Origin of the sequence: Paracoccus kondratievae (assembly GCF_009301415.1) — a bacterium.
Taxonomy (GTDB): domain Bacteria; phylum Pseudomonadota; class Alphaproteobacteria; order Rhodobacterales; family Rhodobacteraceae; genus Paracoccus; species Paracoccus kondratievae.
In genome coordinates this window covers 1,973,110-2,028,705 of the sequence record NZ_CP045072.1, presented here as the reverse complement: position 1 = coordinate 2,028,705, position 55,596 = coordinate 1,973,110, and the positions used below count along the sequence as shown (strand labels likewise).

52 protein-coding genes, 1 tRNA gene and 4 pseudogenes (2 of these 57 cut by a window edge) are annotated in these 55,596 nt (G+C 61.9%); 28 read left to right on the top strand and 29 right to left on the bottom strand.

What is annotated here, in order from left to right; genetic code table 11:
- Together F8A10_RS10150 and F8A10_RS21095 are read left to right on the top strand one after the other, a co-directional pair.
- A pseudogene (locus F8A10_RS10150) lies at positions 1 to 640 on the top strand (IS5 family transposase) (it extends 208 nt beyond the left edge of the window).
- Positions 641 to 729: 89 nt separating this feature from the next.
- Positions 730 to 876, top strand: a complete 147-nt coding sequence (locus tag F8A10_RS21095; RefSeq protein ID WP_010397147.1) for a hypothetical protein — start codon at positions 730 to 732, stop codon at positions 874 to 876.
- A 141-nt stretch (positions 877 to 1,017) separates the two neighbouring features.
- On the opposite strand, the gene F8A10_RS21405 is transcribed toward F8A10_RS21095, so the two are convergent.
- The gene (locus F8A10_RS21405) at positions 1,018 to 2,241 is read right to left on the bottom strand and encodes a Hint domain-containing protein (RefSeq protein ID WP_227493379.1); all 1,224 of its coding nucleotides are present in this window, start codon (positions 2,239 to 2,241) and stop codon (positions 1,018 to 1,020) included.
- A 343-nt stretch (positions 2,242 to 2,584) separates the two neighbouring features.
- Between F8A10_RS21405 and F8A10_RS10140 the strand changes: the two are divergent.
- Positions 2,585 to 3,213, top strand: a pseudogene (locus F8A10_RS10140) (IS5/IS1182 family transposase).
- A gap of 38 nt (positions 3,214 to 3,251) precedes the next feature.
- Here the strand turns inward: F8A10_RS10140 and F8A10_RS10135 are convergent.
- Positions 3,252 to 4,094 carry a DKNYY domain-containing protein gene (locus tag F8A10_RS10135; protein ID WP_010397140.1) on the bottom strand — a complete coding sequence of 281 codons (843 nt, stop codon included), beginning with the start codon at positions 4,092 to 4,094 and terminating at the stop codon, positions 3,252 to 3,254.
- A gap of 521 nt (positions 4,095 to 4,615) precedes the next feature.
- Here F8A10_RS10135 and trhA point away from each other — a divergent pair.
- Positions 4,616 to 5,287 carry a PAQR family membrane homeostasis protein TrhA gene (gene trhA / locus F8A10_RS10130; protein ID WP_085502727.1) on the top strand — a complete coding sequence of 224 codons (672 nt, stop codon included), beginning with the start codon at positions 4,616 to 4,618 and terminating at the stop codon, positions 5,285 to 5,287.
- A gap of 89 nt (positions 5,288 to 5,376) precedes the next feature.
- Positions 5,377 to 5,742 (top strand): DUF983 domain-containing protein, encoded by a 366-nt coding sequence (locus F8A10_RS10125; protein WP_010397136.1) that lies wholly within the window; start codon positions 5,377 to 5,379, stop codon positions 5,740 to 5,742.
- 46 nt (positions 5,743 to 5,788) lie between these two features.
- Here the strand turns inward: F8A10_RS10125 and F8A10_RS10120 are convergent, their stop codons facing one another.
- From F8A10_RS10120 to F8A10_RS10095, 6 genes are all read right to left on the bottom strand, one after another.
- Positions 5,789 to 5,992 (bottom strand): hypothetical protein, encoded by a 204-nt coding sequence (locus F8A10_RS10120; RefSeq protein WP_010397134.1) that lies wholly within the window; start codon positions 5,990 to 5,992, stop codon positions 5,789 to 5,791.
- A gap of 66 nt (positions 5,993 to 6,058) precedes the next feature.
- Positions 6,059 to 6,430 carry a hypothetical protein gene (locus F8A10_RS10115; protein ID WP_010397131.1) on the bottom strand — a complete coding sequence of 124 codons (372 nt, stop codon included), beginning with the start codon at positions 6,428 to 6,430 and terminating at the stop codon, positions 6,059 to 6,061.
- Positions 6,431 to 6,502: 72 nt separating this feature from the next.
- Positions 6,503 to 7,561: an ABC transporter ATP-binding protein gene (locus F8A10_RS10110; RefSeq protein WP_010397129.1), complete on the bottom strand. Its 1,059-nt coding sequence runs from the start codon at positions 7,559 to 7,561 to the stop codon at positions 6,503 to 6,505.
- A gap of 76 nt (positions 7,562 to 7,637) precedes the next feature.
- Positions 7,638 to 8,456, bottom strand: a complete 819-nt coding sequence (locus F8A10_RS10105) for a carbohydrate ABC transporter permease (protein WP_010397127.1) — start codon at positions 8,454 to 8,456, stop codon at positions 7,638 to 7,640.
- Positions 8,453 to 9,316 (bottom strand): carbohydrate ABC transporter permease, encoded by an 864-nt coding sequence (locus F8A10_RS10100; protein WP_010397125.1) that lies wholly within the window; start codon positions 9,314 to 9,316, stop codon positions 8,453 to 8,455. Before F8A10_RS10100 ends, F8A10_RS10105 begins: the two co-directional genes overlap by 4 nt.
- 70 nt (positions 9,317 to 9,386) lie before the next feature.
- A complete protein-coding gene (locus tag F8A10_RS10095) occupies positions 9,387 to 10,634 on the bottom strand; it encodes an ABC transporter substrate-binding protein (RefSeq protein ID WP_010397123.1) in 1,248 nt (415 codons plus the stop codon).
- 140 nt (positions 10,635 to 10,774) lie between these two features.
- On the opposite strand from F8A10_RS10095, the gene F8A10_RS10090 reads away from it, so the two are divergent.
- Complete coding sequence (locus F8A10_RS10090; protein ID WP_010397121.1) at positions 10,775 to 11,764, top strand: AraC family transcriptional regulator; 990 nt, start codon at positions 10,775 to 10,777, stop codon at positions 11,762 to 11,764.
- 47 nt (positions 11,765 to 11,811) lie between these two features.
- Here the strand turns inward: F8A10_RS10090 and lhpI are convergent, their stop codons facing one another.
- From lhpI to F8A10_RS10045, 9 genes are all read right to left on the bottom strand, one after another.
- Complete coding sequence (lhpI, locus tag F8A10_RS10085) at positions 11,812 to 13,503, bottom strand: cis-3-hydroxy-L-proline dehydratase (RefSeq protein WP_227493378.1); 1,692 nt, start codon at positions 13,501 to 13,503, stop codon at positions 11,812 to 11,814.
- Between the two features lie 6 nt (positions 13,504 to 13,509).
- Positions 13,510 to 14,550: a proline racemase family protein gene (locus tag F8A10_RS10080; protein WP_152367225.1), complete on the bottom strand. Its 1,041-nt coding sequence runs from the start codon at positions 14,548 to 14,550 to the stop codon at positions 13,510 to 13,512.
- Positions 14,551 to 14,760: 210 nt separating this feature from the next.
- Positions 14,761 to 15,765 (bottom strand): 4-hydroxyproline epimerase, encoded by a 1,005-nt coding sequence (locus tag F8A10_RS10075; RefSeq protein ID WP_085502732.1) that lies wholly within the window; start codon positions 15,763 to 15,765, stop codon positions 14,761 to 14,763.
- Between the two features lie 7 nt (positions 15,766 to 15,772).
- Positions 15,773 to 16,993: an NAD(P)/FAD-dependent oxidoreductase gene (locus F8A10_RS10070; protein WP_010397114.1), complete on the bottom strand. Its 1,221-nt coding sequence runs from the start codon at positions 16,991 to 16,993 to the stop codon at positions 15,773 to 15,775.
- Positions 16,990 to 17,715, bottom strand: a complete 726-nt coding sequence (locus F8A10_RS10065) for an amino acid ABC transporter ATP-binding protein (RefSeq protein ID WP_152367224.1) — start codon at positions 17,713 to 17,715, stop codon at positions 16,990 to 16,992. Before F8A10_RS10065 ends, F8A10_RS10070 begins: the two co-directional genes overlap by 4 nt.
- On the bottom strand, positions 17,708 to 18,361 hold the full coding sequence (locus F8A10_RS10060) for an amino acid ABC transporter permease (RefSeq protein WP_010397110.1): 654 nt from the start codon (positions 18,359 to 18,361) through the stop codon (positions 17,708 to 17,710). The genes F8A10_RS10065 and F8A10_RS10060 overlap by 8 nt, the downstream gene beginning before the upstream one ends.
- A gap of 10 nt (positions 18,362 to 18,371) precedes the next feature.
- Positions 18,372 to 19,037: an amino acid ABC transporter permease gene (locus F8A10_RS10055; RefSeq protein WP_010397109.1), complete on the bottom strand. Its 666-nt coding sequence runs from the start codon at positions 19,035 to 19,037 to the stop codon at positions 18,372 to 18,374.
- Positions 19,038 to 19,101: 64 nt separating this feature from the next.
- Positions 19,102 to 19,905, bottom strand: a complete 804-nt coding sequence (locus F8A10_RS10050; RefSeq protein ID WP_010397106.1) for an ABC transporter substrate-binding protein — start codon at positions 19,903 to 19,905, stop codon at positions 19,102 to 19,104.
- A 152-nt stretch (positions 19,906 to 20,057) separates the two neighbouring features.
- Positions 20,058 to 21,572, bottom strand: a complete 1,515-nt coding sequence (locus tag F8A10_RS10045; RefSeq protein WP_010397105.1) for an aldehyde dehydrogenase (NADP(+)) — start codon at positions 21,570 to 21,572, stop codon at positions 20,058 to 20,060.
- A gap of 127 nt (positions 21,573 to 21,699) precedes the next feature.
- On the opposite strand from F8A10_RS10045, the gene F8A10_RS10040 reads away from it, so the two are divergent.
- Positions 21,700 to 22,731, top strand: a complete 1,032-nt coding sequence (locus F8A10_RS10040; protein ID WP_152367223.1) for an Ldh family oxidoreductase — start codon at positions 21,700 to 21,702, stop codon at positions 22,729 to 22,731.
- Positions 22,732 to 22,780: 49 nt separating this feature from the next.
- Here the strand turns inward: F8A10_RS10040 and F8A10_RS10035 are convergent, their stop codons facing one another.
- The 5 genes from F8A10_RS10035 to F8A10_RS10015 form a co-directional block, all read right to left on the bottom strand.
- Positions 22,781 to 23,743 (bottom strand): dihydrodipicolinate synthase family protein, encoded by a 963-nt coding sequence (locus tag F8A10_RS10035; protein ID WP_010400793.1) that lies wholly within the window; start codon positions 23,741 to 23,743, stop codon positions 22,781 to 22,783.
- A 97-nt stretch (positions 23,744 to 23,840) separates the two neighbouring features.
- The gene (locus F8A10_RS10030; protein ID WP_085502735.1) at positions 23,841 to 24,539 is read right to left on the bottom strand and encodes a GntR family transcriptional regulator; all 699 of its coding nucleotides are present in this window, start codon (positions 24,537 to 24,539) and stop codon (positions 23,841 to 23,843) included.
- Positions 24,540 to 25,281: 742 nt separating this feature from the next.
- Complete coding sequence (locus F8A10_RS10025; RefSeq protein WP_085502736.1) at positions 25,282 to 26,568, bottom strand: glycosyltransferase; 1,287 nt, start codon at positions 26,566 to 26,568, stop codon at positions 25,282 to 25,284.
- Entirely contained in the window at positions 26,565 to 27,572 is a 1,008-nt protein-coding gene (locus F8A10_RS10020; protein ID WP_010400614.1) for a glycosyltransferase family 2 protein, read from the bottom strand. The genes F8A10_RS10025 and F8A10_RS10020 overlap by 4 nt, the downstream gene beginning before the upstream one ends.
- A gap of 38 nt (positions 27,573 to 27,610) precedes the next feature.
- Positions 27,611 to 28,144: a hypothetical protein gene (locus F8A10_RS10015; protein ID WP_010400612.1), complete on the bottom strand. Its 534-nt coding sequence runs from the start codon at positions 28,142 to 28,144 to the stop codon at positions 27,611 to 27,613.
- 382 nt (positions 28,145 to 28,526) lie between these two features.
- On the opposite strand from F8A10_RS10015, the gene F8A10_RS10010 reads away from it, so the two are divergent.
- The 3 genes and pseudogenes from F8A10_RS10010 to F8A10_RS10000 all read left to right on the top strand — a co-directional run bounded on the left by F8A10_RS10010 (position 28,527) and on the right by F8A10_RS10000 (position 31,067).
- Positions 28,527 to 29,804 carry a tetratricopeptide repeat protein gene (locus F8A10_RS10010; protein WP_010400610.1) on the top strand — a complete coding sequence of 426 codons (1,278 nt, stop codon included), beginning with the start codon at positions 28,527 to 28,529 and terminating at the stop codon, positions 29,802 to 29,804.
- Between the two features lie 78 nt (positions 29,805 to 29,882).
- Positions 29,883 to 30,482 (top strand): annotated as a pseudogene (locus F8A10_RS10005) (IS5 family transposase).
- A 192-nt stretch (positions 30,483 to 30,674) separates the two neighbouring features.
- On the top strand, positions 30,675 to 31,067 hold the full coding sequence (locus F8A10_RS10000; protein ID WP_152367222.1) for a hypothetical protein: 393 nt from the start codon (positions 30,675 to 30,677) through the stop codon (positions 31,065 to 31,067).
- Positions 31,068 to 31,320: 253 nt separating this feature from the next.
- Here the strand turns inward: F8A10_RS10000 and F8A10_RS09995 are convergent.
- Both F8A10_RS09995 and F8A10_RS09990 read right to left on the bottom strand, forming a co-directional pair.
- Positions 31,321 to 31,581, bottom strand: a pseudogene (locus F8A10_RS09995) (IS5/IS1182 family transposase); the annotation flags it as partial.
- 667 nt (positions 31,582 to 32,248) lie between these two features.
- A tRNA-Ser gene (locus tag F8A10_RS09990) sits at positions 32,249 to 32,338 on the bottom strand.
- A 246-nt stretch (positions 32,339 to 32,584) separates the two neighbouring features.
- On the opposite strand from F8A10_RS09990, the gene F8A10_RS09985 reads away from it, so the two are divergent.
- The 7 genes from F8A10_RS09985 to kynU all read left to right on the top strand — a co-directional run bounded on the left by F8A10_RS09985 (position 32,585) and on the right by kynU (position 41,264).
- A complete protein-coding gene (locus F8A10_RS09985) occupies positions 32,585 to 34,159 on the top strand; it encodes a DUF294 nucleotidyltransferase-like domain-containing protein (RefSeq protein WP_227493438.1) in 1,575 nt (524 codons plus the stop codon).
- Entirely contained in the window at positions 34,156 to 34,401 is a 246-nt protein-coding gene (locus F8A10_RS09980) for a hypothetical protein (protein WP_010393469.1), read from the top strand. The genes F8A10_RS09985 and F8A10_RS09980 overlap by 4 nt, the downstream gene beginning before the upstream one ends.
- On the top strand, positions 34,398 to 37,097 hold the full coding sequence (locus F8A10_RS09975) for an ATP-binding protein (protein ID WP_152367220.1): 2,700 nt from the start codon (positions 34,398 to 34,400) through the stop codon (positions 37,095 to 37,097). Before F8A10_RS09980 ends, F8A10_RS09975 begins: the two co-directional genes overlap by 4 nt.
- Positions 37,094 to 37,459 (top strand): response regulator transcription factor, encoded by a 366-nt coding sequence (locus F8A10_RS09970; protein WP_010393471.1) that lies wholly within the window; start codon positions 37,094 to 37,096, stop codon positions 37,457 to 37,459. Before F8A10_RS09975 ends, F8A10_RS09970 begins: the two co-directional genes overlap by 4 nt.
- On the top strand, positions 37,456 to 39,576 hold the full coding sequence (locus tag F8A10_RS09965) for a 3'-5' exonuclease (RefSeq protein ID WP_152367219.1): 2,121 nt from the start codon (positions 37,456 to 37,458) through the stop codon (positions 39,574 to 39,576). The genes F8A10_RS09970 and F8A10_RS09965 overlap by 4 nt, the downstream gene beginning before the upstream one ends.
- A 97-nt stretch (positions 39,577 to 39,673) precedes the next feature.
- Entirely contained in the window at positions 39,674 to 40,003 is a 330-nt protein-coding gene (locus tag F8A10_RS09960; RefSeq protein ID WP_152367218.1) for a LacI family DNA-binding transcriptional regulator, read from the top strand.
- Between the two features lie 16 nt (positions 40,004 to 40,019).
- Positions 40,020 to 41,264, top strand: a complete 1,245-nt coding sequence (gene kynU, locus F8A10_RS09955; RefSeq protein WP_152367217.1) for a kynureninase — start codon at positions 40,020 to 40,022, stop codon at positions 41,262 to 41,264.
- A gap of 4 nt (positions 41,265 to 41,268) precedes the next feature.
- Here kynU and F8A10_RS09950 read toward each other — a convergent pair whose 3' ends face one another.
- Complete coding sequence (locus F8A10_RS09950) at positions 41,269 to 42,042, bottom strand: DeoR/GlpR family DNA-binding transcription regulator (protein ID WP_010393477.1); 774 nt, start codon at positions 42,040 to 42,042, stop codon at positions 41,269 to 41,271.
- Positions 42,043 to 42,298: 256 nt separating this feature from the next.
- Between F8A10_RS09950 and F8A10_RS09945 the strand changes: the two genes are divergently transcribed.
- The 3 genes from F8A10_RS09945 to purU all read left to right on the top strand — a co-directional run bounded on the left by F8A10_RS09945 (position 42,299) and on the right by purU (position 45,579).
- Positions 42,299 to 43,432, top strand: a complete 1,134-nt coding sequence (locus F8A10_RS09945) for an iron-containing alcohol dehydrogenase (RefSeq protein WP_152367216.1) — start codon at positions 42,299 to 42,301, stop codon at positions 43,430 to 43,432.
- Between the two features lie 277 nt (positions 43,433 to 43,709).
- A complete protein-coding gene (folD, locus tag F8A10_RS09940; protein WP_152367215.1) occupies positions 43,710 to 44,600 on the top strand; it encodes a bifunctional methylenetetrahydrofolate dehydrogenase/methenyltetrahydrofolate cyclohydrolase FolD in 891 nt (296 codons plus the stop codon).
- Positions 44,601 to 44,694: 94 nt separating this feature from the next.
- Positions 44,695 to 45,579, top strand: coding sequence for a formyltetrahydrofolate deformylase (gene purU, locus F8A10_RS09935; protein WP_010393484.1), 885 nt, complete (start codon positions 44,695 to 44,697; stop codon positions 45,577 to 45,579).
- A 108-nt stretch (positions 45,580 to 45,687) separates the two neighbouring features.
- Here purU and F8A10_RS09930 read toward each other — a convergent pair whose 3' ends face one another.
- From F8A10_RS09930 to F8A10_RS09920, 3 genes are all read right to left on the bottom strand, one after another.
- Complete coding sequence (locus F8A10_RS09930; RefSeq protein ID WP_085501796.1) at positions 45,688 to 47,355, bottom strand: SulP family inorganic anion transporter; 1,668 nt, start codon at positions 47,353 to 47,355, stop codon at positions 45,688 to 45,690.
- A gap of 67 nt (positions 47,356 to 47,422) precedes the next feature.
- Positions 47,423 to 47,680, bottom strand: coding sequence for a helix-turn-helix domain-containing protein (locus F8A10_RS09925; RefSeq protein ID WP_010393487.1), 258 nt, complete (start codon positions 47,678 to 47,680; stop codon positions 47,423 to 47,425).
- 144 nt (positions 47,681 to 47,824) lie between these two features.
- Positions 47,825 to 49,840 carry a TonB-dependent receptor domain-containing protein gene (locus F8A10_RS09920; protein WP_152367214.1) on the bottom strand — a complete coding sequence of 672 codons (2,016 nt, stop codon included), beginning with the start codon at positions 49,838 to 49,840 and terminating at the stop codon, positions 47,825 to 47,827.
- A 248-nt stretch (positions 49,841 to 50,088) separates the two neighbouring features.
- Here F8A10_RS09920 and F8A10_RS09915 point away from each other — a divergent pair, with 248 nt between their 5' ends.
- The 8 genes from F8A10_RS09915 to F8A10_RS09880 all read left to right on the top strand — a co-directional run bounded on the left by F8A10_RS09915 (position 50,089) and on the right by F8A10_RS09880 (position 55,072).
- On the top strand, positions 50,089 to 50,703 hold the full coding sequence (locus tag F8A10_RS09915; protein WP_152367213.1) for a ribonuclease D: 615 nt from the start codon (positions 50,089 to 50,091) through the stop codon (positions 50,701 to 50,703).
- 10 nt (positions 50,704 to 50,713) lie between these two features.
- Positions 50,714 to 51,661, top strand: coding sequence for a KpsF/GutQ family sugar-phosphate isomerase (locus F8A10_RS09910; protein WP_010393501.1), 948 nt, complete (start codon positions 50,714 to 50,716; stop codon positions 51,659 to 51,661).
- Positions 51,662 to 52,243, top strand: coding sequence for a hypothetical protein (locus tag F8A10_RS09905; protein ID WP_227493377.1), 582 nt, complete (start codon positions 51,662 to 51,664; stop codon positions 52,241 to 52,243).
- A gap of 52 nt (positions 52,244 to 52,295) precedes the next feature.
- The gene (gene lptA / locus F8A10_RS09900) at positions 52,296 to 52,781 is read left to right on the top strand and encodes a lipopolysaccharide transport periplasmic protein LptA (RefSeq protein ID WP_152367212.1); all 486 of its coding nucleotides are present in this window, start codon (positions 52,296 to 52,298) and stop codon (positions 52,779 to 52,781) included.
- Between the two features lie 4 nt (positions 52,782 to 52,785).
- Complete coding sequence (lptB, locus tag F8A10_RS09895; protein ID WP_010393506.1) at positions 52,786 to 53,520, top strand: LPS export ABC transporter ATP-binding protein; 735 nt, start codon at positions 52,786 to 52,788, stop codon at positions 53,518 to 53,520.
- Positions 53,521 to 53,682: 162 nt separating this feature from the next.
- On the top strand, positions 53,683 to 54,258 hold the full coding sequence (gene hpf, locus F8A10_RS09890; protein WP_010393507.1) for a ribosome hibernation-promoting factor, HPF/YfiA family: 576 nt from the start codon (positions 53,683 to 53,685) through the stop codon (positions 54,256 to 54,258).
- A gap of 82 nt (positions 54,259 to 54,340) precedes the next feature.
- Positions 54,341 to 54,805, top strand: coding sequence for a PTS sugar transporter subunit IIA (locus F8A10_RS09885; protein ID WP_010393508.1), 465 nt, complete (start codon positions 54,341 to 54,343; stop codon positions 54,803 to 54,805).
- A gap of 75 nt (positions 54,806 to 54,880) precedes the next feature.
- Positions 54,881 to 55,072: a hypothetical protein gene (locus tag F8A10_RS09880; protein ID WP_010393509.1), complete on the top strand. Its 192-nt coding sequence runs from the start codon at positions 54,881 to 54,883 to the stop codon at positions 55,070 to 55,072.
- 70 nt (positions 55,073 to 55,142) lie between these two features.
- Here the strand turns inward: F8A10_RS09880 and F8A10_RS09875 are convergent, their stop codons facing one another.
- A protein-coding gene (locus F8A10_RS09875; RefSeq protein WP_010393514.1) for a branched-chain amino acid aminotransferase crosses the window boundary here: on the bottom strand, positions 55,143 to 55,596 show its 3' portion. It continues 416 nt past the right edge of the window; 454 of the gene's 870 nt are visible here — the last part of the coding sequence; its start codon lies off the right edge, out of view — the gene reads right to left on this strand; its stop codon occupies positions 55,143 to 55,145.

The window sequence follows — 55,596 nt, the reverse complement described above, 5'->3', positions numbered from 1 at the left end:
GACGCCAGGCACGGCTTGTCGTGCAGATCCCTTACCGCCGCCCCGGCGGTCCCGTGACCCTGCCCGTCGATAGCACCGGCATCAAGTTCCGCGGCGATGGTGAATGGCAGGCGCGCAAGCATGGTGCGTCCCGCCGCAGGCAATGGCGCAAGGTCCATATCGGCATGGATGCGCAGACCGGTGATGTTCGAGCTGTCGAACTCACGTCGAGCCGGCAGGGCGATAGCCGGTGCTGCCAGACCTGCTGGCGCAGCTCCCCGAAGATGAAGAGATCGGCTCGGTCACGGCCGACGGTGCCTGTGACACCAGACGATGCCATGGCGCGATCGTCGAACGGGGGGCCGAAGCGCGTATACCCATTCGGCGGAACGGTCGCGCCTGGAAAGAGGATTGCCCGGCCGCCCGCGTCCGCAACGACATCCTGCATGAGACGCTGCGCCTGGGACGGGCCAACTGGAAGCGTTCGGTCGGCTATCATGTCCGAAGTCGCGTCGAGGCGCGGATGAATTGCCTCAAGGCGTTCGGCGAGCGCATCGCCTCATGCGACCCGGATCGACAGACTGCAGAAATCCAGATCCGCATCGCCATCATGAACAGATACAACGCCCTCGGCACCGTCGAGATCATAGCCGTTGGCTGAACGAAAAGAGGAAAAGGGTCATATCGGCCTGCAGCCGATTAGCTCAACAACGCCCAGGGGGCAGGTCAAAGCTCAGAGGGAGGAGCGGCATGGGCCAGAAGTTCGTACCCGAACTGCACGACCCGGATTGCCGCCGGGCTGTACGGACGAAAACCGCGGACCTCTCTGAGATCGTATCTGACGCGATCATCGCCCGGATGGACGCCGAAGAAAGAGAGCCAAAGTGGCGGGATTGATACATGCACCTGCTCAGGGATCTCCTCTACTATGCGCCTGCGGGATTAGCGTTTGTGCCCTATCAGAAAGCCGACGCCGCCGTTGATAGAAAAAGGGCCACAGTTTTCACTGTGGCCCTAAAGACAATGTTGATGCGCTGATCAGCACACCATCGGGCGATGGTGCTGCCGGTGGCGGACGGTCAGCTTGCGCGCCTTGCGGCCCGAAGGCAGCATGCGGGCGGGTTCGGGCACGAAGTCAGCGTCGCTAAGCTGGGGGAACAGGGCAAAGATCTCTTCCCGCGCTGCCTTGCCGACGGATCTGAGTGCCTGCGGGCCGGTGTAAAGTGACTCGGTCAGCGCGCCGTTCGAGTTCACCACCTCATGCCGTTCAAAGAGGATGTGGAAATACTCGACCTCGGCCAGATCAGTGGCGATGTCGACACCGTCAAGCTGCAACAGCTGCTTGGCGGCCACGAGAACCTCCATGGTGCCGAACATCTTTTGCGCTATTTTTGAGCGTACCAGAACCCGGTGCTGCGGCGAAACCAGCAGGTCCGACGAAGGCACCCCGTCACCCAGTGCCCCGGCGCGGATGCGAATCGGCATCAGCTTGGGGCTGGCCTTCAGCGCGGCGGCCTTGAGCTTGATTGAGCCGATCCAGCGGATCGGTTGCAACCCGTTGTCGCGCGTCATCACCTTGTCGCCGACCTGCAGCGTCTCGACCGGGACAAAGCCGTTCTCGGTCTCGATCAGAGTGCCGGCGACAAAGCAGAACACCTCGTCGTCAGACAGCTCCAGCGTGCCGTTCGGATCGTGATCCATGGTCACGATGGCGGTGTTAGCGGTTTGCTGGATCAGGTCAGCCCCTGCCCGGATCGTCGCAGCAGGAAGAATGCCGACCCCGAGTGGCAAGTCCTCTACTGCCGCTGCCAGCGTTTCCGTGATCTGGGAGATGGGAGCAGTCACGGAAACCGTTTGGCCAGCAACGACGATGGATGCCGTCACCGCAAGGTGGTCATCATCCAGCGGTTCGTCGCTGATGAAGTAATAGCGACCGTCGGCCTCCATGATATGGCCGCTGATCGGGTTCACCTGCAGCCCAATGGCTGCCAACGGCGGAAGGCCAACGCTAACGGCCGCGTTCGAAACCGTTGTCGAGCCAAGATAGGTGCCCGGGCCGGTTAACGGATCTCCGTTGGTATCGACGGGGGTAACGTTGTCGCCATTTTCAAGGGTCGTGGCACCGTTGGCGTCGACGTCATACTGCGCGAACTCTTGCGAATCCTCAAATGCGTTGAGCAGCGATGTGTTGGGCACGAAGGCAATGATGCCATCAAGGCCAACGGTGATAAAGCTTGAGGGGATCTCGGTAATATAAGGCATGTGCGCCACCTTTTGTCAGACCGTCGCAGCGATGCGCGGTCGATTGGTTGAACTGCGAGACCAGAAACTGGGGAACACACCAACTGCTTGAATTGGATCAAGCCATTCCACTTATGGGCGATTCGCCCTTTCCGATCAACATGATTCACAAATGCGTGTGGTATTTTTCTGACAAAAGGCAGATACATTAATGTACATTTTGATCGTGTCGATTGTCGTATGGCAGAATTGTACAATCACAGGGGGTGATTGATTTTATTGAGTAATAATAATTTGTTAGCCTGCGTTAACGAATTCGGGCCTGGTTCGCAGGCTGTGATGCAAGCAAGCCCCTGCGTGAGAGATGAGCGTGGTGCGTGCCCAGATCCCTGACGATGAGCGGGCCTTCTTTCAGCGATTCATCCGCACCAGAACGTGCGCAAGCCGGCCAGCCAGAACATTGTTTCAGATAGGGTTTTCCGGATTGTGAGAACCGGACATCCTGGTGCGACCTGTCCGAAAAGTTCGGCAAATGGTCGCCCGTCTGCCGTCGGTTTCACTGCTGGGTGCTGACCGGATTGTGAGAGGATGCGCTGTACGCGGTGAACCCAGTGGGCGCACGCGCGCCAAGCTTCGGATCGCTGGCAGTGCCGTGATCTTCGTTCGGAGCCATACGGCGGGCGCAAAAAGGCACCTGGCCGTTCGGGAGGTGGTTTCACGACCAAGATCCATCTTTGCGCAATGGTGTCAGCTCAATGATGAGGGCCGCGGCTATGACCTGGACAAAGCTCGGGAAGACATCGCAATCAGCGGCGCACGGCCGACGATCCCGATGCGTGAGAACTGGCAGGTCTGCAAGGTCGTCGGCATGACCATCTTCACGATGCGCAACATGTCGGGCACTGTTTCAACAAGTTGAAGAGCAGCCGTCGGCGGGTCACCCGCTATGACAAAACCGCAGACGGATTCATCAATGTCGTCTGCATCAGCTGATGGGGCCGCCATTTGTCAATATGACAGAGGTCTCTGGCTCATTTCCTGCCAACTATCGGGTTTTCCAGTTCCCAGCCGAGCTTTCGCGCAATCGGTGGCATATCGTCAGGATCCGAGACGACAGCATATCTGATCCAGAATTTTGCGCCAAATTCGTCATTATCAATTATCTCATCGCACCAGTAATAATGATTTCTGTCTCGGGCCAGTGGTGCGGGTCCGATTTTATGAGAGCTGAAAACTGGCACAACCTCGAAGCTTTCCAGATCTGCCCCCTCGACCCGGCTGTTCAGATAGAAGATCGCTTTTTCGTCCCGGCTGTAGCTGTAGGACAGATAGCGCCAGCCCTTTCTTTTTGCTTTCGGGATTGATGATCCCTGGGCGAAGGTGAAATAATCGTCATATCCGACAAGACAAGTGTCGCCGCATGAACGAAAGGTTCGGGTATCCGCCTTGACCACCCGGCGCGCGCGCAGGTCACCTGGCGAAAAGAAGACGCTGTTTGCGTCTTTGCCGTAACCTGTGCCCCAGTGGTTTCCTTCGCCGGAATCGCAGGCAGCGAACGTTGTGGGATCGGCGTCCTTGACCTTTCCGATGTGGTTCCAGACATGATTGCCGTCGGTTACAAAGGCGCGGCTGAGAACCCGGAACGTTGCGGGATTTGCACCCATGATGCGCCGCCCCCAGCTGTAAACCGCCTTTTCATCTTTGGAAAAACCGTTTTCATATTGCACGAAACCCTTGCGCAGCTTGAGCGAGTCATAACCCATCCTGCTGCCATCGCGCATGGCAATATTTCCGTCCGGCCCAAGACAATAAGGCAGCCCCTCAACATCGGCGTCGATTGGATATGGCTGAAGTTCCGGTATTGACTCGGTCATCACTGTCACATTTCTTTCGGCACGGATATCATATTCGGGTAGCTTTATGCTGTTGACGGTATTTCGTCCATCGCATTTACGCCCATGCGTCATTATCCGGCGTCAAATAGGCCCGACCTGAATCTTGTCACAATCATCGTCTCTGCCGGCCACCAGGATTGCTGGTTGCGGCAGGTTGCGTGCCAGCTCATCTCTCGCGCAGAGAGCGGCATGAATCACCATACGCGGACTTGAAGCCCCCTTTTTGCCAGCACGATCTGGGATATTCCCGGTCGGGGCATTCACGTCGGGGTGCGTCGCGATCATGTACCGTCCCAATGGGCGGTATGTACGATGAACCCTTTCCCTCTGAACGCTTCCTTGTGTGTCGAGACGAGCGAGGGGGATGAAGCACGGGCTTACAGAGAAGGTCGGAAAGCGTTGTCAGGCTGCGGCGGCTGACTGTTACGCCTGCTGTAATGCCGACATTTCGACGAGAGTTTGATTTGCCAAGGCGCGGTTCGCGGGCCTAGGCTGCTCGTATGACGACAACCGGGCATATTCCGCGACTCTACAGCCGGGCCGAGCGGTTCAGCGATGGAGTCGTCCATATCCTCGGCCTGACGCTGGCAGCGTTGGCCGTGCCTGCCCTGATTGTTCTTAGCCTGTTCTCTGAGGCGGGGTCGACGGCGGTGGTCGGGGCTTCGGTCTATGGCGGCACACTGATCCTGATGCTGACCTTTTCGGCGCTTTGCAACATGGTGAACAGCCCCAGGTGGCAGGGGCTGCTGCGCCGGCTGGATCATTCGGCAATCTACATGAAGATCGCGGGAACCTACACGCCCTTTACCCTGCTGTCGGGTGGTCAGGCGCTTGGGTTGCTGGTCGGCCTGTGGATGGCGGCGGCGCTGGGCCTGTCGTTAAAGATGCTGGTCCCGCCATGGCGCCTGCGTTGGCTTGCACTTGCGCTTTATCTGGGCATGGGCTGGGCCGCGGCCTATGCCGGAGGGCCGATGCTTGCCGGGCTATCGGGTCCGGTGCTGATCCTGATGATGATCGGGGGCGCGATCTACACCATCGGGGTGGTGTTTTTCCTGATGCAGCGCCTGCCGTTTCACAACACGATCTGGCACGTTTTTGTCCTGACGGGCAGCGCGATCTTTTTCGCTGCGGTTGCTCATTGCATCACCCATCCGCCGATAGCCGGCCTTTGACCCCGGGGCTGTCCGCATCATCAGCCATTGCATTCCCCGCCGTACCATCATGTTATTCTTGCGCGAAAATAATCGGAGCATGAACGGTCATGACAGAGGAACGAAGTGGGCGAACCGCCGCGATCAGAGGGCTGACCGGTCGCTGTCCGCATTGCGGCAAAGGTCGGCTCTTCAAGGGCTATCTGACCATCGTGCAGAGCTGCGAATCCTGCGGTGAACCGTTGGGGCTATACCGCGCTGCCGATGGCCCGGCCTTCTTTACCATGACGATCATGCTTTTGCTGCTGATCCCGATGATCGGCTTTGGCTGGGTGCTGTTCCGGCCGGATCCCATAACGCTGCTTGTTACGGTGGGGCTGGCGATAACGGTGCTGACACTGCTGATCCTCCGCCTCGTGAAGGGGGCGTTTGTCGGCTATCTTTGGGCGCAGCGCGAACAGGATCGCGGCGCCTGAACCCTGCGAGCCCCCCGCGGACCCTGTGATCCGCGGGGGTGGCCGATCAGCCGGCCAGCCAGAGGCCACCAATGATAATCACGCCGATACCGGCCAGCATGATGCACCAGTTCAGCAGCACAATCTTGCCGGATTCGACCGTTCCGGCAGAGGGAGGCGCAGGCGTGGTTTCTGTTGCGTTGTCCTGCACCGGCTCACGCTCGGCAGGCGGCACCCGGTGCACCACCGGTTCGTCATGGATGATGTTCATTTTTCGTCCTTCGTGAACGCAAGGGTCATGGTCTGCCGGCCCGGAAAAGCCGGGGGCAGAGCGATCTCAGGCGGTCATGCGAAAGACGGGAGGGGCGCGTGCGCAGGGCGCCAGCGCGCATAGCGGTGCGCCGATCAGGTGGTGATAGGTATAACCTACAGCCGCTGCGGTTCGCGGCGGTGCAGCCGGGGTCTCTGACGGCGGCAATGCTGCCGCGGTCAGCGGCTGGACCTGCGCCGTTTCCTTGCGTGCAAGCTGGTCCCGGCCGTGGATCGCCGTCAGGCTAAGGGACGGCGCGACCAGTTGCTGCGGATGCTGGACCTCGACACTGACCCGAGGTCCGGGCAGGGTGGCGACCAGCAGTACCAGCAGCAAGGCCATGAACAGCCTTGCCGCCCGCAAAGGAAACCGAAGCTTTGGGTCCTGCAGGTCCGTCATGGTCCCAGTGATCCATGGTTTGCGGCCGGGACGCAAGGCCGGGGACCTCAGCGGCCGGACCATAGGGTGGGCTCAGTCCCCCAGGCGCTGGCCACTTTCCGCGTCAAAGACATGCAGCGACGCGGGATCGAGATGGGCCAGCACCCGCTCTCCCTCGGACAGCCGTGTTGCGGCGGGGACCGAGACCATGAAGCTTTCCGCACCGGCGTTCAGCGAGATCAGCCGCATGTCGCCGTGGAACTCATCCCGCTCGACCGTGGCGGCGATGGCGTCGGGCGTACCTTCGGGAACCAGCCTGATGGCTCCTGGCCGAATGCCCAGGGTGACTTTGCCTGCACGCAGCGGAAAGGGGGCGGCAAGGTCGATATCGGCGTTTCTCAATCGTCCCTCGCCCGCGTCGAGGGAAAAGAAGTTCATGCTCGGCGTGCCGATAAAGCCTGCGGTAAAGACCGTGGCCGGGCGGGAATAGATCTCCTCGGGCGTGCCCATCTGTTCGATCCTGCCCTGATTCATCAATACGATGCGATCTGCCAGCGTCATCGCCTCAAGCTGGTCATGAGTGACATAGACCGAGGTGGTGTTCAGTGCCCTGTGCAGTCGCGCGATTTCGACCCGCAAATGACCGCGCAGCTTGGCGTCCAGGTTCGAGAGCGGCTCGTCGAACAAAAACACCTCGGGTGTCTTGATCATCGCGCGGGCGATAGCGACGCGTTGTTGCTGACCGCCCGACAATTCGGTCGGCTTGCGGCCAAGGTAGATGTCCAGCCCCAGCGTTTCGACCACGGGATCAAGGCGACGGCGGATCTCATCCCTGCTTGTTCCGGCGCGCTCCAGTGCAAAGGTGATGTTTTCGCGCACGCTCATATGCGGATAAAGCGCGTAGTTCTGAAAGACCATGGCGATGCCCCGGTCGCCCGGGTCGCGGTCATTGACCCTTGCGCCGCCGATGAAAAGGTCGCCGCCGGTGATCTCTTCCAGCCCTGCGACCATGCGCAGGATCGTGGATTTCCCGCAGCCGGACGGGCCCAGGAAGACGATGAATTCATGGTCAGAGATCGAAAGGTTGAAATTCCGGATGACTTCATGCGAGCCGTAGCTCTTGCACAGGTTGCGGCATTCAACGGTCGCCATCACGATTCCTCACTCTGCATATCTGCGTTTGGGTAGCCACGGCGTGCGCGGCCGGGCCAGGGGGCTTTCATCTGCGTCAATCCTGCGTGGACTTGCGGGAAAAGACCGAGTTCATCCCGGCGCCCGCGACAGCCAGCAGGATCAGCGGCGGCAGCGACAGCAGGACCACCGCGGCATTCAACACTCCCCAGGGAACGTTCATCCCCAGCTGGGACATTTCCGAGGCGACGACAGGCAGGGTGCGCGCCTTTGATGTACTCAGCATCATCGCAAGCAGGAATTCGTTCCAGACGAGGATGAAGGAAAAGGCGATGGCGGCAAGGATCTGCGGCCGCGCAATCGGCAACGCCACGCGAAAGAAGGTGGCATAGGGGCCAAGGCGGTCGACGCGGGCGGCCTCTTCCACCGCGATCGGCACGCGCTCGAATGCAGGGATCGACAGCCAGACCGTGATCGAGATGGTGATCGTCATATAGGTGACGATCAGGGCAAAGCGGGTGTCGTAAAACCCGAGCCCCAGCCAGATCACCATCATCGGAATGGCCACGGCGACCGGCGGCAGAAAGCGCAAGGACAGGGCAAAGAACTGCGCCTCGCGCGTCAGGCGGTTCTTGACCCGCGCGATCACGTAGGCGGCCGGTACGCCAAGCAGCGCCCCCATGGCGACAGCCGAGGAACAGATCACCAGCGAGTTCGTCAGCGCCCGTGCAACCGAACGGCGGCCCAGCACATATTGCATGTTGTCCCAGACCGGCGTGAAGATCAGCTTGGGCGTGTTGACCAGCAGATCGGCGTTGGTCTTGAAGGCGTTAAGCAGCGTCCACAGCAGCGGCAGCAGCACCATCAAAGCGGCGCAAGCCAGCACGATACGCAAAAGAAGGGTCGAAAGCTTCATTTGTTCAGCCTCTTCCAGATCGAGGTGAAGAGGATCACGGTCAGCACCATCATGATCACGGCCATGGACGAGGCGTAAGAAATATTGCCCGCCTCGATAAAACCCTGCGAATAGGCATACATGTCCAGCGTCTCGGTCGAGACACCGGGACCGCCACGGGTCATCACATAGACCAGATCGAATGAGCGCAGCGACTCGATCGCCTTGACCAGCAACAGCGAGATAAGCGGCAGTTTAAGCATCGGCAGGGTGACAAAACGGTGGATCTCCCACCCCTTGGCCTTGTCGATCCGGGCGGCCTCGATGGGCTGGGGGGGCAGGGCCTCCATCAGCTTCAGGATGATGACCGCAAAGAACAGTCCCCATTGCCAGACATCGACAAAGGCGACCGTCAGCATCGCCCCCCAGGGGTGGGCCAGAACATCGGGGGTCTGGCCGGTCAGGGCGCGGACGGGCCAGGTTACCGCGCCGTAAAGCGGGTGGAACGAGAATTTCCACACAAAAGCCGCGCAGACACGGGGCAGCAGCACCGGAATGATGAAAAGGACGCTAAGGATCATGCGCCAGCGGCGGGTAGCCGCCTCGAACATGGCGATGGCAAGGCCGATCCCGACCGCCATTGTGGCGCTGACGGTCAGCACCTCCCATTTCAGCGAAACCCACAGCGCGTTAAGAAAGCGGTCGTCCGAAAAGAGTTTCAGGTAATTGGCAAGCCAGACATATTCGGCTTGCGGTGCACTAAGGGTCCGGTTTTGCAGCGAAAGGTTCACCGCATACAGTGTCGGGACCGCCGCAAGAATGACCAGCACCAAAAGCGCAGGCCCCAGAAAGACATAGGGAAGAGAACGCCCAACTCTCATCGGTGCCTCATTGTACTGGAAAGGGAATGGGGCGGGGACGCAATGCGCCTCCGCGCCCCGGGTCAAAGCTTCAGAGCGATTTGGCGAAGGTTTCCAGCTCGTTCAGAGTGGCCTTCACATCGGTGCGCGAACCGGTGATCAGTTCTTCCAGCATGATGCCCCAGGTGTTGCCAAGCTCCTGCCAGCGCGGGTCCTGCCAGAACAGGACCTCGGTCCTTGCGCCGGTTTCGGCCATGGCGACCGACAGGTTTTCGCCGAATGTCTTGACGTATTCGGGGCTTTCATAGGTGCTCTTGCGGGTCAGCTCACCCGGCTGGCCCTTGGCAAGGCGGCGGGCCTCCTGCTCTTTCGAGGTGGCCCAGGCCACGAACAGACCGGCGCAAGCCTTGTCCTGCTCTTCGGGGTTTGCCTTGGCAGCAATGGCAAAGCCATGGGCATAGCCCGAACCCGGCAGCGGTGTCGGCGGCGGGGCAAAGCCCACCACATCGACCACGCGGCTTTGCGAGGGGTCCTTGGACATCGCGCCAAGCGGGGCGGATTCAACGATCATCGCCACCTTGCCCGAACGGAAGGCGCCGGTGGATTCGTCAAAAGAGCCAGTCTGCGTGCCGGGGGCCGAGTATTTGAACAGCTCAAGATATTCCTCGGTCGCCTTGACCGCCGCGTCAGAGTTGAACGCAAAGGCGCCCGTTTCATCGGTCCATTTGCCGCCATTCGCCGCAAACAGCGGCAGCCAGCGCCAGACGTTCGCGCCCGAGCCACGCTGCCCGCGCAGTGCGACGCCATAAACCCCGTTGTCCGGGTCATGCAGTTTCCTGATGGCGGCGACGTATTCTTCCCAGGTTTTCGGCGGCTCCAGCCCCGCGGCGGTCAGCAGGTCGGTGCGATAGACCATCAGGTCGCCGCCGCCCTGGATCGGTGCAAACCATTGCTTGCCGTCATAGCTTGCAACGCTGCGCATGCCGGCGTCGAAATCTTCATAATCGTATTCGGCGGGATAATAGCCGTCCAAGGGCACGATCCAGCCGGATGAGGCGAACAGAGGCAGGTTTGCCTCGTCCACATAATACACGTTGTAGCTGCCAACGGTCGAGGCATCCGCCTGCGATTTGGCGCGGCGGTCATTCTCGTTCAGATAATCGATCTCGAAACCGGCACCAGAGAGTTCCTCGAACTCATCGACATAATCCTCAAGCAGCGTCAGCCCGTCGCGAGGCTGGGCCAGAACACGTAAATCACTGGAACAAATGGATTCTGCTTGCGCAGTAGTCGCCATCAGCACCGCCAGAAGACTGGCGGTCGAGAACAGGTGTTTCAAGGTGATATCCTCCCGGATGCAAGGGGATCTTTTCCCCAAACTGCGCCTGAAGCTGGCATAGATGGGGACGGTTCACTAGTTGCGCTCTTGCGCAAAACCGATACTTTAATGTCAAAACCGGGGGATTGCGGGCCGTGCGGATGCAGAAACAGTCAGATTGTGATCCTGTGACGATGCAGGACGCATGGCCGGACGACGATGTTTCCCGGGCATCTGCCAGCCTGCCCCGGCCCATGCGGGTGACAGCGGCGATGCGTGAAAGCATCACAATCCCCGAGGATCGGTCCTATCTGATCCGCCGCGACGATTATCCCCATCCGCTGTGCACCTGGAACTACCACCCCGAATGGGAGATCCATTTCATCCCCGAGGCGCGCGGCTATGCCTATGTCGGCGACTATATCGGCAGTTTCGAGCCCGGCCATCTGTCCCTATGCGGCAGCAACCTGCCGCATAACTGGGTCTCGCCCGGCCTGCATGCGCCGGGCCGCGACTATGTCCTGCAATTCGACGCGGCGGCTCTTATGGCAGGCGGGGTCCCGCTGGCCGAGCTGCGCAGCCTTCAGACCCTGTTGCCGCTGTCCGGGCGCGGTATCGAGATCATGGGCTCTGAGGCGGCTGAGATCGGCGCGCTGATCGTGTCGCTGTCTCAGGCCCAACGGGCGCGGGGGCTTGGTATTTTCGTCGAGATCCTTGAGCGTTTCGCAGCGGCGCAGGATTATCGCCTGCTTGCCAGCCCGGGGTTCGTCTCATCCTACGCGGCATTGGCCAGCGGACGGCATTCCAACGTCAACAATGCCATTCAGGTTCTGCAACTGGCCCCCTCGGTAACCATGTATGAGGCGGCCGAGATGGTCGGAGCAAAGCCCTCGACCCTGTCGCGCAGCTTTAAGGCACTGACGGGGATGACCTTTTCTTCATATCAACGCGCCATCCGTATTTCCCGTGCGCGCAGCCTGCTGGCCGAAACGACGATGCGCATCATCGACGTCTGTTTCGAGGCGGGGTTTTCGAACCTGTCGAACTTCAACCGGATCTTTCTGAAAGAGACCGGCATGACCCCCCGTGATTATCGCAATATCTCGCGCATCCGCACGATCTCGCGTCTGGCAGAGGATGAGGACAGTTAGCCTGTCCCGAAACCCCGGCAGGACCTGCCCACCGGGGATGGTTCGGATCAGCCGCTCTCTGCCTTGGCCAGCCAATCCGGCAGCGCCTTGGGTGCCGTCCCGGTCAGCGCGGCATCTATGCATTGTGCCAGATTGCCAAAGCGCACCGCCCGCCCCGAAAGCCCCGGCCCGTAATGGGCGTATTTCCCTGAGTTCGTCATCACCGCATGAGTCCGGGGCGGAAACACCGGTTCCGAGATCGAGCACCAGCACAGATCGGGCAGAACCGTCACGCCGCTTTCTTCGAGCCTTTGCAAAACTCCCTCGGCCCGGGCCTGTGCGATAATGGCCCGGCCGGTGGTCAGGATGGTCGGCACAGCAACCCGGCGCGAGGCAAGCCCGTCCGCCAAAGCCCGGCATTCACCTGACGACGCATGGGGGCTGCCAAGGGCGACAAGGTCGATCTTGTCCGGACCCTCGTTCAACTGTCGCCAGCCCGAGGCCATCATCGCGGCGGTGATCCGGTCGTGGTCGGCGTCATCTGCGATCTGCTCTGCTTCGGGCGTCACGCCCTCGACATGCAGCATGGGTGCAGCGGATGTGGTGCCAAAGGCGGCGCAGAGCGCCTTCAGCTCATCCGTTCCCGGCTTTGCCGGTGACAGGCCGCGCAGTAACGGGATGCGGTCCGGCGACGCCTTGCCCGCCAGATAGCCGATCAGCGGCCAAAAGGCATCGTCCGCGCCGGGGGGCAGTTCAACCTCGATGATGCGGCGGGCCTTGCGGTTCTGATCCAGATAAGGGCCGGACAGGGGGGCCCGACCCGTCATGGCAATGCACAGGTCCAGAAAGTCCGGATGTTTGGCTGTGCGCGCGCCAAGCACCGTATTGGCATAGACGACTGCATTGGATTCCGCCCACGCGATGGCCTCTCCCTGTGTCGGCGCGCTATCCAGCAGGTAGGGGGAGCAAGTAAAGCTGGGCTGGCAGCCCATTTTCACATAGGCATCCGCCAGCCGCTGTGCCGGTCCGCCAAGGCTGGGCGGCACGCCTTGCTGACGCCAGTTCTCACGATCGACCGAAATCGCATTCATCGTCGTCGGGATGATTACCCGCGCATCCATGTCGACCATACGCTCGGCAAAGGTCAGGTTCGCCGGGCTGGCATAGATGCAGCCGTCGATATGGCCTTGCGTGACATCGACCAGCCCCGCCGCCCCCTGCTGGGCGGCCATGGCGCAGATGATCCGCATGGCCTGCGCCGTCGCCGTTCCATGCTGTCCCTGCAGGAAGGCACGGTCCTGACCGGTCAGTTCCAGCGATGCCGTGGCGGGTGGCTGGACCGGTACCGACAGTGTGCCTGCGGTGATCGCGTCATGGCCGATCCGGGCCAGGGTTTCCTGCCCAAGCGCATCGAACAATGCGCGCGGCAGGCGCAGGACCGGCAGCTCTTTGCCAAACATCTCGGCGGCGATCAGTGCGCCAAGCGTCACGACGTCCTCGGGCTCGGCAAAGATCAGCGCTGCCGGACCCCGGCCTGAAAGGACCAGATCAAGCAGCACCCCCGAGCCGGTGCATGAACCACGGGTCGAGGGCATCATCAGCACCTGACCGGTCACGCTTTGCCCATGCAGGGGGTGATGGACGTCGATGATCTTACCGGTTGCCGGGTCAACCCCGCCCCAGAAGCTGAGCGGCTCGTCCGAGAACAGGATAGGCCCGGCCGCGACGCCTGGCAGAATGCTGAGCGCGGTCATGATCATGGCCCCCTATTGCTTCAGCGTCGGAGTGACGCCCCAGGTGTCCGAAAGCATATAGCCCGATTGCCACGGGTCCTCGGGGTCGACGTAATAGGTATGCTGGCCGGTGATCCATGCACGGCCGGTGATCTGCGGGATGATCGTCCTCACGCCGCCGCGATCCCCGACCTCAAGGATCTTGCCGATAAAGCGTGACCCGATGATCGATTCATGGATCAGCACATCGCCCACACCCATCAGGCCACGCGCCTGCAAAACCGCCATCCGCGCCGAAGTGCCGGTGCCCGTGGGTGAGCGGTCCGAACGTCCCGGCGCGACGATACAGGTGTTGCGGGTTACTGCTCCGCTGCCCTGAAATGGCATGGCAAACTGGACGATCGAGACGCCGCGCACATTCGGAAACTCGGGGTGGGACACGTCGAACTGTTCCCGCGCGGCTTTGCGGATCTTTTCGCCCAGAATGGCCAGATCGCGGGCCTCGTCAGGGCGGATATGAAAGCCAAGCGCCTGCGCATCGACGATGCCAAAGAACATGCCGCCATAGGCGATATCAAGCGGGATCGTGCCATGCCCTTCGATCTCAAGCGCGCCATCCAGCACGGCGGCAAAGGCGGGGGCGTTGCGGAAGGTGATCGAGCGGCATTTGCCGTCGCGGCATTCGGCGGTGACCTCGATCACGCCTCCGGGCATGTCCAGCTTAAACCGGGTGATCGGTTCTTGCATCGGCACCATGCCGGTTTCCAACAGGACGGTTGCGACGCAGATCGTGTTCGAGCCTGACATCGGGACATACTCGGTCGGCTCCATGATGATCGCCCCGGCGGCGCAGCCCGGCGTGATGGGCGGCACGATCAGGTTCACATGCCGCGCGACCGAGCCGCGTGGCTCGCAGATCAAAAGCTGGCGGATGTGGTCGTGGTCGCGCTCCATGGCGATCATCCGCTCCATCATCGTGTTGCCGGCCGGGGGCAGAACCCCGCCGACGATGACATCGCCGATCTCGCCTTCGGCATGGCAGCCGACCACATTGATCGAAAGACGTGAACGCATGGGTTTTCCTTTCAGCTCGATGGGTTCGGTTCGCTTGAGGCTGCGGCATGGGACCGGCCCGCAATAAATCGGCCCTCGGGGCGGTTTCCTGTTTCAGGACCCACCCCGGGCGGCCGGTACCATGTCCTGTCATTCGTCCCGGCGGGGTGCCGGGACGTGGCTGGTCGTTTTTGGGCCTCAGCGCGTGATTTGCGCCGTTTTGGCGTCTGGTTACTTCACGACAAACCCGTGGGCGAAAGGATCGCGCTCGGCGTCGATATAGATTGTGTTCAGCCCGGTCTGCCGTGCCCAGCCGGCGATCGAGGGGATGATCGCGTCGCGATCGGCGACAGTTGCCGCGCCCTCGACCCGGCCCTTGAAGATCGAACCGATGATTGATTCATGCCAGAATTCATCGCCGACCTTCAGCTTGCCCTTGGCGGCAAGCTGCGCCATCCGTGCCGAGGTGCCGGTGCCGCAGGGGCTGCGGTCGATGGCCTTGTCGCCGTAAAAGACGGCATTGCGGGCATGGGCGCCTGAAACCGTCGGGGCACCGGTCCATTGGATATGGCTTAGCCCGCGGATTTCTGACAGTTCGGGATGGACGAATTCGTATTTTGCGTTCAAGGCCGCGCGCAGCTTGGGGGACCAGCCGATAAGCTCGCCCGCGGTATAATCGGCCATGTCGCGGAAATTCTTTTGCGGCTCGACGATGGCGTAGAAATTGCCGCCATAGGCCACGTCCACGACGATTTCGCCCAGACCCTCGACCTCGGCGGTCAGGCCTTCGGCGTAAAGAAAGCTTGGGACATTGGTCAGCCGGACCTCTTCGACATAGCGGCCTTCCTCACGGTATTCGATATCGACCTTGCCTGCCGGGGCCTCGATCGACAGGCGGCCGGGCGTGCGCGGGACGATCAGCCCGTTTTCGATCCCCATGGTGATCGTGCCGATGGTGCCGTGGCCGCACATGGGCAGGCAGCCCGAGGTTTCGATATACAGCACGGCGACATCGCAGTCCGGACGCGTCGGCGGATAAAGGATCGCGCCCGACATCATGTCATGGCCGCGCGGCTCGAACATCAGGCCGGTGCGGATCCAGTCGAATTCGCGCAGGAAATGCGCCCGCTTTTCCAGCATGTTCGCCCCTTCCAGCCGAGGGGCTCCGCCTGCGACAAGTCGGACTGGGTTGCCACAGGTATGGCCGTCAATGCAGGGAAATACGTATTGCGTCATGCTTGCCTCAGAAGCGCGCCGGAGAAAACGGCGCCAGATTGATAGCGGGGTCTGTGCCGGTCAGCAGATCGGCAACGATCTGCGCGGTCCCGGCCGATTGGGTCAGGCCCAGATGGCCGTGCCCGAAGGCGCAGATGATGTTTGGATGACCGGGCAGGGGGCCGATAGCGGGCAGGCTGTCGGGCAAAGAGGGGCGGAACCCCATCCATTGCTGCCCGCCCACGGTCCTGAGACCGGGCAGGAAAGTCCTGGCTTTTTTCAGCATTGCCTCGGCGCGTTTGAAATTCGGCGGCAGTTTCAGCCCGCCCAGTTCGACCGCGCCGCCGACCCTGATCCCCGAGGTCAGTCTTGAGACGACAAATCCGTGCCCGCCGAAAGTTACCTGACAGCGCAGGTCAAAGGCATCGGCTGGCAGGGTGGTGTTATAGCCGCGCTCGGTTTCCAGCGGGATGCGGTGACCCAGCGTGCGCGTCAGCAGATGAGAGAACGCTCCGGCTGCCACGACGACCCGGCCAGCAAGCTTGCCGTTCGAGGTGATGACACCATCATCGGCCAGCCCTGTCGCCTCGGCGATGGTGATGTCGCCACCGTTGGCGCGGAACCGCTCGGCCAAAGCCAGCGTGTAGTCGCGCGGATCGGCGATCGAATACCAGCCCGGCGTAAAGGTCGCATGGGTAAAGCGCGGCGCAAGTCCCGGCTGGATCTCGGCGATCTCGTCGCCCTTGAGGTGGCGAAAGGCGATCCCGTGTTCCGCCCGCGCCTCCCATCCGGGCAGAGAGGCGTCAAACTCTGCCTGCCCCTCATAGACCTGCAATTGCCCGTCCTGATGCAGCATATGCGTCAGCCCGTCACGGGTCAGCGCCGGTATCAGCGCGGCCTTGGACAGATCCATCAGCGCCGTCTGGGCGATGGTCGAGGCACGGACCCGTGACGGCGCACAGGCCCGCCAGAACCGGAACATCCATGGCGCGATGCGCAGCGCATAGGCTGGCGGCACGGTCAGCGGCCCCAAGGGATCAAGCAGCCATTTCGGCGCCTGCCGCATGATCCGGGGCGAGGCAAGCGGAAAGATGTCAGTAAAGGCAAACGCCCCGGCGTTCCCGGTCGATGCACCTGCTGCCGGGCCCTCGCGGTCGATCACCTGCACCGCCAACCCGCGCTCTTGCGCAGCCAAAGCGACCGAGAGGCCGACAACCCCGGCGCCGATGACGATGACCCGATCCGTCATTGCCGCGTGCTCGACAGGAATTTGCGGGTTTCGGGGTTCTGGGGATCGCCAAAGATCTGTTCAGGCGAGCCTATCTCGGCCATGACGCCCTGATGAAAGAAGGCCACGCGGTTTGAGACATCGCGCGCAAAGCTCATCTCGTGGGTGACGCAGATCATGGTCATGCCCTCTTGTGCCAGCATCTTGAGCGTATCCAGAACCTCGCCCACCAGTTGCGGGTCGAGCGCCGAGGTCACCTCGTCAAACAGCATGTATTCGGGCGACATGGCCAGTGCGCGGGCAATCGCCATACGCTGTTGCTGGCCGCCCGACAGCCGGCCCGGAAAGGTCTTCAGCTTGTCGCCCAGACCCACATGGGTCAGCTGGCGTTCGGCGATTTCTTCGGCTTCGGCGCGGGACATGCCCAGCACTTTGCGCGGCGCCAGCGTGACATTGTCGAGCACGGTCAGATGGGGAAAGGCGTTCCATTGCTGAAAGACGATTCCCACCTTGCGCCGCAGCTTGTTAAGGTCGGTGGATTTCGCGTGAACCTCGGTCCCGTCGATAAGGATGCGGCCGGAATCAATCGGCTCAAGCCCGTTGATGCAGGTCAGAAGCGTCGATTTGCCGGACCCCGAGCCACCGATGATCGTGACCACCTCGCCCTTTTCCACAGTCAGGTCGATGCCCTTCAGGACCTCGAGCTGGCCAAAGGACTTGCGGACATGTTCGATCTCAATCATTGGACCACCGTTTTTCCAGATAGCCGCCGAACCGCGCCAGCGGGAACGAAATGACAAAGTAGAAGGCGCCGCAGATCAGCAGCAAAAGCATCGGTTCTTGCAGCCGTGTGATCAGGATCTGGGTGGACTTCAAAAGCTCGGTCACCTGCACGACATAGACCAGGGCCGAGTCCTTCATGACCCCAAGCGCCAGCCCGATCCAGGACGGCAAAGCGATGCGCGTAGCCAGGGGCAACACGATCTCGCGCATGTCCTGGCCCCAGGTCATGCCAAGCGAGCGCGCCGCGCGGCGGGTTGTTGCGGGCACGGCCTCGATGCCTCCGCGCACGATCTCGGCGCAATAGGCGGCGGTGTACATCGACAGCACGATGCAGGCGACGGTAAAGCCAGAAAGGTTCAGCCTCAGGATCGTGCCCAAAAAGGCATTGGTCAGTACCAGCTGGATCAGCAGCGGGATTGAGCGGCAGATATCCAGAACAAAGATCAGCGGCGCGGCCCAGATCGGTCCCAGCTGATAACGCAGGACGCCAAAGATCACCCCCAGCACGGTTCCGATAAGGACCGAGATCGCGGTAACCACGATGGTCATCCCGGCGCCCTTGGCCAGAAAGATGAAATCGGCGGTTGTCAGAGCGGTATCGAACATCGAAGGGCCCTCAATACCGGAACAGCCGTGCGGCGATCAGCCGTGCGCCGATGGTGATAATCTTGGTGATCAGGTAAAAGATCACGGCGGCCAGCGCGAACAGCTCGAATGTGCGGAAGGTCAGCGCGTTCAGATCCTGCACGACGCCGTAAAGGTCAGCGTTCATCCCGACCGTCACCCCCAGCGAGGTCATCAGGATCGCCCAGACCATCTGGTTCGTCATCGGCAGGAATGCGATGCGCAGCATCTGAGGCAGCACGACATAGCCAAAGGCGCCTGCCGCCCCGAACCCAAGCGACCGGGCGGCGCGGGTCTGGGTTTCGGGGATCGCTTTTAATGCGCCGCGGAAGTTTTCGGCCAGATAGCCGGCGTTGTTGAAGGTGATGCCCAGCAGGATCGACAGGAACGGGCTTAGGTGCAGGCCAAAGCTGCCCAGCCCGAAATGCATCATATAGATCTGGAACAGGGCGGGCGTGTTACGCGCAACCTCGACCCAGGTTCTGGCGATGGCGGACAGGATGCGACTGCCTGACAGGCGGAACATTGTCAGGGTGATCGCAAGCAGGATGCCCAGCACCATCGACAGGATCGCGATCTGCATGGTGACGGCGGCGCCATCCAGCATCTGAGGAAGCCTGGCGAATGCTTGCTTCCATTGGAAGGTATAGTTGAACATGACCGTTCCGGCTCTGGCATGATGCATCGGGGCGGCGCGAGGACCGCGCCGCCCCGGGCCGATATCAACGATAGACGCCGCTCACCGTCAGGTCGGGCAGATCGCCGCCGACCCATTTTTCATAAAGCTCGGCATAGCGCCCGGTGCGAACCTGCTGGTTCACAAAAAGGTTCAGGTAGTTCAGCAGACCATATTCGTGACGATCCGTGAACAGGGCCACATAGTCGATGTCGAACGGCGCCTTGCCCACCACCGAGATGCCGGGGAAGTTGCCGGTCTTGACGTTCGACTGAGCCACGGTCGAGGTCGAGACAGTCGCGTCAAGCTGGCCCTGGCTCAGCGCCAGGAACACGTCGGCCTGGGTCTGATAGGGACGGAAAGTGCCTTCGCCCCATTCCTGGACCTGTTTTTCCAGCGCGATGGCCTCAAAGGTGCCTGCCGTCGCCCCGACGGTCTTGCCCTTCATGTCCTCAAAGCTTTTGACGCCCGATTTGTCGTTGGCGGTCACCGCCATTTCAAAGGCGAAATAGGGGATCGTCATGCCGACGGTCTTGGCCCGCTCAAGCGTGTCCGAGGTCGAGGCGACGCCGACATCGACGCGGCCCGACATCAGTGCCGGGATCCGTTCGGGGAAGGGCGTCTCGACGATCTCGGCCTTTACGCCAAGCGCCGCGGCAAGATCGTTGCAGTAATCGACGTCGAACCCGATCGGATTGTTGTTTTCGTCGCGCATCCCCATGGGCGGGAAATCCAGCACGACTGCGCAGCGCAGCGTGCCCGAAGCGATGATGTCGTCAAGCTTGTCGGCCTGGGCGGGGGCGGCAAAGGCGGCGGCGGCCAGCAGGCCCACCACGAATTTGTGGTTCATCAGAACCTCCTCCTGTCATTTCCCTGTCGGTCTTTCATGACCGATTCCATGAGGAGCAATATCCGCAGGTTTCCCTTTCAACGCAAATTAAAAATACAACTAATATACAAAAAGTGCACGAAGCCTGCGGAACAAGCACCCTGCCTGCGTTGTCAGCGCAGGTCTTCGGGCAGCAATTCCTGAGGGAAGTTCTGATAGCTTACCGGGCGCAGAAACCGGCGAATCGCCATAGTCCCGACCGAGGTGGCGCCGAAGTTCGTCGAGGCCGGATAGGGTCCGCCATGGACCATGCTGTCCACCACCTCGACCCCGGTCGGAAAGCCGTTGACGAGCACCCGACCCGCTTTGCGCTCAAGGATCGGGCGCAGCGCCTGCGCGGCCTGTAAATCGCCAGCGTCCATATGCAGCGTCACGGTCAGCTGTCCCTCAAGGCCGCGCGCCAGCCGTGCCATCTCGTCGGTTGATGAGACGCGCACGATCAGTCCCAATGGGCCAAACACCTCTTCACCAAGGACGTGATCCTGAAGATAAGCCTCGCCCGTGGTTTCATAGAGGTTCGGCCGGGCCTCACGGCCAGTGCTTTCGGTGGTCAGCACCGGCTTGACCGAGTTGCGGCTGTCGAACCTCGCTTTGCCTTCGCGATAGGCGCGGGCGATGCCCATGGTCAGCATGACCTGTGGTCCGACCTCGGCAAGTGCCTTGCGTGCGGTTTCGGTAAAGCGGTCGGCATCCGGCCCGTCAAGGACGACTGCGATACCGGGATTGGTGCAGAACTGCCCTGCGCCCATGGTCAGCGACCCTGCCCAACCGTTGGCGATCTCATCTGCCCGCGCGGCCAGCGCCTGGGGCATGATGAACATCGGGTTGACCGAGCCCAGCTCGCCAAAGAAGGGGATTGGTTCGGGCCGTGCGGCGCACAGATCGAAAAGCGCCCGCCCGCCGGCAAGGCTGCCGGTAAAGCCGACCGCCTTGATCAGCGGGTGCTGAACCAGTGCTGAACCGACCTTGCGGTCGCCACCCTGGATCAGGCTGAATACGCCGGGATGCACGCCGGTTTTGACAATGGCGGCGTGGATCGCCTCGGCCACGATTTCGCCCGTGCCGGGGTGGGCCGAGTGGCCTTTGACCACCACCGGGCAACCGGCCGCCAGTGCTGCCGCCGTGTCGCCACCGGCTGTCGAAAATGCCAGCGGAAAGTTCGAAGCGCCGAAGACTGCAACCGGCCCGATGGGCTGTTGGATCATGCGGATCTCGGGTCGCGGGGCGGGTTTGCGGTCGGGCAGGGCGGCGTCGTGCCGACGATCCAGATAGCCGCCCTTGCGGATATGTTCGGCAAAGAGCCGCAGCTGGCCGGTGGTGCGGCCGCGTTCGCCTTGCAGGCGCGCCTCGGGCAGGCCGGTTTCTTGCGAGCCGATCTCGGTGATGGCTTCGGCGCGGGTCTCGATCTCATCGGCGATGGTTTCGAGGAATCTCGCGCGGGTTTCGCGGCTGGCATAGCCATAGGACCAAAAGGCCTCTTCGGCCTTTTCGGCCGCCTGTGCCACCAGATCGACCGTGCCGACCGAGAATTTATGCACCGGACCATGCGCCGGTTCGCTGTCAAAACTGGTCGGGCTGGCGATCCATTCGCCCGCGATCAGATGCTTTCCATGAGGGGTGAAGGGCATGGGAGGGTCCTTTCGGGTCAGGGGCAGCGATGCCGAAAGCCGTGGTGGGCTCAATCATCGTTGAGTTCTTGTATATTTATTGTATGCAAAAAGTCAATCGAACAGAGCGTCACCCTGAGAGGAAATCATGAAACAGACATTGAGTTTTGAAACCCTGAGGGAGCGTATCGAGCAGATTTTCCTGCGTGCCGGGATGAATGCGGTGCAGGCTGGCGCGCTGTCGCGGGCGATCGCAGCCGGAGAGCGTGACGGCTGCAAATCGCACGGCATCTACCGGATCGAAGGCGTTTTGCGCACACTTAAGGCTGGCAAGGTCCGCGGTACCGCCGAGCCGCAGATTGTTGGCGGGGATGACGGGGCGATCGTGCGGGTCGATGCGCGGGGCGGTTTTTCCAACCCCGCGTTCGAGCTGGGCGTGCCGGTGCTTGCCGAACGTGCAAAGCGGCTGGGGCTTGCGGCGCTGGTGGTCAATGATTGCACCCATTTCGCCGCCCTTTGGCCCGAGGTTGAGGCAGTGACAGAACACGGCCTTGCCGCGATGGTCATGTGCCCAAGCTACGCGACGGTCGCGCCGGCGGGCGGTACCCGGCCGCTTTTGGGGACCAACCCCTTTGCCTTTGGCTGGCCACGGCCGGGTCGTGCCCCCTATGTCTTTGACTTTGCGACCTCGGTTGCTGCGCGTGGCGAGATTGAACTGCACCGGCGCGCCGGGAATCAGCTGCCCGAGGGCTGGGCGATTGACACCGACGGCCAACCCACGACGGACCCCGAGGCGGCGCTGGCCGGGGCGATGCTACCCTTTGGCGGGCACAAGGGTTCAGCCATCAGCACGATGATCGAACTGCTGGCGGGCATCATGATCGGTGATCTGACCAGTCCGGAAGTGCTGGATTTTCTGGGTACGACCACGCTTGCACCGTTCCATGGTGAACTGGTCATCGCCCTGTCGCCTGAGAAATTTGCGGCTGGCCGTTCGGGAGATCCCTTTGCCCGGGCCGAATTGTTGTTCGAGGCCATCCAGGGGCAGGGCGCAAGGCTGCCTTCGCAACGCCGTTTCGCGGCGCGGGAAAAGTCGCTGGCGGATGGCATCACGCTGAGCGCGGATGAAGCCGCGCAACTTGATCGCTGGCTGAGGCTTGGCCTCGACGCGGTGGCGTAAGGTAGAAAAATGGCCCTTCCGAACTGGAAGGGCCTTTCTGATTTCAGGCTCAGGCTGCGTATTTCTGAACCGCGCCGGGTTGTTTGCTCCACCCGGCATACCAGGTCTTGAACTGGTTGTACTGCTGTTCGGCCCATGCGCGCTGGCTGGGGGTCAACTCGTCAGTTTCATTGAAGTGCAGGGTATATTCCTTGTCGCCTTGCAGGACCATCAGATGCTTATAGTAAAGCACCAGATCGGTTCCCTCGTCCCACGAAGACAGCACCTCCAGCGCCTCGCTCAGCTCCTGCGCGCGCTGACGGGCCTCAAGATCGCCGGCGGCGGCGGCTTTGGACAGGGCGACGAAATGCAGGATCTCGCGCGGCAGGACATTGCCGATCCCGGTGATCGTGCCGGTCGCGCCGCATTTTACATAGCCATGGAAAACGCCTGTATCGACACCGGCCATCAGGATGACGCTGTCATCGGCGCTGGTGATGTGTTCGGCCGCATAGGTCATCGCCTTGGCCCCGCCGAATTCCTTGAAGCCGACAAGGTTCGGGTGTTCGGCACGCAGGGCAAAGAACAGATCCGCTTTTGTTTCGAACCCGTAATAGGGGCTGTTGTAGATCACGGCGGGCAGATCGGGCGCGGCGGCCAGGATTGCCTTGAAATGGTTGCGCTGGGCAGTGACCGAGGCGCCGCGCGACAGCACCCGGGGAATGACCATCAAACCGGCTGCCCCGACCTTTTGCGCGTGGGCGGCATGGGCAACCGCCGAGGCCGAGTTTACCGCGCCGGTCCCGACGATCACCGGGATGCCGGCCTTGACCAGTCGCTCGACCCCTTCCATCCGCTGGGCGTCGGTCAAGAGCGGCCAATCCCCCATCGAGCCGCAGTAGACGACCGCTGACATGCCCGCGGCTATCAGTTCCTGCCCCTTGCGCACCAGTGCATCATAGTCGGGTTGGCGCTCGGCGGTGCAGGGGGTCATCAGGGCAGGAATGACGCCGGTAAAGATCTGAGTGTTCATGGATGGCTCCTTCTGTCGTGCAGGCAGGGTGCTGATTCTCTCAGCCGCCATCCTAGTATTTGCATTTTATTTGTCGACAAGAATCTGACGAGTTCGGCTATAGCGTCAACTGCTGCCGCTGATCTCGCGAGATGAATTTCTGGATCTGGCGGACGATCTGATCTGCATGCGCCTTGGCCAGCCGGTCACACAGTTTGACATCCCGTGCCTCGATCGCGGCGATGATTGCCTCGTGCTCATCTACATATTCGCGCGGCAGGCGGTCGTTGAACGACTGGTAGTAAAGCCGCAAAAGCCGACGCCCTTCGTCGAGCAGGCGCACAAAAAGGCTGAGGTAATAGGGGTTGCGCCCGGCCTCGGCGATGGCGGCATGCAGGTCGCGGTTCGAGGCGATCATTGCCAGTGCATCCTGTGCCTCGACCGCAGCCGAGAACTTTGCCTGATGCGCACGCAAGATTTCCAGATCAGCGGGTTTGTGATAGGTCGCTGCCAGCCTTGTCGTCACGCGATACATCAGCGTCAGCGCGTCAAAGAACGTATGCAGGTTCAGAAGGTCGATATTGGCGACCATGGTCGAGCGGTTCGGGAGGGTCTCGACCAGACCTTCGCCGGCAAGGCGGACCAGAGCCTCCCGGATAGGGGTGCGCGACATGCCGAAACGCTCGGCCAGCTGGACCTCATCTATGGGGCTGCCGGGGGGCAGAACCAGATCCAGAATTTCGTCACGCAACACATCATAGACCAATTTGACGCCTGATCCGCGTCGGCGCTCGGGAAAGGTTTCTGGCTCGGTCATAGGTGCACCTATTTGTAATGTTGTTAATGAAGTCGACAACTTGAATACTTAATTCACTTATGGCAAGGCAATGGCCTGCGCCTGTCCGGGCCGTCAGCCGTGGCAGATCCGCGCTGTCTGACAGGATGAAAAGGATGGATTTGCCTGTAAAGGATGCAGCGTCAGACGCGGGCGTAAGGTGCTGACAATCATGCACCGTCACTATCAGGCAGCAGGGCTGTTCATTAAGCACCGCGAATGGCCGCTTGGAGCCTTTACCGGACGGTAACTGCTTACTATCGTCCAGAATGCCACACCCTGACGACCCTGCTCTTTTGGTGCGTGCAGTCACGCTGCGGATTCTTCGCGCGTGCAAGAACGCAGTCAGATCCCATTGGAGCTCCTTTGGAAAGGCGGGCAAACCACAAGCCCACATCCGAAGCATTCTTGTTGCAGCAGTGTTTCTGCTGGCGGCCTGCCTGATCACCGTCTAACCGTCAGCTTTGCAATCTTTGTGAAGGTCGGCGCCGCTGCTGGACGAAACAACGCGATGATCTTGCGGATTGTCAGCAGTAAAGCCCGGGATATGCGTGCAATCAGCTTAATTCACAGCGGGCAGCGACCGTCGCGGCTAATGCAAAAGGTCAGATGGCCGGGACCAGCCGGTCACAGTGCACCTGCGACGCGCGTTCGCTGCGCCGCAGGGCAAAGGTACTGTCAGAGACCGCGCTGATCTTGTAGAGGCGCGAGCGTCGGGCAGAGCTTAAAGAACGCTTACGCGCCGCCCAAGATTCGGTTCCGCGTCAACATCACCTGCGACATGGAGGGGTTCCTGAACGACGGTCTGCGTCCAGGCGGGCAGATCCTTTTTCTCACCCTGGCTGAGCAGGTGCTGCAGGGACGCGAACTCTTCGACGGCCTGCTGCGCCTGGGCAATTTCGCGGATCGTCTTGAGTTGTTTTTCAAGACCCTTGACGCGGGTTTCGATATCCATTGCCCGTTTCGAAAGCTTGTCAATTTCGCGGTTGGCGCGCGCCAGCTGACCTTGGCTGGAGTTGGCCTGCCAGAATCTCACCACATCCCAGATCCCGCCAGGCAGGCGCAGCCGGTCGGCCTGATACCAGATCGTGGTGTTGGACATCTCTTGCCCGAGTTGCTTCCAATGCTCGTCGGGAATCTTTGCCAGCGCCTCATGCGCCTGAGAGCCATAGGGGAAATAGGCCGAGGCTTGCAGTCGCGGGATATGCCAGGACATGTTGCCCAGCAGCCAACGCCCTGCCTGCAGGCGCAGATCGTCCCGGTTTGCAGGCAGTTCTGCAAGGATGGTGTCGAAATGGGTAAAGAAGGCTGCCAGCTCGACACCGGTTGAGGCCATGGTCTGCCCGGGGCGGTTGATCCGGTGATGGCAGACGACCCGGCGGGAATGACCGATGCTTTCGGCTAGGGTGCAGACCCGCCAGTGGAACGGGTTGTCCTCAAAGAAGAAATCGCCTTCGGGAAAGCGGATACGATGCTTGCGCAGGAATTCGGTGCGGTAGAATTTGCGCCAGGGCACAGCGATCAGATTGATGCCTGCCAGCCGCAGCTCTTCTGGCGTGCGCGCCGTTTCGAGCGCATCCCATTTGAGCCGATCAGCTGGCTGGCGAACATCGCCCGCTTTCTGGTCATATTCGAGGTAGTCGGTGAAAAAGATATCTGCCGGTCGGGCCTCGTATTCCCGCCGGGCGCGCAGGAAGCCCTCGGGGATCAGGTAATCGTCGCCATCAACGAAAAAGACCGTGTCGCATTCGACCCGGTCCAGTCCCAGATTGCCGGCAATTCCGACGCCGCCGATGGTGTTGGCGCCAAGCCAGACAGTCGTTACTTTTACCCCGGCGCCAAAGCCCGCCCCGTCAAGAAAGCCGCGCACGGCTTCGTCAGTACCGTCGGTCGACCCATCGTCAACGATGATCACCTGATCACCGGGCTGCAGGCAAGGCTGCAGGCTCTTCAGGCATTTCGCGATATAAGGGGCAATATTGAAGGTAGTGACGATGAAGGAAATGCTCATGATAGTCCTTCCTCGATGATCGAGCGGTTGATACGACGCGCAAGTGCGGGGTCACGGAATGCAATCAGCCGCATCCAGTCGGGGTTCATTCCCGAAAGATAGAAGGCCCGCGTCCGCCTGCGCAGCTCATGGTGGTGCTCTGCATCGATATTATTGCGGACCCAAGACAAAAGGTCCGACGCAAAGCGGGTGAACGGATGCAGAAAGCCGAGCCGCTCGGCGGTCGGGGCTGTACGCAGCCGGGTCAGCACGTTCTCGAAGCTGCGGAACACTTCCAGCCGTTCGGCATTACGCCGGTTGGTCAGGCGCATGCCGCCAGTCGATACGAAATGCGTCGCCCCCGTCATCGTGGTGGCGAGAATTCGCCGGGCCATGATAAAGCTGGTCCAATGCAGCTCGACGTCGTTATGGACCATGGTTTCCGTACAGCGGATGCGCTGGGAGCGCAGGAATTCGGTCCGGTAGATCTTGTTCCAGGGATAGGCCGAAACGCGGGCCAGTATCTGCGCCGGCCCAGGCGGAACCACAATCGTCCCCTGCTTTTGCGTTCCATCTTTTGGCGCCCGGTCAACGCAAGCGCGCTGCCAGCGCGCTTCGTCATCGTGCAGCATGCCGCTGCCGCCATTTTGCAAAACGCGACTGTCGTGATGCCGGAACATCAAGAAGTCAAAGGGCCGGGTCTCAGCGGCAGCAAGCGCCACGATGGCAGGAAAATCCTTGGTGAAAAGATCGTCCGAGTCAAAAAAGATGACATGGTCGCCGCTAACACGTTCCAGCGCCAGGTTGCGGGCGTGGCCGGCACCGCGCCGCTGGGCGCTGCGCAACCAGGTCAGCCGGTCCGCAACTGCCGCCGCTGCGGGCACGGTCGATGGCCCCGCAGGCTCATCGGATGCATCGTCAACGACGAAAATTTCGGCGAATACGCCCAGTTCGGATACCTGGCGCAACAACCGGTCCAGCCCAGGCAGATCGTTCCAGACTGGGATGACAAGCGAAAGCTTCATGATGGCTCCTGCAGAGCTGGCGGATAGCGACCGCCGGTTCACACAATGAAAACCCGCAGATCCCGAATTTCGAAACTGGCTGGGGTCGGTTGGAAGAACAGGATCAGATCCCGCCAGTCGGCTTGGCCCGGGACATCAGGGTTCCCGTCAAGTCGCAGCAGGTCGATATGGGTACTGTCTTTGGCGAAGGACACGACGTCCTTGGGCAGGAAGGCGTCGATGAACCCACTCGGGGTCGACGAGCGCAGGCAGACCCGGAAGGTCGAAGCCTCGGAGGCACGAGACTTGCACACGACACCCAGCAGGGTCGAACCACGCAGGTTCACCCCACCCAGAGAGAGGTGCAGCGCCAGCCAGCGCGGGCGTTTCTGGACGGTATAGTCCAGCCGCAAAAGCGCGCCTTCGCCACTGGTGCAGCGGCCGCTGATGTCGCCTTCGCGGTCGACAGACAAGAGCGTCCCCGGAACCAGAGAAGCGCCATCGGAAATCGCAATGTCGACCTTCTGTTCGCGTAATACCACAAGTGTGTGATTGACTTGGGCATCGGCCCCGAATTGCAGACTATCCGTCATATGGTCGTCCCGGTTTCGTTCGGTGAAATGGTTAACGCAGCAATTTAACGACATCAAGACACCCCGGCTGAACATTGCCGATACGGGTTTTTCTTTTTGTTGCACCTGCCTAACAAGGCAGCGTAGAGCGGCCAATGACGGCACCTGCCACTTTGGCAACATCAAATTTTCGTCAGCTTCCCGATGACCTGTGTTGAGGAGGCTGCCGCGGGAACTGTGCCGCCAGAGGGCAGGTCAGACATGTTATGCAATTGGCTTTGTGGCATGCCAAAGTGGCATTGGAAACTTGACAATTTGGCGCGGGCTCTGGCGAATGATGGCCCAAAGATCGCTTGGGCAAGCTCTCATTGCGGCAGAACAAAGAAGGTAGAGAGATTCGATTATGAAGATGCCTGTTTCATTTCCTGCCGGGACGGTTCCCCTGCATGACGGCCCGCGATATCAGGCGATTCTACGCGATTTCGGATCAGACATCCTGCTGGTGACCTTCGCGGAGCGCAAGGAGCCCAAGCCTGCTGACTTCTTTGGGGTTCGCCTTATGGAGAAGGAAGGTCTGTCCTATATCGCGGTCCGCTCGTTAGAGAACGACTGGTATCTCGGCCCGGAGGTGGACCAGGTCTTTGCAGCAATCAAAGAGGCCATTGCGCGAGTTGCGCCCAAGAGACTGATCCTGTTCGGATATTCTATGGGTAGTTTTGGGGCTGTCCGTGCGGCAAATATACTGAACCCGGACAGGATTATTATTGGTGGCCCGATCGTTTCTTTGGATGTGAATATAGAAAGGCGCTGGCTATCTGATTACCGGGAACTCTTGCCTTATTACGAAGAGCGTATCTCTGAAATAATTCCGTGGAAAAAATGTTACGAAACGGTCGTGATATTTGACCCGGATTACGAGGACGCAAAGCATGTTTCTATTATTGAAGAATTCGCAAATCCGCATCGTCTTGAGATTCCCGATGCCGGTCACTTTGTGCTGACCTATCTAAGGGATTCGGGCGTCCTTGGGAAAATCATGCGTAAACTGTTTGAGGACGACATTGATCTTGTTTCAGTGCAGCGCATGATCCGCAGTGCCAGAAAGACCAATCGCTCATACCTGCTGACCCTGGCGAACCGCCTGGCGCGGCGGCCCAAGCTGCAACGGCGGGTGCTGGACTACGCACAGCGTTCGATGCCGGACGATGTCGATATCAACCTGGCGAAGGCCGCCTATCTGGCGCAGCACGGCGATCTGGAGGGTGCGCGGGCAGGCATAGCCCGGATGTTCGCCGAAAAGGGCGACAGGATCTTTGGCGTTCCCCTCGCAAAGACGATCACCGCTTTCGCCTCAGGAGGCGGGTCCCCAGACGACATCGCCGATGTCCTGGCACTTTTTCGCAGCAACCGCCCCAGATCGCGAGAGACGCAGCTGTGGTATGCGCGCTTCCTGCGCCAGATCGGTGCGTTCGATGAAGCCTATGCTGCGCACGAACAGTTCATGTCCGGTGACACGTTCGAAGCGCATGCCCATATCGAGCGTGGCCTGATTCTTGAACATCGCAAACAGATCCACGCCGCCCGTGATAGTTTTCGCAGGGCTGTTGAACTGGCCCCCGACTTTCGGCCAGGACACCAGCATCTGAGGCGGGTGGAGCGGGTTCTGCTGACGCTGCCCTAGACCTGATCGCCATTCAAGGTTCATAAATCGGCCGATGAGTGCTTCACAGGCCTCCGTGTTGAGCACGGAGGCCTGTCAGTGGAGGCGAAACGATATGAGCTGAGCGACGGACAGTGGGACAGGATCGCATCGCTGCTTGCTGGCAAAGCTGGCGATCCCGGCCGGACCGGGGCTGACAGCCGGATATTCATCAATATCTGATGATCGACTGCGCGATTGTGCGTGCTCATCAGCAGGCGGCATCTGGAAAAGGGGGCAGGGATCAGGCGCCGGGGCGTTCCCGAGGCGGGCTGACCACCAGGATCCACATGCAGGCCGATGCCCGGGGCAGACCGTTGCGGTTCATCATAACGGCCGGCCAGGTCGGCGAGATTACGCAGGCCTCGTCCCTTCCGCAGGGACAGAGCGGTGATGTCGTGCTGGCCGATAAAGTCTGTGACAGCAAAGCCTTGCGGCAAATCATTGCCAGCGTCGGAGCAGAAGCGGTCATCCCGTCAAACGGCTTGCGTAAAATCATCATTCCGCACGATGAGCGCGCCTGTGCGCATCGCAACCACATCGGACGTTGCTTCAGCCAGATGAAGCACTTCCGCCGCTTCGCCTCTCGATACGACCGAAGAGCCGTTCACCTTCCGGGGCTTCGTTTATCTCGTTGCCACTATGCCCCGGATGTGGTGAATGTCCGATCCGGCCTAGCTCGTCAGGCGTGGCCCGGCGTTGAGCTGCTTTGCCAATCGTGGAGCGGCGGTCCGGAGGTCGGCGCTGCGGTATACCGGCTGACAGAAACGCTGGAAGACGATGGGATACCGCTTGTCCCCTGCCGCAGGACTTTCTAGCCTGTGCACGATTTCTGAAGGATAAGGTGGGATCATGCAGAGCAAAGTCATTCTGATCGTCGGGCCGCTGCTGCTTGCGGCCTGCACCATATCGAGCAATTACGATGAGGCTATTGCGCGTTCCACGCCTCCCGGTGCAGCCCTGAGAGCTGAGATCGTGGCGGGCGCGAAAGAGCTGGTCTATGATCCTGCTTCGATCCGAAATGCCGAGATTTCCAACGTCGCTTCGCTGCCGGATGGGTTGCAGGGCGTCTGCGTCCGTGCAGACAGCAAGGATGTTTCGGGCCGCTATCTGGGGGTACACAGCATCGGCATCCCTATTCGGGATGGCAAGATCGCCGGAGGCAAGCTGGACCCCTCCCTTTGCAACCTGCCGGACATCACGTGGCACCCGTTCCCCGAGCTTGAGCGGCTTTCTGAGAGCTGAGCTTTGTACACCGATGAGGGCGCGCGCTACCGCGTCCCTCACCACACATCAGCCAGCGCTCGCGAGGCGGACGAGGGCTGCGCCGGTGTTCAAGGGCAGGATGCTCATGAGATCAGGATATCGCTGAGAAAGACTGGAGTCTGCTGAGAAAGACTGGAGTCTCTGGTCCTGCTGGCCTTGCTTGGCGTCTCGCTGCGAATGACCTTTGGATATTCTGAATGGCCCCATCAACTAGAATCAGGGCTCACAACCACTATATGACGTTTGCGGCCAGGGCGCAGGCGGAGAGGGACAGGATCGGGCAGCGGTCGTATCGGGTTCCGATGCGGCACCAGTCCTTGAGGCGTGCGAACATGTTCTCGATCCGGTGGCGCAGGCGGTAGAGTCCGGTGTCATGCGGGATCGAGGTTTTCCGGCCGGTGCGGGAGGGGATGCACGGCGAAATACCCATCCCTATCAGCGCATTGCGGAACCAGCCGGCATCATGACCCCGGTCTGCAAGCAGTGCCCGCGCGCCAATGTAGCCGGAGGTCTGGCCTGCGGACAGGCCTCCCCAGTGGAAGAGTGAAGTGCGCTGATGACGATCCGGTGCGGCGAAGCACCTTCGCGCATCAGAGAAAAATATCTGGAAGCGAGGGGAATGGCGACTGAACGAACGTCCGCTGTCGCGGCGTCAAAAACACTCCGCGAACGGCGACTATTCGGTGGGAAACGGACCCGTCTAGGAACGGGGTGCCAGAGACCGCGTCCACCCTTCTATAGCCATCGCTGCGCTGATCCAGGGTGCAACATCACCGATAGGCCCGCTGCAATACCACAAGAGGGAGTCGGCTTCTTCTCGCACCCAGGCCACCAGTTCCGCAGCCTGGCGTGAAGTATAGGACACGATTGCCCCACTTGCCGCGTGCCAATGAATCCCGGCGATCGCTGATCAAAGCTCAACGCCGCATGCACCATCCGCTCTCACCTCTTCGCCAGCGAAGCGATCGATAGTGGCTTCGAATTCCTTTATCGGTCGCAGCAATCGCTGGCTGTGCACCGTCGCGAAATCAGCTCTATCGAAAAAGGGGAAAATGAATCTCCCGAGGCTCCGCTCTATTTGATCGGGCGCTTATATTGTGCGGGAAACGGTGGTTTACGGCGGTATTTGGCGTTCTTAAATTGGGCCGAAACAGGAAGTGTGGCGGAGACGAAGGGATTCGAACCCTCGAGACGGTTTCCCGTCTGCACCCTTAGCAGGGGTGTGCCTTCGACCACTCGGCCACGTCTCCGCTGCCCCGTATATGGGGCGAGCGGCGGGGAAACAAGGGCTTTTTGACTGACCGGCGCAGTTGCAAAGCCCGGCCTGTATGCCGTCGTTTTCAGAGTATTTCGACCAGAACACTGCATGGTTTGGCGCAAGCCGCGCGGGAGACCACCGGCCTGTCGGCCTGACACGCCGCAGCTGTCCGGCCAAAGCTGTTGTGAACAGGCCACAGTTAGGCTTATCAATGGATTGCGGGCAGGAGGAACGCTTGGTGGGCGTCCCGCAGAACGCATCTTGCGGGGCGCGTCAAAAGGGCAGGGAGGAGCAAGAGGGCCATGCGTGCTTCCTCGGAGGCTATGGGTTTGCCTGTGTCCGCCGCATGCAAGAGGTGCGGGCGGTGACGGGGGCGGATCGCAGCACGCGCCACGAACAGCGCGAGATGGTGACACTGGTCACGGCGCGGGTGCGCGATGCCGCCCTGCGCAAGCCATATGTGGTCGATGCCGGGACCGATCTTGCAACGTTGTGCCGCGAACTCGCGGCCCGTGCCCTGACCGATGCGCTGGTGCGGGACGGAAAGCGGCTTGGCATCTTTACCACCACCCAGCTGGTCCGGGCGATCCTGCGCGATGAGCCGCCACAGGCGCTGGCGGTGCGCGATTTCACCAGCTTCACCCCTTGGTCCGTGGCGGTGGACGACGATCTGTACGATGCGATGATGCTGATGCTGCGCCACCGTATTCATCGCGTTCTGGTGCGCGATGGCGATGAAGTGGTGGGCATTCTCAGCCAGTTCGATCTGATGAGCTTTCTGGCCAGTCACTCGCATCTGATCGCGGCCGAAATCTCGCGCGCCCGTAGTCCGGGTGAGCTGGCCGAAGCCGCTGCCGGGGTTGAGCCGCTGATCCGCGTCCTGCATGCCGATGGCGTACGAAGCGAGATCATCGCCGAGCTCGTCGGCCGTCTGAACCGCCAGATCTTTCGTCGGCTGTGGCAGATGCTGGCCCCCCGGCCTTTGCAGGAAAACAGTTGCCTGATCGTCATGGGCAGCGAGGGCCGGTCCGAGCAGATCATCCGCACCGATCAGGACAATGCGCTGATCCTGCGCGACGGATTCCGCTTTGACGGGCTGGAGCGGGTGACGCAGGCCTTTACCGATACGCTGATCTCGTTCGGCTATCCCCCCTGTCCCGGGGGCATCATGCTAAGCCGTCCGTTATGGTGCCAAAGCGTACAGGACTTTGGTGACAGTATCCGCGACTGGGTCCATGGCTCGGACCCCGAGGGGCCGATGCATCTGGCGATCTTTCTTGACGCCGCCGCGGTTGCCGGGGACGAGCGGTTGCTTGCCGCCCTGCGCGACCGGCTGCGGCGGGTCCTGACCGGGGGCGACAGCTTTTATGCCCGTTTTGCCTTGGCGATCCGGCAGTTTGACGGCGGTGCAGAGGGCGGCTGGTGGCGGCGTCTGCCCGGTCTGCGCGGACCCGAGGCGGCCGAGATCGACCTGAAAAAGCTGGGGATATTTCCGTTGGTCCATGGCACGCGCGCATTGGCGCTGGAACACGGGATCACATTGCCGGGCACTCAGGCCCGTCTGGCGGCGCTGGCCGGGGCCGGGCGGATCGATGCAGGGCTTGCCCGCGACGTTGCTGACGCCCTGCATTGCATGATGGGGCTAAAGCTTGACAGCAACCTCGCGCAGATTGCCCGTGGCCAGGCCCCTGACAACAGCATCCGTCCGTCCGAACTGGGCCGGCTCGAGCGCCAGGCCTTGCGCGATTCGCTGAACATCGTGCGCGAATACAAGCAATGGCTTGGCCAGCATTACCGGTTGGATCTGCTATGAGACGGCGCGACGGACCCCGGCCCGAGGTGCTGTTGGCGCTGTGCGGCGCGGGCTTTTTGCTGTTCAACTTTCCGCTGCTGCTGATCTGGGACCAGCCTTTGACTATCCTTGGGCTTCCACTTTTGCCGGTGGTGCTGTTCGTGGTCTGGGGCGGGCTGATTGCGGCGCTGGCATGGGTCAGTGCCCGCAGCGCCCGACCGCCCCGCAGCGACCGGGCCGGGAACCGGAGGAAGGGCGAATGATCCAGCCCGGTTTCGTTCTGGCAGCCTCTTTTGGGTATCTGGTCCTGCTGGTGGCGGTCGCAGCACATGGAGATCGCCGCGCAGGGCAGGGCCGGTCGCTGATCGACAGCAGTCTGGTCTATGCGCTGTCCTGGGGGGTCTATTGTTCGGCCTGGACCTATTTCGGCAGCATTGGCCGCGCGGCTTTGGGTGGGGTCTGGTTCTTGCCAATCTATCTGGGGCCGATGCTGGCCATGCTGCTTGCATGGCTGGTGCTGCGCAAAATGGTGCGGATCGCGCGCAGCTATCGCATCACCTCGATCGCGGATTTCATTGCCAGCCGCTACGGGAAAAGCCCGCTGCTTGCCGCGCTGGTGACACTGATCACCGTGGTCGGCATCCTGCCTTATATCGCCTTGCAGCTGAAAGCCGTCTCGGCCGGTTACGAGGCATTGACCGGGGGGCAGGGCCAGTCTGACATGGCCTGGTGGCGCGACGGCACGCTTTACATGGCGTTGTCGCTTGCGGGTTTCGCGGTGGTCTTTGGCACCCGCCACCTTGACCTGTCCGAGCGGCATGAAGGCATGGTCGCCGCCATCGCCTTTGAATCGGCGGTCAAGCTTGCGGCTTTTCTGGCGGTGGGGGTCTTTGTCACCTACGGGCTTTTCGCAGGCATGGGCGATATCTGGGCACGGGCGCAGGCACAGCCTGATATTGCCAATCTGCTGCGCCTTGATGGGCTGGGATTCGAGGGATTTCAGGGTGCGCAATGGTTCGCGCTGACTCTGCTGTCGATGCTTTCGGTGCTGATGCTGCCGCGCCAATTCCAGATGATGGTGGTGGAATGTGTCGATGAAAGGCACATCCTGCGCGCAGCCTGGCTGTTTCCGGCTTATCTGCTGCTCATCAACATCTTTGTCCTGCCCATCGCCATCGGCGGCATGTTGATGATGGGCGACGCAGGGGCGGGGGCGGAAAGCTATGTGCTGACCTTGCCCCTGTCACAGGGGGCGGCGTGGCTGGCACTGCTGGCCTATATCGGCGGGCTTTCGGCAGCGACGGGTATGATCATCGTTGAGACGGTCGCGGTCTCAACCATGGTCTGCAACGATCTGGTGATGCCCGCGCTGCTGCGCAGTGGGCGCTTTGCCCAGGCCGGGGGCGACCTGACGCGGCTGCTCCTGAATATTCGCCGGGCCGCGATCCTTTTGGTGCTGCTGCTGGGCTATCTGTATTTCCGCGTCGCGGGTGAGGCTTATGCGCTGGTCTCGATCGGGTTGATCAGCTTTGCCGCCGTCGCGCAATTCGCCCCGGCGCTTCTGGGTGGCATGTATTGGCGCGGCGCGACGCGGGCGGGGGCGCTGGGCGGGCTGATCGGTGGGTCTTTGGTCTGGGCCTATACGCTGATGCTGCCTTCGGTCGCCCGGTCGGGCTGGATCGGGGCAGATTTCCTTGATGGCCCATTCGGTCTGACCTTTCTGGCACCGCAACGGCTTTTCGGCCTTTCCGGTTTCGACGAACTGACCCATTCGCTGTTCTGGAGCCTGCTCGTCAACATTGCGCTTTATGTTGGCCTGTCGCTGATCGGCCGCGCCTCGGCGCGCGAGGCAAGCCAGGCGCTTTTATTCGTCGATGTGTTCGAGCGTGGGCAGGCCCAGCCGGTGTTCTGGCGCGGTCGGGCGCGGCCCGAGGATCTGCGCCGCCTTGCCGGGCGTTTTCTGGGGGCGGCCCGGGCCGAGGCGCTGTTTCGTGACCATGCGCGCGAAACGGGAACGGCGCTGGACAGTCTGACCGCCGATGCACGGCTGGTGGATCGGGTGGAACGTCAGATTGCCGGGGCTATTGGCACGGCCTCGGCCCGGGTAATGGTCGAATCGGTTTCGCAGGAGGAACCGCTAAGCCTTGATGATGTGCTTGAGATCATCGACGAGGCCTCGCAGGTGCGCGTCTATGCCCGCGAACTGGAAGAGGCGACCATCGAACTGCGCGCTGCCAACGAAAAGCTGAAAAGCCTCGACCAGCTCAAGGATGATTTCATGTCCTCGGTCACGCATGAATTGCGCACGCCCCTGACCTCGATCCGGGCGCTGACTGAGCTGATGCTGGACACGCCCGATATCGAGTCCGCTCAGCGTGACGAGTTTCTGGGGATCATCCTGTCGGAAAGCGAAAGGCTAAGCCGGCTGGTCAATCAGGTGCTGGATCTGGCCAAGATCGAGGCGGGCGTGGCAGAATGGCATACGACCCGCGTGGACATGAAGGCGCTGATCGCCGCTGCCCTGCGCGCCACGGCCGAGCTGTTTCGCGAACACGGGACCGAGGTGGCGCTGGACCTGCCCGAGCGGGTGCCCATGGTGCTGGCTGATCCCGACCGGCTGACACAGGTGCTGGTGAACCTGCTGTCGAATGCGGCCAAGTTCGTCCCCAAAGGGCGAGGCCGGGTCCAGATCGTGCTGCTGCGGCAGGGGGATGAGCTGGTCGTCAAGGTGCGCGACAACGGCCCCGGTGTTGCGCCCGGGGATCAGGCGACGGTGTTTGAAAAGTTCCGGCAGGGCGGCGATGCGTGCAACCGTCCCCCCGGTACCGGGCTTGGTCTTCCGATCAGCCGGCAGATCGTTGTTAATTTGGGGGGCAGGATGTGGCTGGAATCCCGGCCGGGGCAGGGCGCATGTTTCGCCTTCAGCCTGCCGTTACAGGGTCAGGGGAGGAGCAGATGACGGACAAGGTACTGATCGCGGATGATGAGCCGAATATCGTCGTGTCGCTGTCCTTCATGCTCAAACGCGAGGGGTATGAGGTCCTTGTCGCGCCGGACGGGTTGCAGGCGCTTGATATGATCCGCAGCGACCCGCCCCGGCTGGTGCTGCTTGACGCGGCCATGCCGGGGATGAACGGCTTTGACGTTTGCGAGGCGGTGCGCGCCGATCCCGGCCTTTCGGGGGTCCGCATCCTGATGCTGACCGCCAAGGGGCGCGAGACGGACATCGCCCGCGGCATGGGGGCGGGGGCCGACGCCTATGTGACCAAGCCCTTCTCGACGCGCGAACTGATCGTTCGTATCCGCGAGCTACTGGCATGAGATCCGCCACCCGCCTCCTGTTGCCTGTCGTCCTACCGGGTCTGGCGGTGGCGCTATGGGTGCTGGGTGGCGTGGCGCTGTTTTATGCCGCCCTGTCGCCCGAGCGGCGCGAGGGGGTGTCCGCCGGGCTTGCGCCGGCGCTGGCCGAAGGCGGCGCGCTGATCTTTGGCTGGTGGCTTGCTGGGGCGGTGCTCGCTGGCTGGCTTGCCGCGCGTCTTTACGCCCGCCATGTTGCAGCCCCGGCGCGGCTGGCTGATGCGGCGCGGCTGCTTGCCGGGAATGCCGATGCGCCCCGCGCGCAGGCTGCTGGCCCCGAGGCGCTGTCCGGGCTGGCCGAGGCGCTGAACCGTCTTGCCGACGAACGTCGGACCTTGCAGACCGACATGGCGCGTCTGGTGGCCGAGGCCCAGCACAAGGTCGCGCAAGAGCGCGACCAGCTTGGTGCGCTGATGGCTGAGCTGCGCCAAAGCGTGATCGTCTGCAACCTTGATGGTCGCATCCTGCTTTACAATGACCATGCCCGCAGCATGTTCCGCCGGGTCTCGGGCGGGGGGGATGTGATCGGGCTTGGCCGCTCGATCCATACTGTTATCGAGCGGGCCCTGATCGACCATGCGCGCGATACTGTGGACCGCCATATCGCACGGGGAGAGGCGCCCGTTTCGGCGCAATTCGTTACCACCACGCCAGCGGGCAGTCTGCTGCATGTCGTGCTGGCCCCGGTTCGCCCGCAGGCCGGGGAATCCGATCAGATCAGTGGCTATGTGTTGCTGGTTGATGACATTACCGGCGATTATGCCGCCCAGTCCCGTCGCGACCGTCGCCTGATCGAGCTGACCGAGGCCAGTCGCGCCTCGCTGGCCAATATGCAGGCGGCGCTGGACATGCTGGATTATCCCGACCTGCAACCGGCCGAGCGGGACGGCTTTCACGCCATCGTCCGCGATGAGGTAACGGCGATGGGCCAGCGGCTAAAGGCGATGACGGCGGATGCCTCGCAAGAGATCCTGACCCGCTGGCCGCTGCAAGAGATGCTGGGCGACGACCTGCTTGCTGCCGCTTCGCGGCATGTCCAGGCTCAGACCGGGGCCGAGGTTGCGGTCGGGAATGCCGATGACGGGCTGTGGCTGCGCGTTGACAGCTTTTCCCTGATTCAGGCGCTTGGTGCACTGGCGGTGCAGGTCGCGGGGGCGCAGTCATCCCTGACGCTAAGACTTGCCCCCGCAGCAACGCCGGGCTGGGCGCATCTGGATCTGGTCTGGCCGCTTGAGGTCGGGACGGGGCCGGGCACTGCCGGGGCCGTCGCTGGTCAGGCCGAGGTGGACCGTGCCCGTGACATCGCGGAACGTCACGGCGGTGAATTGTGGCTGGAACAGGACCGTCCGGCGGGGCAGTCCTTCTTTCGCTTTCTGCTGCCGACCGCCCTGTCCGGACCCGAGATCGCCTGGCCCGAGTCCCGGCCCGAATTCTATGATTTTGACCTGTTTGCGGCCAGCGATTCCAGCCGCTCTTTGGACGATCAGCCGCTGGATCAGCTGACCTATACCGTCTTTGATACCGAGACGACGGGTCTGAATCCGGCCGAGGGCGATGAAATCATCCAGATCGGCGCGGTGCGTATCCTGAACGGCAAGCTGTTGCTGGGCGAGCGGTTTGACCAGATTGTCGATCCGGGCCGCGAGATCCCCGAGGCCTCGATCCCCTATCACGGCATCCACCCCGAGATGGTGCGGGGTCAGCCGCGTATCGCCGAAGTGCTGCCCGTTTTTCACGCCTATACCGCCGATACGGTGCTGGTCGGGCATAACGTTGCCTTTGACATGCGGTTTTTGCAGATGAAAGAGGAGGTGACAGGCCTGCGCTTTGACCAGCCGGTTCTGGATACGCTGCTGTTGGCCAGTATCGCCCAGCCCCATGAACCTTCGCATTCGCTTGAGGCGATTGCAGAGCGGTTGGGGATCGAGGTCGCCAATCGCCACAATGCCGCCGGCGATGCGCTGGTGACGGCGCAGGTGTTCTTGCGGCTTTGGCCGCTGTTGCAGGCGCGGGGCATTGCGACGCTGGGTCAGGCACGTGCGGCGGCCGAGAACTCGTATTATGCGCGGCTGCGCTACTAGCGTCGGGGGCGGCTATGGACCAGCTGCAAGGGATGTTCCAGAAATCCAGAAGGGGGAGTATGCGGCGGCCCAGAGCATTTCCGAAGGAGCTGTGACATTGGCCACGCTGAAGGATGTCGCGCGTGCGGTGGGCCTGTCGATCACACAGGCCAGCCGGGCATTGAACGATCATTCCGATGTCAGCGAGATGACGCGCAAACGGGTCAAGGCCGCAGCGTGTTCGCTGAATTATCAGGCGAGTATCTCGGCGCGCAAGCTGGTGACGGGCCGCTCGGGTAGCGTTACCAAGGCACCGCGGCGTGACAGCCGGGAGCTGCCGGCAGATTGCCTTGCCGGTCTGCTGGAGGGGCGGCCGCTTAAGGAATTGCAGCGCGTCGGCCCGCATGAACTGATCATCCGTAATTCGACCGGCCCTGCGCCGGAGTGACCTGACGAGGACCGACATGACCTTTCCCGACCGTGCCGCAATCGAGACCATGGATGCCCAGGACCCGCTGGGCCATCTGCGCGATGCCTTCCTTTTATCCCCGGACGAGGTCTATCTGGACGGCAACTCTTTGGGTGTCCCGACCCGTGCCGCTCAGGATGAACTGATGCGCGCTGCCCGTGACGAATGGGCGGGACAGCTGATCCGCAGCTGGAACAGCGCCGGTTGGTTCGACCTGCCCGTCGAACTGGGTGATCGTATTGGCGGGCTGATCGGCGCGGCTGCGGGACAGGTGGTGGTGGCCGATACCACCTCGATCAACGTCTATAAGGCGCTGCATGCCGCCATGAGATTGCGCCCGGGGCGCAAGGCAATCATTGCGGAAAGCAGCAGCTTCCCGACCGATCTGTACATCGCTGAGGGGGTTGTTTCGACCCTGCCCGGGGCGCGGCTGCGGCTTGAGGGCGTGGATGGCGCGACGATCGAGGAGATGCTTGATGGCGATGTCGCCGCGGTGCTTGTCAATCATGTGGACTATCGCACCGGAGCGTTGCGCGACATGGCGGCGCTGACGGCGCGCATCCATGCGGCGGGCGCCGTCGCTGTCTGGGACCTGTGCCATTCTGCCGGTGCGCTGCCGGTCGGGCTGGATGCGGCGGGTGCGGATTTCGCCGTGGGCTGCACCTATAAATACCTCAACGGTGGGCCGGGCTCGCCCGCCTTTATCTATGTCGCACAGCGGCATCAGGGGCAGGTGTCGCAACCCCTCAGTGGTTGGTGGGGACACGCCCGGCCTTTTGCCTTTGAGACGGGGTATGAGGGTGATACCGGCATCCGCCGTTTCCAATGCGGCACCCAGCCCATCCTGTCGATGCGGGCGCTAAAGGGCGCGTTGCAGATCTGGGAGGGGGTGGACCTGCACCAGCTTCGCGCCAAGAGCATTGCCCTGACCGATCTTTTTATCCGGCTGGTCGAAGGGCGATGCGCCGGGCTGGGACTGACGCTTGAGACCCCGCGCGAGGGCGCCCGGCGCGGCAGTCAGGTTGCATTGCATCACGATCACGCCTGGCCGGTGATGCAGGCACTGATCGCGCGCGGTGTAATCGGCGATTTCCGCGCACCCTCGACCCTTCGCTTTGGCTTTGCGCCGCTTTACCTGCGCTATGCTGATGTGCTGCGTGCGGTCGATGTGCTGGAGGATATCTTGCGCAGCGAAAGCTGGCGCGATCCGCGCTTTGCCGTAAAGGCGGCCGTGACCTGAGGAGTTATTCGTCCGACGGGGGACAGACCCGGACCTTGGTCCCCCATTCTGCGCAGCGTCGCGTCAGGTCCTCGGGTAATGGCTGGTCGATAAAGACCGCATCCAGTTCGGACAGGCTGGCAATGCGGGCGGGTGCGGGGCGGCCAAGCTTGGAATGGTCGGTGACCAGAAAGGCCTGACGCGACTGGCGCAGGATGGCGCGGCTGACCCGCACCTCGGCCAGATCGAAATCCAGCAGATCGCCGTCATGATCCAGCGCCGAGGTGCCGATGACTGCGTAATCGACCTTGAATTGTTCAAAGAACTGGGTGGTCAGTTCTCCGACCAGCCCACCGTCCGAGCGCCGCAACGCGCCACCCGCCACCATGATTTCGCAGCCCGGATTGGCCAGCAGGATATTGGCGACATTCATGTTGTTGGTGACAACGGTGATATTCGAATGATGGATCAGCGCGCGGGCCACCGCCTCGGTCGTGGTGCCAAGGTTCAGGATCAGGCTGCAATTGTCGGGGATTGCCGCTGCGCAAGCCTTGCCGATGGCGGTCTTGGCCTCGGCATTCATACGCCGCCGCGCCTCATAGCCCAGATTGACGGCCCCGGCGCGCGGCACCGCCCCGCCATGCACGCGGTCCAGCAAGCCTGCTCCCGCCATTTCGCCCAGATCACGGCGGATCGTCTGTAAGGTGACGTCGAAACGTTGTGCCAGATCCTCGACCAGAACCCGGCCTTCGGCGCGGGCAAGCTCAAGGATCTCACTTTGGCGAATGCTGAGGGCCAAGGGCGCTCTCCATCGGCTGAACCGTGGTCAATGTAAGCGATCCGGAAGGGTGCGCAAGTGTTCCTTGCATAGGGAAAGAGCCGGCGCTGATGTTCGCATTGCTGCTGCTTTGGCCTGAAACGAAAGCTTCTTGACCGTCCGGGGCCTGCGGTGCAGCCTGCGCCCGACCTTGAAAACAGCAGGCCGCCATGTCCCACACGTTTCGATTGACCAGCGCATTGCGCGTGCCACTCTGCCCGAAATGCGCGGGGGCGGCATGAACGGGTTTTCCTTTGTCCTGCCGGGGCGTGTGATCTTTGGTCGGGGCGAGGCGGAACAGGCTGCGCCCCTGATCCGCACATACGGTCCGCGCGGTGTGCTTGTACATGGTGCGAACCCGGCCCGCGCGGCATGGCTGCTTGACGCCCTGCACAGTCAGGGGGCTGAGGTCATGGCTCTGGCCTGCGGGTCTGAGCCAAGCTTGCCGATGCTGGAACAGGCACTTGGCCAGGCCAAAGAGTTTGGCGCTGACTGGGTTGCGGCACTGGGCGGAGGCGCGGCGCTGGATCTGGGCAAGGCGCTGGCGGGGCTGATCCCTGCTCCGGGCGGGGTCATGGATCATCTTGAGGTGGTGGGCCGTGGCCTGCCGCTGGCCGCGCCGCCCTTGCCCTATATCGCCTTGCCGACCACAGCCGGGACCGGGGCCGAGGCGACCCGCAATGCCGTGATCGGCCTGCCCGATCATGGCCGCAAGGTTTCGATCCGGGACGAGCGTATGCTGCCCCGGCTGGCCATCGTCGATCCGGCGCTGACCGATCATTGCCCGCGCGCGGTGACGCTGGCTTCGGGGCTTGATGCATTGGCGCAGGTGATCGAACCGTGGATCTCGTGCAAGGCGACGCCGTTTACCGACGCTTTGGTGCGGCCGGTCATCCGCCCCGGCCTGCAGGCGCTGAAACGGTTGACAGAGGCCGAGGACAGCGCCGCCCGTGACACCATGGCCTGGGTCAGTCTGTGTGGGGGCATGGCGCTGGCCAACGGAGGGCTGGGCGCGGTGCACGGCCTTGCAGGGGTGATCGGGGGCGTGACGCCCGCCGCGCATGGCGCGATCTGTGGGGCGTTGCTTGGCCCTGTGCTGGCCCTGAATCGCACCCATTCCCCTGATTCCGCCCGTATCCGAGAGGTCTGTTGCGAGATAGCCGGGGTGCTGGACTGCACCACCGCCGAGGCTCCGCAAGCGCTGACTGCCTGGGCGCGCGGTGCCGGGTTGCCTGGGCTGATCGCGCAAGGTCTTGACCCGGCGCGGCATCAGGTGGTGGCCGAAGCGTCGCTTTCCAGTTCTTCGATGAAGGGCAATCCCTTTGCCCCGACGGTTCCGCAGCTTTGCGATGTGCTGCGCGAGGCGAGCTGACCGCCGGATGCGTCGAAGGCTTGTCGCAAATCATCTGCTCGGCTGACGTAGCCTGTTTTGACCCAAGTCGCAAAACGACACTGTCCTGTCGCAATAGGGTCTGACCTTTGCGACGGCCAGTTGGAAAAAGGCGTCAACGGGGATAGAGGCGAACCGGGACGGTCAGGTCCGCCATGGGGCGGGTTTGCACATGCCGGCGCCTGCGCTATCCGCGAGCGGGGGCGGTCGGCTATTGCCGCCCGCGACACGGGTGCGGAATGCGAAGGAGGTTAGGCCGATGGGGGCAAGGATCATCGACGGCAAGGGGTTTGCGGCCGGGGTTCGCGGCCGTGTGGCAGAGGCTGTGGCAAGTCTTAAGTCCCGGCACGGGATTACGCCGGGCTTGGCGGTAGTTCTGGTGGGCGAAGACCCGGCCAGCCAGGTCTATGTCCGCAACAAGGGCATCCAGACCCGCGAGGCCGGAATGGTCAGCTATGAACACAAGCTGCCGGTCGAGACGCTGCAGGATGAGTTGCTGGCACTGATCGACAGGCTGAACGCCGATCCGAACGTTCACGGCATCCTGGTGCAGTTGCCGCTGCCCGACCATATGGACGCCGCGGCAGTGATCAACGCCATCGACCCCAAGAAGGACGTGGACGGGTTCCATGTCATCAATGTCGGCCTGCTTGGCACCGGGCAAAAGGCGATGGTGCCTTGCACCCCTCTGGGCTGTCTGATGCTCTTGCGAGATCTGCACGGCGATCTGACGGGGCTGAATGCTGTGGTGGTCGGGCGCTCGAACATCGTCGGCAAGCCGATGGCGCAGTTGCTGTTGAATGCAAGCTGCACCGTGACCGTCGCCCATAGCCGCACAAAGGATATCGAAGAGCTGTGCCGCTCGGCCGATATTCTGGTCGCGGCGGTGGGCCGGCCGCGCATGATCCACGGCGATTGGATCAAGCCTGGTGCCACGGTGATCGATGTCGGCATCAACCGGATCGAAGAGGATGGCCGGGCGCGGCTGGTTGGCGATGTCGACTTTGACAGTGCCGTACAGGTAGCGGGGGCTATTACTCCGGTGCCGGGTGGGGTTGGGCCGATGACCATCGCCTGTCTTTTGGCGAATACGCTGACAGCCTGCTGCCGGGTGCACGGCCTGCCTGAGCCGGAGGAGCTTACCGCCTGAGCGCGCTGCCCGGCCGGGGGCGCTGCCCCCGGACCCCCGGGATATTTGCACACAAAAGAAATCAGGGGCCTTGCGCCCTTTAGTGGAGAGCCAGATGAAGAAATATGTCCTGACCGTCGCTTGCCCCTCGACGCGCGGCATCGTTGCCACCGTGGCCGGCTTTCTGGCCGAGAATGGTTGCAACATCACCGATTCAAGCCAGTTCGACGATCCGCAGACCGGCAAGTTCTTCATGCGGGTGAGCTTTGTTTCGGAACAGGGCGTCGGGGTGGAGGAGCTGCGTGCGGGTCTGACAGAGCCGGCAAAGCCCTTCTCGATGGATTACGCGATCCATGACGAAGCCGATAAGATGAAGGTCGTGATTATGGTCAGCCGCTTTGGCCATTGTCTTAACGATCTGCTTTACCGTTGGCGGATCGGGGCGTTGCCGATTGATATCGTGGCGGTAATCTCGAACCACATGGACTATCAAAAGGTAGTGGTGAACCACGACATACCTTTCCACTACATTAAGGTGACCAAAGAGAACAAACCCCAGGCCGAGGCGCATCTGGTGCAGGTGGTTGAGGAATCCGGGGCCGAGCTGGTGGTGCTGGCGCGCTATATGCAGGTGCTCTCGGATGAGCTGTGCCGCAAGATGTCGGGGCGGATCATCAACATCCATCACTCGTTCCTGCCCAGCTTCAAGGGTGCGAATCCCTACAAGCAGGCCTTTGAACGCGGCGTGAAGCTGATCGGCGCCACCAGCCACTATGTCACTGCCGACCTTGATGAGGGGCCGATCATTGAGCAGGATATCATCCGTGTCACCCATGCCCAAAGCCCCGAGGATTATGTGAGTCTTGGCCGTGACGTGGAAAGCCAGGTTCTCGCCCGCGCCATCCATGCCCATATCCACCGCCGCGTGTTCCTGAACGGTAACAAGACGGTGGTCTTCCCAGCCTCGCCCGGCAGCTTTGCGTCTGAGCGCATGGGCTGAAACAGCAAAGGGCGGCCATCGAGCCGCCCTTTTCACACCTGTCATCTTCCGTGGAAAAATATCCCCGCCGGAGGCAAGAACTTCAAGACGAGAAGCCGATGCGGCGTGTCAGGGGCGGTTATGCCGCCGCAGCGCTTCTTCGACGGACGGGGCATAATGGGCGAGCGGGCGACGCAGACCATGCCGCAGCAGAACGCGGCGAATGTCTCGGCTCGCCCCTGTCAGCCACAGGTCGATGCCACGCCGTTGCGCCTTATGTGCCAAGCCTTCGATCATATTCGCGCCGGTCGAATCGAGAAAGGGTACGGCGCTGAAATCCACCACCAGTACCTGCAACCCATCCTGAATGCGGTCCAGAACCGATCCGATCGAGGCTGTGGCACCAAAGAACAGTGCTCCCGAGATGCGATAGACCATCACATCGCGCACCTGCGGCTGATCTGCGCGCGGCTGATCGCTGTCAGCAAGATCTGCCCCGACCAGCGCCTCGACCCCGACGGCCTGGCTCATCCGCTGGATGAACAGCACCGAACCCAATGCCAGACCGACCACGATGGCCTCGGTCAGGTCGCGGAAGATCGTCAACAGGAAGGTGACTGCCAGCACCGCTGTTTCGCCCCAGCCCGAGCGCAGAAGGATGGCGATGGCGGGTTTCTCGATCATGTTCCAGGCTACGACCGCCAGCACTCCGGCCAGAGCTGCCAGCGGGATGTAAGAGGCAAGCGGCGCTGCGACCAGCATGAAGCCCAAGAGGAACACCGAATGCAGCATCCCCGCGACAGGCCCGTGCGCGCCCGAGCGCACGTTGGTCGCGGTACGGGCGATGGTGCCAGTCACGCAGATGCCGCCGAATAGCGCAGAGCCCATATTCGCGACGCCTTGCGCGACAAGCTCGCAGTTAGAGCGATGCCGACGGCCGGTCATTCCATCTGCCACCACTGCCGAGAGCAGCGATTCGATGGCCCCGAGCAGCGTCAGTGACATGGCACCGGGCAACAGCGCCTTTACCTTGTCTGGCGAAAATTCGGGCAGGGCCGGAGCCGGCAGGGTCGAGGGGATGCCTCCGAACTGGCTGCCGATGGTCGCGACATTCGCGCCAGTGACGGCGATGAAAATCGCCGCCAATGCTACGGCGATCAGCATGCCGGGCCAGTGCGGACGCAGGCGTTTCAGCCCGACGATAACTGCGATGGTGCCAAGCGCCACCCCCATTGCTGCGGGTGTCACAGTGTCCCGGACTTGCCAGAGAGCAGGGATCTTTTCGATCAACGCGCCGGGTTCATTCTCAAGCGCCAGGCCAAAGATCTCTTTCAACTGGCTGGTAAAGATGATCACGGCAATACCGGCGGTAAAGCCGACCGTCACCGGGAAAGGGATGAACTTGATGAAGGTGCCAAGGCGCAGCAGCCCGATGGCAAGCAGCATCATTCCCGACATGAAGGTGGCAAGGATCAGCCCCGACATACCGTGTTGCGCGGCGATCCCGGCGATCAGCACGATAAAAGCCCCCGCAGGCCCGCCGACCTGATAGCGTGAGCCGCCGAGCAACGACACCAGAAAGCCGCCGACGATGGCAGTATAAAGCCCCTGTGCCGGAGTTCCGCCCGAGGCAATGGCGATCGCCATCGACAGGGGCAGGGCCACGATGGCGACAGTCAGTCCGGCCACAGCATCGGCGCGCAGCTGGGCCGCGCCATAGCCTTCGCGCAGAACGGTGATCAATTTCGGGGTAAACAGCTGCGCGAATCCCGGCGCTGCGTTGACCTTCTGGTTCATTTGGAGCCGCACCTTCATGAAAAAAGGCGGCGGGGTCGTCGGCGTTTGCCGGCGGTCTCCGTCGCGATTACGTCTGCGGACCGGATTTCAGCCGCACGCCACGCCCGCCCGAGGCGCTTGCCGCGCCCTCGCCGATCAGTTCGATCCCGGCGGTCTCCAGCGCCTCGACCACGCGGGTCAGGCTTTCAACCACGCCGCGCACATTGCCATCGCTGGCCTCCATGCGCTGGATGGTGGGGACCGACAGGCCCGAAAGTTCGGCCAGCCGCTTTTGGTCTATGCCAAGCAGGGCACGTGCTGCACGCATCTGGGCCGAGGTTATCATCAGCTGATTTCCAATCCTTGATTATGCATATGTAGCATAAGACAATTGATATTTCAAATATCAATACTGGCGGCTCAGCTATGAAAAAGGCCCCTGTGAAAGGGGCCTTTCCGTTCCGTCTGTCCGTTCCGTCTGGCGGATGGATCAGAAATCCATCTTCAGGCCCAGTGTGACCGTACGGCCGGGGGCGTAGAGCGGATCAATATCACGCGCCAGCGTACCACCGCGGACAACGTCGCGTTCGCCGTAGCTGGAGCGTTCGTAGTAGGTCCGGTCAAAGACGTTGTCGATGCCAAGGCGCAGCACGACATTTTCATAGCTCTCGGGCCGCCATTCACCGTAAAGGTTGACGACAGTGTAGGAGCTTTGATCGTAGAAGCCACCCTCGCCGTTGACATAGTCGCCCTTGAGCTTGTCAGCCCATTCCACAGAGCCACCGACCTTGAGATTGTATTGCGCGATCTCCTGGTCGACGAACAGCGTTGCGACCTTGCCGACCGGTACGGCGGCTCCGCCTGCGGGCAGTGCGTCGATACCGCCCTGCGACACATCGGCCTTGGTAAAGCTGCCGCCCACACGGCCCGATCCCCAGCTGTAGGTGCCTTGCAGGGTAAAGCCCTTGCTGCGGTATTCATCCACATTGCCAAGATAGTAGGGCTCTTCTTCAAAGATGAACTCGCCCATCTTTTTCAGGCGGGTGTCAAAGAAGGTCAGGTTACCGGTCCAGTTCCCCTGGTTGGCGTTAAGACCGACCTTGACGTTGCGCGCTGTCGAGGGTTCAAAGTTATCGGCGGTATAAAGATCCGCGGTCCGCGCGTGCAGCAGCGCGTATTCGCCGAACCGATAGCCCAGCCAGGTGTGCGAGGCGCCGGCAAAGACTTCGTAGCCTTCGGCGAATTCGTAGGACACGGTGCCGTTCACGCTGGCGCCGGTGTCGCTGTAGCGTTTACCGTTCCAGTCGGTGAAGCGATGGTGATCCAGCCGCAGGCCCGTGGACAGGTCGATGCCGTTGTCGAATTCGAACCGGCCCTGCACAAAGGCACCGACCTGCATCGTTTCCATGGTCCAGTAACGGCGGTTCGTGTCGCCGTAGTTATCGACATCATAGTCGTTATAGGCCCAGTCGATACCCGAGGTGACGTTGCCCGGGCCCACGGTGAAGGTGTTCTTGATTACGCCGCCGATGGTGCTGTTTTCCAGCTGCATGTCGCCGTTCACGCCGTCCGGCACATAGTTCGGCCGGTCATACTTGTTGCGGGTGACATAGATCATCGCCTCTGGATCCCAGAGATCGGTCGGCGCAGTCGAGCTGTATTTCAGGCTGAACGAGTCGCGGGTGACCTTGAGCGGATAGACCAGCTTGTCCGCGTTCAGGTCCATGTTCATCTTGATGGTGCGGTCGGCGTCGTCCTCGGTGTGATCGACGGTCACCTCAAGGCGGTGCCCTTCGGCCTCATAGCCCAGTTTGACAAGCGCGCCGGTGACGCCCGGTTCGGTTCCGACGATTTCATAGCCGTCGCCGTTTTCGTAGTCCTTGCCGTTGGTGCCATGAACCATCGCGAACCAGTCAAAGCCACCATAGATGCCATAGCCTGCCAGCGAAGCCGAAAGCCCCCGACCGTTCGAGCCATAGGACAGGCCGACGCGGCCGCCCTGGGTCTTGCCATCGGTCAGCAGGTCCCTGGCGCCGACGGTTTCATAGCGCACCGCACCGGCCGCCGCGCCAAAGCCTGCGTCTGCGGCAGCCGCGCCAGCCTCGACCTCGACCGATTTCAGGAAGGCCGGGTCAACCACGTTCGAGCCGGTATGATGCCAGCTCGTCGGCCCTTGCGGCACGCCGTCCACGGTAACGGCGAGGTTCGACTGTTCGAGGCCAAAGACGTGAATCCGTTTTGACGGGCCCGCGCCGCCCGAGACGGTGACCGCGGAATCGCGGGCAAAAAGCTCGGACACATCGGCCGGCTGCATTGCCTCGATGTCTTCGGACGAGACGACCACACCACCGGTTGCCTCAACGTTTTCCTGACCATCTGCGACCAGCGTGATCGGGCTAAGCACGACGGTATCGGTTTGCGGATTTTGGTTGTCCTGCGCGTAAAGCGCAGAGGCCAGGGCAAGCGAGGACACCCCCGCCAGCGGGATGATGCGGCGCAATTTCATGGTCAAAGCCTTGTTTTGACAGGTTCTCGCGCGGCTTATAGAGGCGCGGAACCAGATTCAAGTATTTTACTCAGGAATACGTGCAAAAATTTTACTGTTTTGGTATGGATTGTTGCACATCTGCGCCACTATCGGCGACGGGCCGCCGCGGCGGGGTATCTGGCGGCCTTGCTTGCGGACACCGGGGCTGGCGCTAACGGGGGCAAAGGGGTTACAGCAACTCAAACCCGCAGCCCGAGAAGCTCGACATGACCATTACCCTTCATCGCAATGACCTGCCCGACGATCTGGATCTTGGCCCGGTCGTCGCCATCGACACCGAGACGATGGGTCTTGACCCGCGCCGTGACCGGCTGTGCCTTGTCCAGCTGTCCTCGGGCGATGGAAATGCGCATCTGGTCCAGATCACCAAAGACCAGCGTGAGGCACCGAACCTCGTGCGGATGCTGGCCAATCCCGATGTGGTAAAGCTGTTCCACTTTGGCCGGTTCGACATCGCTGCGCTGGAAAACACCTTTGGCGTGGTGACCAAGCCGGTCTGGTGCACCAAGATCGCCTCGAAACTGGTGCGCACCTATACCGACCGTCACGGACTGAAATATCTGCTTTCGGAACTGGTCGGGGTCGATATCTCGAAGCAGCAGCAGACCAGCGACTGGGGCGCGTCCGATCTGTCCGAGGCGCAGCTGGAATATGCTGCATCGGACGTTCTGTACCTGCATGCGCTGAAAACCGAGCTGGAAAAGCGGCTGGCCCGCGAAGGTCGGCTGGAGCTTGCGCAATCCTGTTTTGATTTCCTTCCTGTCCGGGCCCATATGGATCTGTTGGGCTGGGGGGATGAAAACGACATCTTTCATCACTAGATAGCCGGCCATGAGCGCATATCTTGACACCGCCCACCGGGTGATCCGAACCGAGGCCGAGGGGCTGGCGCTGCTGGCCGAAGGTCTTGGCGACAGTTTCGACCGCGCGGTCGAGGCCATTCTGGCTGCCCGTGGCCGGGTGGTGGTTTCGGGCATGGGCAAATCCGGCCATGTCGGGCGCAAGATCGCGGCGACGCTGGCTTCGACCGGTACTCCGGCGCAATTCGTCCACCCTGCCGAGGCAAGCCACGGCGATCTGGGCATGGTGACCGAGGCGGATGTGGCGCTGGTCTTGTCAAACTCGGGTGAGACGCCCGAGCTTGCGGACCTGATCGCCCATACCCGGCGCTTTCAGATCCCGCTGATCGGCGTTGCCAGCCGGCCGCAATCGACCCTGCTGCGTCAGGCTGATGTCGCGCTGGTGCTGCCTGCGGCACCCGAGGCCTGCGGCACCGGCATCGTGCCCACCACCTCGACCACCATGACCATGGCGCTGGGGGATGCGCTGGCCGTGGCGCTGATGGAACATCGCAAGTTCACACCCGAGCATTTTCGCACCTTCCATCCTGGCGGCAAGCTGGGGGCGAAACTGTCGCGCGTCGCCGATCTGATGCACAAGGACATGCCGCTGGTTTCCGAAGGCGCGCCTATGGCTGATGCGCTGCTGACCATCAGCCAGAAAAGCTTTGGCGTGACTGGCGTGACCGACGAACTGGGCCGCCTGACCGGTATCATCACCGACGGCGACCTGCGGCGGCATATGCAGGGCCTGCTGGATCATACTGCGGCCGAGGTAATGACCCGCAATCCGCGCACCATTGCCCCCGAGGCGCTGGCCGAATCCGCGCTGGCCGAAATGCAGTCCCGCCGCATCACCTGCCTGTTCGTGGTGACGCCCGACGGTGCGCCCGCCGGATTGATCCATATCCATGATTTTCTGCGCACGGGGTTTTTGTAGGTGAGCACCCGGTCCTGCATCGTCGCATGGTTGAGGGTGCTGTTGCCGCTGTCGGCGCTGGCGCTTTTATCGGTGCTGTTTCTGCTGGGCCGCAACCCCGACCCCGATGCGAGCATCCCCTACGCCGATGTCGACCCGCGCGAGCTGGCCGAACGTCAGGCAGTGACCAGCCCGACCTATGCCGGGGTGACGGATGACGGGGCGCAGCTCAGTATCACGGCCGCCGAGGCGCGGCCCGATGGCGGGCAGGGCGAGGGACAGGCGCAGACGGTGCACATGACCTTGCGCGCCCGTGATGGCAGGGCGGCGGATGTCAGCGCCGGCTCGGCCGCGCTCGAGGGCGAACAGGTCCTGCTGGGCGATGGCGTGCGTATGACCACAGCCGATGGCTGGGTGGTGACCGCGCCCCAGTTCCTGGCCTCGACCATCGCAGGCACGGTCGTCTCGGACCGCGAGGTGAATGTCCTTGCCCCCTTCGGCGAACTGACGGCCGGGCAGATGGAATTGCGCCCTTCAGGACGGGGCAGCGGCGATCATGTGCTTGATTTAAGCGGCGGAGTCCGCTTGATATACCGGCCATGACCCGGTGCCGCCGCCACAGAGGGGCTGTCACAGGCGCCAGAAAGGAAATCCGATGATCCGGCCCGGACCGCTTTTGCCCGTGATCCTGTCGCTTGTGCTGGCAGCAGGATCGGTGCAGGCGCAGACTACAGGGTTCGGCAGGGCGCAGGACATCAAGGCGCCGGTCGAAGTTACTGCTGATTCGCTGAGCGTCGATCAAAAGACCGGGAAGGCCACATTTTCGGGTCATGTGCTGATCGGGCAGGGCGCGATGCGGCTGTCAGCCGACAGCGTGACCGTGACTTATGCCCAGGGAGACCAGCGCCGCATCAGCGCCCTGCATGCAGAAGGGAACGTCACCCTGGTCAGCGGACAGGACGCGGCCGAGGCCCGCGCCGCTGACTACAATGTCGAAAGCGGCACCGTCGTACTGACTGGCGACGTGCTGCTGACCCAGGGCAGCAATGTGCTGGCCGGTGAGCGGGTCATGGTAAATCTGGAAAGCGGCACGGCCAATGCTTCGGGCCGGGTCCGCAGCGTATTGCAGCCGGAGAATTGACGCTATGGCCGGGGAACTGGGGCTGCGCGTCCGCGGGCTGCGCAAATCCTATCGCAAGCGCCCGGTTATCCGGGACGTGGCACTGGATCTGGACCGGGGCGAGGTGGTGGCGCTGCTTGGGCCGAACGGCTCGGGCAAGACGACCTGCTTTTACTGTGTGGCAGGCCTTGTCGCCCCCGATTCGGGTCAGGTGCTGATCGACGGACAGGATGTGACTGTTCTGCCCATGTATCAGCGCGCCCGTATGGGGATCGGCTATCTGCCGCAGGAAATGTCGATTTTTCGCGGCCTGACGGTCGAGCAGAACATCATGGCTGTCCTTGAACTGGTCGAGCCGCATGTCCATCAGCGCCGCGAACGGCTTGAAGAGCTGTTGGGCGATTTCTCGATCGGCCATTTGCGCGGCGCCTCGGCCATGGCGCTGTCGGGGGGGGAGCGGCGGCGGGTCGAGATCGCGCGCTGCCTTGCAGCCGATCCGGCCTATCTGCTGCTGGATGAACCCTTTGCCGGTGTCGATCCGATTGCCGTGGGCGAGATTCGCTCACTGGTCCATGACCTGAAAAGCCGCGGCATCGGTGTTCTGATCACCGATCACAACGTGCGCGAGACGCTGGAGATCGTCGACCGTGCCTATATTCTGCATGACGGACATGTACTGAAATCCGGCTCTACCGCAGAAATCGTCGCCGATCCTCAGGTCCGTCGCGTCTATCTGGGCGAAACCTTCCGCATGAACTGAACGCAGGGACGTGCCGATCCTCTGCGCAGCCGTTGACACAAGGCCGCGGCTGTCACCAAATGAGGATATGACCGGGCACGAAAGCACGGTCGGAAAACCCCGGACGCCAGGCTCCTCGCAAGGGCCGCAACCACAGCCCGGGCAACCGAAAGGACGAAGACCATGCGCTACCAGATCAGCGGAAAACAGATCGACGTAGGTGAGGCGCTTTCGACTCATGTCAAGACCGAGCTTGGCGTGACCATCGAAAAGTATTCGCAACGCCCTACGGATGCGACGGTCATCTTTTCCCGTAACGCGCATGAATTCATATGCGACGCCGTGGTGCATCTCTCAACCGGGCTGACCGTTCAGGCCAAGGGCAGCGCCACGGATATCTATGCGGCTTTCGAACAATGCCGCGAGCGGATGGACAAGCAGCTGCGCCGCTACAAGCGCCGTCTTAAGGACCATTACAAGGATCGGACCCAGCCGGTTGAATTCGAACAGGCGGGGATGTATGTGCTTGCCGCCGATGAGGACGAATGGGAAACGCAGGAAAACGGCCTGCAGCCCATGATCATCGCCGAGATGGAGACCCGCGTGCCCACCCTGTCGGTTGGCGAGGCGGTGATGCAGATGGAACTGGCCGGCAGCCCGCTGCTGGTCTTTCGGAACGAGAAACATGGGGGCGTGAACGTGGTTCATCGTCGCGATGACGGTAACGTAGGCTGGATCGACCCCCGCAACTTGAGCTAGACTGGTACCAGACGGGCAGTCTTGTTGAACCAATCGTCCCGGTCGCGCAGCCCGCGGCCGGGACCTGACAATTTCGGGCGACATGCAGATCAGCGACATTCTCTCCCCTGCCGCAGTGCGGACGATGAGCCAGACCACCAGCAAGAAGCGGTTGTTTCAGGAAATCGCCGAACAGGCGCGGGCGGTCTATGGTGTGGACGCGGCGCAGACGCTGGACGCGCTGCAGGAACGCGAAAGCCTGGGGCCGACCGGCGTCGGGCATGGCGTGGCGTTGCCGCACGCGCGGCTGCACGGGCTGGATCGCGTGGTCGGGCTGTTCCTGCGGCTGGAAAAGCCGCTGGATTTCGACGCGGTGGATCGCCAGCCGGTGGATCTGATCTTTGCGTTGCTGGCGCCCAAGAACTCGGGCGTTGATCACCTCAAGGCGCTGGCGCTGGTCTCACGCACGTTGCGTGATCAGGACCTGCGCGCCAAGCTGCGTGCCAATGAGGACCCGGTGGCGCTGCATGCCATGCTGGCCGCTGCGCCGGGCATCAAGGCGGCCTGAGGTCAGCTGTCGCGGGCCAAGGGGTGAAATGCCCGCGCATTCGCGCTATACTCTGTTGCAGGAGGAAGACCGAACATGACCAGACATATCGCTGACCGAAGTCAGGAAAGCAGTTCCGGCCGCACGCAATATTTCACGCGGCAGGAACGCGAATCCGGCCTTCACCCGTCCATTATCACGCTGCGCACGCGGCCCCGTGCCCGTGACGAGGCGGCGAATCGCCGTGCTGCGGAATTCGCCCGGATCGAGCGGGGTCATCGGGTCTGATCCCGTAACCCGCAAGTGAAAACCGGCCGGGCGTCAGGGCCCGGCCGGTTTTTTGTCCTGCGATCTGCGATCAGGCGCGGACCAGCTGTTCATATTCTTCGGCGATCTTGCGGGTGGTGTCGCCGACCTGGAAATGCCAGTCGCCGATCTGCCCGACCGGGGTCACCTCGGCCGCGGTGCCGGTCAGGAAGCATTCCTGAAAATCCGCCAGCTCTTCAGGGCGGATGCGGCGTTCATGCACGGCGATGCCCTTGTCATTGAGCATCTGGACGACGGTCTGGCGCGTGATGCCGTTCAGGAAGCGGTCGGCCAGCGGCGTATGCACCTCGCCATCCTTGACGAAGAAGATGTTGGCGCCGGTGGCCTCGGCGACATAGCCCTCCCAGTCCATGAACAGCGCATCCGAGCAGCCTTTCGCCTCGGCGGCGTGTTTGGACATGGTGCAGATCATGTAAAGCCCGGCGGCCTTGGCGGCGGTGGGGATCGTCTCGGGGCTGGGGCGTTTCCACTTGGCGATGTCAAGT

What these genes read in the sequence shown, in the direction of transcription:
- F8A10_RS21095 (WP_010397147.1), top strand. Translation starts at nt 730, where the DNA reads ATGGGCCAGAAGTTCGTACCCGAACTGCACGACCCGGATTGCCGCCGG.
- F8A10_RS21405 (WP_227493379.1), bottom strand. Translation starts at nt 2,241, where the DNA reads ATGCCTTATATTACCGAGATCCCCTCAAGCTTTATCACCGTTGGCCTT.
- F8A10_RS10135 (WP_010397140.1), bottom strand. Translation starts at nt 4,094, where the DNA reads ATGACCGAGTCAATACCGGAACTTCAGCCATATCCAATCGACGCCGAT.
- trhA (WP_085502727.1), top strand. Translation starts at nt 4,616, where the DNA reads ATGACGACAACCGGGCATATTCCGCGACTCTACAGCCGGGCCGAGCGG.
- F8A10_RS10125 (WP_010397136.1), top strand. Translation starts at nt 5,377, where the DNA reads ATGACAGAGGAACGAAGTGGGCGAACCGCCGCGATCAGAGGGCTGACC.
- F8A10_RS10120 (WP_010397134.1), bottom strand. Translation starts at nt 5,992, where the DNA reads ATGAACATCATCCATGACGAACCGGTGGTGCACCGGGTGCCGCCTGCC.
- F8A10_RS10115 (WP_010397131.1), bottom strand. Translation starts at nt 6,430, where the DNA reads ATGACGGACCTGCAGGACCCAAAGCTTCGGTTTCCTTTGCGGGCGGCA.
- F8A10_RS10110 (WP_010397129.1), bottom strand. Translation starts at nt 7,561, where the DNA reads ATGGCGACCGTTGAATGCCGCAACCTGTGCAAGAGCTACGGCTCGCAT.
- F8A10_RS10105 (WP_010397127.1), bottom strand. Translation starts at nt 8,456, where the DNA reads ATGAAGCTTTCGACCCTTCTTTTGCGTATCGTGCTGGCTTGCGCCGCT.
- F8A10_RS10100 (WP_010397125.1), bottom strand. Translation starts at nt 9,316, where the DNA reads ATGAGAGTTGGGCGTTCTCTTCCCTATGTCTTTCTGGGGCCTGCGCTT.
- F8A10_RS10090 (WP_010397121.1), top strand. Translation starts at nt 10,775, where the DNA reads ATGCAGAAACAGTCAGATTGTGATCCTGTGACGATGCAGGACGCATGG.
- lhpI (WP_227493378.1), bottom strand. Translation starts at nt 13,503, where the DNA reads ATGATCATGACCGCGCTCAGCATTCTGCCAGGCGTCGCGGCCGGGCCT.
- F8A10_RS10080 (WP_152367225.1), bottom strand. Translation starts at nt 14,550, where the DNA reads ATGCGTTCACGTCTTTCGATCAATGTGGTCGGCTGCCATGCCGAAGGC.
- F8A10_RS10075 (WP_085502732.1), bottom strand. Translation starts at nt 15,765, where the DNA reads ATGACGCAATACGTATTTCCCTGCATTGACGGCCATACCTGTGGCAAC.
- F8A10_RS10070 (WP_010397114.1), bottom strand. Translation starts at nt 16,993, where the DNA reads ATGACGGATCGGGTCATCGTCATCGGCGCCGGGGTTGTCGGCCTCTCG.
- F8A10_RS10065 (WP_152367224.1), bottom strand. Translation starts at nt 17,715, where the DNA reads ATGATTGAGATCGAACATGTCCGCAAGTCCTTTGGCCAGCTCGAGGTC.
- F8A10_RS10060 (WP_010397110.1), bottom strand. Translation starts at nt 18,361, where the DNA reads ATGTTCGATACCGCTCTGACAACCGCCGATTTCATCTTTCTGGCCAAG.
- F8A10_RS10055 (WP_010397109.1), bottom strand. Translation starts at nt 19,037, where the DNA reads ATGTTCAACTATACCTTCCAATGGAAGCAAGCATTCGCCAGGCTTCCT.
- F8A10_RS10050 (WP_010397106.1), bottom strand. Translation starts at nt 19,905, where the DNA reads ATGAACCACAAATTCGTGGTGGGCCTGCTGGCCGCCGCCGCCTTTGCC.
- F8A10_RS10045 (WP_010397105.1), bottom strand. Translation starts at nt 21,572, where the DNA reads ATGCCCTTCACCCCTCATGGAAAGCATCTGATCGCGGGCGAATGGATC.
- F8A10_RS10040 (WP_152367223.1), top strand. Translation starts at nt 21,700, where the DNA reads ATGAAACAGACATTGAGTTTTGAAACCCTGAGGGAGCGTATCGAGCAG.
- F8A10_RS10035 (WP_010400793.1), bottom strand. Translation starts at nt 23,743, where the DNA reads ATGAACACTCAGATCTTTACCGGCGTCATTCCTGCCCTGATGACCCCC.
- F8A10_RS10030 (WP_085502735.1), bottom strand. Translation starts at nt 24,539, where the DNA reads ATGACCGAGCCAGAAACCTTTCCCGAGCGCCGACGCGGATCAGGCGTC.
- F8A10_RS10025 (WP_085502736.1), bottom strand. Translation starts at nt 26,568, where the DNA reads ATGAGCATTTCCTTCATCGTCACTACCTTCAATATTGCCCCTTATATC.
- F8A10_RS10020 (WP_010400614.1), bottom strand. Translation starts at nt 27,572, where the DNA reads ATGAAGCTTTCGCTTGTCATCCCAGTCTGGAACGATCTGCCTGGGCTG.
- F8A10_RS10015 (WP_010400612.1), bottom strand. Translation starts at nt 28,144, where the DNA reads ATGACGGATAGTCTGCAATTCGGGGCCGATGCCCAAGTCAATCACACA.
- F8A10_RS10010 (WP_010400610.1), top strand. Translation starts at nt 28,527, where the DNA reads ATGAAGATGCCTGTTTCATTTCCTGCCGGGACGGTTCCCCTGCATGAC.
- F8A10_RS10000 (WP_152367222.1), top strand. Translation starts at nt 30,675, where the DNA reads ATGCAGAGCAAAGTCATTCTGATCGTCGGGCCGCTGCTGCTTGCGGCC.
- F8A10_RS09980 (WP_010393469.1), top strand. Translation starts at nt 34,156, where the DNA reads ATGAGACGGCGCGACGGACCCCGGCCCGAGGTGCTGTTGGCGCTGTGC.
- F8A10_RS09975 (WP_152367220.1), top strand. Translation starts at nt 34,398, where the DNA reads ATGATCCAGCCCGGTTTCGTTCTGGCAGCCTCTTTTGGGTATCTGGTC.
- F8A10_RS09970 (WP_010393471.1), top strand. Translation starts at nt 37,094, where the DNA reads ATGACGGACAAGGTACTGATCGCGGATGATGAGCCGAATATCGTCGTG.
- F8A10_RS09965 (WP_152367219.1), top strand. Translation starts at nt 37,456, where the DNA reads ATGAGATCCGCCACCCGCCTCCTGTTGCCTGTCGTCCTACCGGGTCTG.
- kynU (WP_152367217.1), top strand. Translation starts at nt 40,020, where the DNA reads ATGACCTTTCCCGACCGTGCCGCAATCGAGACCATGGATGCCCAGGAC.
- F8A10_RS09945 (WP_152367216.1), top strand. Translation starts at nt 42,299, where the DNA reads ATGAACGGGTTTTCCTTTGTCCTGCCGGGGCGTGTGATCTTTGGTCGG.
- folD (WP_152367215.1), top strand. Translation starts at nt 43,710, where the DNA reads ATGGGGGCAAGGATCATCGACGGCAAGGGGTTTGCGGCCGGGGTTCGC.
- purU (WP_010393484.1), top strand. Translation starts at nt 44,695, where the DNA reads ATGAAGAAATATGTCCTGACCGTCGCTTGCCCCTCGACGCGCGGCATC.
- F8A10_RS09930 (WP_085501796.1), bottom strand. Translation starts at nt 47,355, where the DNA reads ATGAACCAGAAGGTCAACGCAGCGCCGGGATTCGCGCAGCTGTTTACC.
- F8A10_RS09925 (WP_010393487.1), bottom strand. Translation starts at nt 47,680, where the DNA reads ATGATAACCTCGGCCCAGATGCGTGCAGCACGTGCCCTGCTTGGCATA.
- F8A10_RS09920 (WP_152367214.1), bottom strand. Translation starts at nt 49,840, where the DNA reads ATGAAATTGCGCCGCATCATCCCGCTGGCGGGGGTGTCCTCGCTTGCC.
- F8A10_RS09915 (WP_152367213.1), top strand. Translation starts at nt 50,089, where the DNA reads ATGACCATTACCCTTCATCGCAATGACCTGCCCGACGATCTGGATCTT.
- F8A10_RS09910 (WP_010393501.1), top strand. Translation starts at nt 50,714, where the DNA reads ATGAGCGCATATCTTGACACCGCCCACCGGGTGATCCGAACCGAGGCC.
- lptA (WP_152367212.1), top strand. Translation starts at nt 52,296, where the DNA reads ATGATCCGGCCCGGACCGCTTTTGCCCGTGATCCTGTCGCTTGTGCTG.
- lptB (WP_010393506.1), top strand. Translation starts at nt 52,786, where the DNA reads ATGGCCGGGGAACTGGGGCTGCGCGTCCGCGGGCTGCGCAAATCCTAT.
- hpf (WP_010393507.1), top strand. Translation starts at nt 53,683, where the DNA reads ATGCGCTACCAGATCAGCGGAAAACAGATCGACGTAGGTGAGGCGCTT.
- F8A10_RS09885 (WP_010393508.1), top strand. Translation starts at nt 54,341, where the DNA reads ATGCAGATCAGCGACATTCTCTCCCCTGCCGCAGTGCGGACGATGAGC.
- F8A10_RS09880 (WP_010393509.1), top strand. Translation starts at nt 54,881, where the DNA reads ATGACCAGACATATCGCTGACCGAAGTCAGGAAAGCAGTTCCGGCCGC.